A 56,733-nucleotide genomic window follows, 5' to 3' on the forward strand; every position below is an offset into this window, starting at 1 on the left:
GCGGCCCGGCTGCGCCCCGCCCGGGGGCGGGGGCGGGCGGCGCCCCGACGGTCGTCGGTCCGCACCCCGCCCGTCCTCAGCGGTCGTTCTGCGCGAGCCGCAGCAGGTGGTCGGCGAGGGCCTGGCCGCCCGCCGGGTCACGGGAGATCAGCAGCAGCGTGTCGTCTCCCGCGATCGTGCCGAGGATCGCGTGGAGTTCGGCCTGGTCGATGGCCGACGCGAGGAACTGGGCGGCCCCCGGCGGGGTCCGCAGGACCACCAGGTTGGCGGATGCCTCCGCCGAGATCAGCAGTTCGCCGGAGAGCCGGCGCATCCGCTCCTCCTTGGCGGACTCGCCGAGCGGCGCCTGCGGGGTGCGGAAGCCGCCCTCGCTGGGTACCGCGTAGATCAACTCGCCGCCGGTGTTGCGGATCTTCACCGCGCCGAGCTCGTCGAGGTCGCGGGAGAGCGTCGCCTGGGTGACGCTCAGCCCGTCGTCCGCGAGGAGCTTGGCCAGCTGGCTCTGCGAGCGCACCGGTTGCCGGTTGAGGATGTCGACGATCCTGCGATGGCGTGCGGTGCGGGTCTGCGGAACGGACGGCCCTCCGTGCTCGGATTCCTGCGCGTCGGTCATCGTCGTCTCATTCTCCGGTTCGTCCTTCCCCGTTCACCGCTTCGTCGAGGACACCGGGCAGCGCTGCCAGGAACGCGTCCACCTCCGCGTCGGTGATGATCAGTGCCGGCATGAGCCGTACGACATCGGGGGCGGGCGCGTTCACCAGGAGACCGGCGTCCTGAGCCGCCTGCTGCACCTGGGGCGCGAGGGACTCGGTGAGCACGATACCCAGCAGAAGGCCCTCACCACGGACATGGGAGACCAGCGGGTGGTTCAGACCCTCGATTCCGCCGCGCAGCTTCTCGCCGAGCCGCTTCACCTCGTCGAGCGTTCCACCGGTGGCGAGGGTGTCCAGCACGGCGAGGCCGGCGGCGCAGGCGACCGGGTTCCCGCCGAAGGTCGTGCCGTGGTGACCGGGCGTGAAGAGCTCGGCCGCCTCGCCGAAGGCGACGGTGGCGCCGAGCGGCAGCCCGCCGCCGAGGCCCTTGGCGAGGGTGACGATGTCGGGGTCGACCCCGTCGTGGCCCTGGTACTCGAACCAGCGGCCGGTCCTGCCGACACCCGTCTGGACCTCGTCGAGGACGAGGAGGGTGCCGGTGGCGCGGGTGATCTCGCGGGCGGCCCGGAGGTAGCCGACGGGCGGGACGACGACGCCGATCTCGCCCTGCACCGGCTCGATGATCACCAGCGCGGTGTCCTCGGTGACGGCGGCGCGCAGGGCGTCGACGTCTCCGTACGGGACGTGCGTGACGTCGCCGGGCAGCGGCTGGAACGGGGCCTGCTTGCCGGGCTGACCGGTGAGCGCGAGCGCGCCCATGGTCCGGCCGTGGAAGCCGCCCTGGGTGGCGACCATGTGCTTCCGGCCGGTCAGCCGGCCGATCTTGAAGGCGCCTTCGTTGGCCTCCGCCCCCGAGTTGCAGAAGAAGACCCGTCCGGGCCGGCCGAAGAGCTGGAGCAGCCGTTCGGCGAGGGCGACGGGCGGTTCGGCGACGAAGAGGTTGGAGACATGGCCGAGCGTGCCGATCTGCCGCGAGACGGCCTCGACGACCGCCGGGTGGGCGTGGCCGAGGGCGTTGACCGCGATGCCGCCGACGAAGTCGAGGTACTCGGTGCCGTCGGCGTCCCAGACCTTGGCGCCCTCGCCGCGGACGAGCGACAGCTTCGGCGTGCCGTAGTTGTCCATCAGCGAGCCCTGCCACCGCCGGCTCAGTTCCGCGTTGCTCATTCCCCGTCCCCCGTCGTCTCGTCGGGCACGACCATCGTGCCGATGCCCGAGTCGGTGAAGATCTCCAGCAGGATCGAGTGCTGGACGCGACCGTCGATCACCCGGGCCGTGGTGACCCCGTTCCGTACCGCGTGCAGACAGCCCTCCATCTTGGGCACCATGCCGCTGGAGAGATCGGGCAGCAGCTTCTCCAGCTGGCTCGCGGTGAGCCTGCTGATGACCTCGTCGCTGTGCGGCCAGTCCTCGTAGAGGCCCTCGACGTCGGTCAGGACCATCAGGGTCTCGGCGCCCAGCGCCGCAGCGAGAGCCGCAGCCGCCGTATCAGCATTGACGTTGTAGACATGTCCGTCGTCCTCGGAGCGGGCGATGGAGGAGATGACCGGGATCCGGCCGTCCTCCAGGAGCGCCTGGATGGCGCCGGTGTCGATGGCGGTGATCTCGCCGACGCGGCCGATGTCGACCTGTTCGCCCGCGATGACCGGCTGGTGCTTGGTGGCCGAGATGGTGTGCGCGTCCTCGCCCGTCATGCCGATGGCGAGCGGACCGTGCTGGTTGAGCAGCCCGACGAGCTCGCGCTGGACCTGGCCGGCGAGGACCATCCGTACGACGTCCATGGCGTCCTCGGTGGTGACCCGCAGACCGGCCTTGAACTCGCTGACGATGCCGTGCCGGTCGAGCGCGGCGCTGATCTGGGGTCCGCCGCCGTGCACGACGACCGGCTTGAGCCCGGCGTGGCGCAGGAAGACGACGTCCTGGGCGAAGGCCGCCTTGAGCTCGTCGTCGATCATGGCGTTGCCGCCGAACTTGATGACGACCGTCTTGCCGTGGTGGCGGGTCAGCCAGGGCAGCGCCTCGATGAGGATCTGGGCCTTGGGGAGCGCGGTGTGCTTGCGGGTGGGGTTCGTGGAGTCGCTCATGAGGAGTACGCGCTGTTCTCGTGGACGTAGTCGGCGGTGAGGTCGTTGGCCCAGATGACGGCGGACTCGGCGCCGGCGGCGAGGTCGGCGGTGATGGTGACCTCACGGAAGCGCATGTCGACGAGGTCGCGGTCCTCGCCGACGGAGCCGTTCTTGCAGACCCACACGCCGTTGATGGCGACGTTGAGCCGGTCGGGGTCGAAGGCCGCCCGTGTGGTGCCGATGGCGGAGAGCACCCGGCCCCAGTTGGGGTCCTCACCGTGGATGGCGCACTTGAGGAGGTTGTTGCGGGCGATGGAGCGGCCCACCTCGACGGCGTCGTCCTCGGTCGCGGCGTTGATCACCTCGATGCGGATGTCCTTGCTGGCGCCCTCGGCGTCGCCGATGAGCTGACGCGCGAGGTCCTGGCAGACGGCGGTGACGGCCTCGGCGAACTCCTCGTACGCCGGGGTGATGCCGGAGGCGCCGGAGGCCAGCAGGAGGACGGTGTCGTTGGTGGACATGCAGCCGTCGGAGTCGACCCGGTCGAAGGTGACCTTGGTGGACTGCCGCAGGGCCGTGTCCAGGTCCTTGGCGGCCACGTCGGCGTCGGTGGTGAGCACGACGAGCATGGTGGCGAGGCCGGGGGCGAGCATTCCGGCGCCCTTGGCCATGCCGCCGACGGTCCAGCCCTCCTTGGTGACGACGGAGGTCTTGTGGACGGTGTCGGTGGTCTTGATGGCGATGGCGGCCTTCTCGCCACCGTGCTCGGAGAGCTCGCCGACCGCCTTCTCGACGCCGGTGAGGACCTTGTCCATGGGGAGCAGCAGGCCGATGAGGCCGGTGGAGGCGACGGCGACCTCGCCGGCCCCGACCTCCAGGAGTTCGGCCACCTTCTCGGCGGTGGCGTGGGTGTCCTGGAAGCCCTGCGGGCCCGTACAGGCGTTGGCTCCGCCGGAGTTGAGGACGACGGCCGCCAGCTCGCCTGTGGTCAGCACCTGCTGGGACCACAGGACCGGCGCGGCCTTGACGCGGTTGGAGGTGAAGACGCCGGCGGCGGCGCGGCGGGGCCCGGTGTTGACCACGAGGGCCAGGTCCGGGTTGCCGTTCTCCTTGATTCCGGCGGCGATGCCCGCTGCCGTGAATCCCTTCGCTGCGGTGACGCTCACGGAGCGACTCCAATCGTGGAAAGTCCGGTGTCCTCAGGGAGCCCGAGGGCGATGTTCATGCTCTGCACCGCGCCGCCGGCGGTGCCCTTGGTGAGGTTGTCGATGGCGCTGATCGCGATGATGCGGTTCGCGGTCCCGTCGTACGTGACCTGGACCTGAACGGCGTTGGAACCCTGCACGGACGCCGTCGAGGGCCACCGGCCCTCGGGCAGCAGGTGGACGAACGGCTCGTCCGCGAACGCCTTCTCGTACGCGGCCCGTACCGCCTCGGCCGATGTCCCGGGCTTCGCCGGCGCGGAGCAGGTGGCGAGGATGCCGCGCGGCATGGGGACGAGGGTCGGCGTGAACGAGACGGTGACCCGCTCGCCGGCCAGGGGGCTGAGGTTCTGGCTCATCTCGGGCGTGTGCCGGTGGCCGCCGCCGACGCCGTACGGGGTGACGGAGCCCATGACCTCGCTGCCGAGCAGGTGCGGCTTGAGGGCCTTGCCCGCACCGGAGGTGCCGCTGGCGGCCACGATCACGGCGTCGGGCCCGGCGAGGCCGTTCGCGTACGCGGGGAAGAGCGCGAGCGAGACGGCGGTGGGGAAGCAGCCGGGCACCGCGACGCGCTTGGACCCCTCCAGCGCGGCACGGGCACCCGGCAGTTCGGGAAGGCCGTAGGGCCAGGTCCCGGCGTGCGGGGACCCGTAGAACGTCTCCCAGTCGGCGGCGTCGCGCAGCCGGAAGTCGGCGCCCATGTCGACGACGAGGACGTCGGGGCCGAGCTGCTCGGCGACGGCGGCGGACTGCCCGTGCGGCAGCGCGAGGAAGACGACGTCGTGCCCGGCCAGCTCCTCGGCGGTGGTCGGCGCGAGGACGCGGTCGGCGAGCGGGAGGAGGTGGGGCTGGAGGGCCCCGAGCTTCTGCCCGGCGTTGGAGTGGCCGGTCAGGGTGCCGATCTCCACGTCGGGGTGGGTGAGGAGCAGACGCAGGAGCTCTCCCCCCGCGTATCCGCTCGCGCCCGCCACTGCTGCTCGTACCGTCATCGAAACCCTCCTCCTGGATGGCATGACTATACGCAGATGCGCAGTTTTATGCAAAGCCGTGCGCGCGGATCCACGGAGGTGAAGAGTCCGGTTCGTGACCGCATCCGCGGGCCCATGGAGACCTCCCGGACCGCCGGTATCGCCGCACGCCGCGCGAGACCGCTTCGGGAGGAGCCCGTCCGTCCACAGCGGACGGCGCGTGGCGGACAAATGACAAAGGCAAGGAGGTTGGTCACCCACTCCTTGCCACTCTCAACGTATAGCACGAGGGGGGTCTTGCGGCAAGGCCCCCCTCGTGGCGCAGAATCGCCGGGTCAACTCCGGGATCTGCGGTTACGCGGTGTTCACGGTGTACGTCAGTTTTGTCGAACGGGGCGGTTCTCATGTGGGACGTGATCGTGGTCGGTGCCGGACCGACCGGCCTGATGCTCGCTTCCGAGCTGCGGCTGCACGGTGTGCGGGTGCTCGTGGTGGACAAGGAGGAGGAGCCGACCCGGCAGTCCCGCGCGCAGGGTCTGCATGTGCGCAGCATCGAGGTCATGGACCAGCGCGGTCTGCTGGAGCGCTTCCTCTCGCTCGGGCAGCAGGTCACGGCGGGCGGCTTCTTCGCGGGGCTCAGCAAGGCGTGGCCGGCCCAGCTGGACACCGCCCATTCGTACGTCCTCGCCATCCCCCAGCAGGTCACCGAGCGCCTGCTGGCCGAGCACGCCACCGAGGCCGGCGCCGAGATCCGGCGCGGCATCGGACTGGTCGGGCTCAGCCAGGACGACCAGGGGGTGACCGTCGAGCTGGCCGACGGGGGGACGCCCGGCCACGGGGCGGGGACGACGCTGCGCGCGCGCTTCGTCGTCGGCTGCGACGGCGGCCGCAGCACGGTGCGCAAGCTGCTCGGCGTCCCCTTCCCCGGAGAGCCCTCCAGGGTGGAGACGCTGCTCGGCGAGATGGAGCTGACCACGCCCGCGGAGGAGATGGCCGCCGTGGTGGCCGAGGTCCGCCGGACGCAGAAGCGGTTCGGCACCATGCCGCTCGGGGACGGGGTGTACCGGGTCGTGGTGCCCGCCGAGGGGGTGGCCGAGGACCGGGCGACCCCGCCGACCCTGGACGAGTTCAAGGAGCGGCTGATCGCCTTCGCCGGTACCGACTTCGGCGCGCACTCCCCGCGCTGGCTCTCCCGCTTCGGCGACGCCACGCGGCAGGCCGAGCGCTACCGCGTCGGGCGGGTCCTCCTCGCCGGCGACGCGGCCCACATCCATCCGCCGACCGGCGGGCAGGGACTCAACCTGGGCATCCAGGACGCGTTCAATCTCGGCTGGAAGCTGGCCGCCGAGGTCGACGGCTGGGCTCCGAAGGGGCTCCTCGACAGCTACCACGCCGAGCGCCACCCGGTGGCCGCCGACGTCCTGGACAACACCCGTGCGCAGATCCAGCTGATGTCGACCGAGCCGGGCGCCCAGGCGGTACGCCGCCTCCTGGCGGAGCTGGTGGAGATCGAGGAGGTGGACCGCTACCTGATCGAGAAGATCACCGCGATCACGGTCCGCTACGACTTCGGTGAGGGCCACGAGCTGCTCGGTCGGCGGATGCGGGATCTGGGGCTGAAGCACGGCCGCCTCTACGAGCGGATGCGCAGCGGCCGCGGTCTGCTGCTCGACCGGACCGGCGACCTCTCGGTGGCGGGCTGGGAGGACCGGGTGGACCACGTCGTCGACGCCACCGAGGAGCTCGACGTTCCCGCGGTGCTGCTGCGGCCTGACGGCCATGTGGCATGGGTCGGTGCGGACCAGCGGGAACTGCTCGGGAAGCTGCCCGAGTGGTTCGGCTCCGCGGCCGGCTGAGCCGCGGATGTGGCCCTTCGGCGTCCCGCTCGGGGCTCCCCCGCCGCGTCGGCCCGCGCGGCGGGAGGACCTCCCTCCGTGTCGTCCTCGCGCGCGGCCGGAGGACCTCCCTCCGTGTCGGCCCGCGCGGCGGGAGGACGGCGCGGAAGGCGCCCCCGGCACGGCGGACCACGAAGCCGTCGGTGACCCGCCGGGCGAGGGCGCCGGGCGCGACACGAACCTCACGGAACACGGGGACCCGGCGGTCGGGCGCAGGGCCTGAGGGTCCGGCGGGGTGCGAGGGCCCGGGTCCCGCCGGCCGTATGCCGGGCCGCCGTCACACCCCGCCCCTCGCGCACGTCATCGCACCGACGGAAGCGACGAGGAGTGATGACCGCCATGGACGACCACGAGTTCCTCGCCGGCCGGTTCGACGCCCACCGGGACCGGCTGCGGGCCGTCGCGCTCCGCCTGCTCGGATCGCACGGCGAGGCGGAGGAGGCGTTGTACGAGGCGCGGGCCCGGCTCGGCGAGGTCGATCGCTGGCTGGCGGTCGCCGTCGGGCGGGTGTGCGTCGGCAGGCTCACGCAGCGGGGGACGCGGGCGTACGGGCGGGGTGGGGCGGTCCCTCGGCCGGAGCGGCCGGAGACGCAGGCGCCCGCGCAGGACGGTGTCGACTCCGTGTGGCTCGCGCTGCTGGTCGTCCTGGACTCCCTGGCGGCGGACGAGCGGCTGGCGTTCGCCCTGCACGACCTGTTCGGCCTGCCGCTCGCGGAGGTCGCGCGGATCACCGGCCGTACGGCCGAGGAGGCGGGGCTCCTCGCCCGCCGCGCCCGGCTCCGGGTGCGGGGTTCCGACGGGCAGGAGCCGGACCCCGTTCCGCCGCCTCGGCGCACGGTCGTCGAGGTGTTCCTCGCGGCCGCCCGCGCGCGGGACGCGCGCGCGCTCGCCGCCGTCCTGGACCCCGATGTCGTGGCGTACTCCGGGAAGGGCGCGGTCCACGGCGCGCCCGCGGTCGCCGAGGGGGCCGCCGCGTTCGCCGCGCTCGCCCCGGTGGCGAGACCGGCGCTGGTGGACGGGGCTCCGGGAGTCGCGGCGTTCAGGGAGGGACGCGTGGTCGCCGCGGTGGCGTTCACGATCCGCGGCGAGCGGATCACGGTCCTCGACCTCACGACGGACGAGGAGCGGTTGCGGGGGCTCGACCTGGTCTTCCCGGAGTGCTGAGCGTCCGGCTCCGTCGGCCCGGACGAAATTCCGATGCGGGTCCCCCGCACCCTCCGTTAGCCTCGACGGCATGTCTACGCCCCGAATCTCCTAGCTCAAGGACCCGCTTCCACGCCACCCGTGTGTCCTTCTGCTGTTTCGGAGCGTTACCCCATGATCACCGTTCGCGGTGCCGACGTGCGCGTCGGCGCCCGTCTGCTGCTGTCCGACCTCTCCTTCCACATCGCCCCCGGCGACCGGATCGGCCTCGTCGGCCGTAACGGCGCCGGGAAGACCACCCTTCTCGACACCCTGGCAGGGCTGCGCCACCCCGCCGCCGGAAGCGTCACCCACACCGGCGGGATCGCTCATCTCCCGCAGGACTCCCGCGCCGCCGATCCGTCCGTCACCGTCTCGGACCGGATCCTGTCCGCGCGCGGACTCGACCGGTCGGCGCACGCCCTGCAGTCGGCGGCGGTCGCGCTCGGCGAAGCCGGCGCGGGCGCCGACGCCGCGCGCGCCATGGCCGTGTACGCCCGTGCGGAGGCGGAGTTCGAGGCCCGCGGCGGATACGCGGCCGAGGCCGAGGCGGCCCGGGTCGCCGCCGGCCTCGGACTGCCCACCGAGGTGATGGGGCGGGCCGTCGGCACGCTCTCCGGTGGGCAGAAGCGGCGGGTCGAGCTGGCGAGGATCCTGTTCGCGGGCCACGGGCGCGAGGGCACCCTGCTGCTCGACGAGCCGACCAACCACCTCGACGCCGACTCGATCGGCTGGCTGCGCGGCTTCCTCGCCGCGCACCAGGGCGGTCTGGTGCTGATCAGCCATGACGTCGCCCTGCTGGCCGACACGGTCAACCGGGTCTTCCACCTCGATCCGCAGCGCGCCGCGATCGACATCCACAACACCGGCTGGGCCGCGTACCTCGCCCAGCGGGACGCCGACGAGCGCCGCAGGACCCGCGAGCGGGCCAACGCCGAACGGAAGGCGGCCGCCCTGCACGCGCAGGCGGAGCGGATGAAGTCCCGGGTCGCGACCGCCACGACGGCCAGGAGCATGGCCCGCCGCGCGGACCGGCTGCTGTCGGGCCTCGAACCGGCGCGGCGGGCCGACCACGTGGCCCGCATCCGACTCCCGGAACCCGCGCCGTGCGGCCGGATGCCGCTGGGCGCGGTCTCCCTCACCAAGGGGTACGGAAGCGGCCGCCCGGTGCTGGAGGGCGTCGACCTCGCCGTGGACCGGGGCAGCCGGCTCGTGGTGCTGGGCCTGAACGGCGCGGGCAAGACGACGCTGCTGCGGCTGCTGGCCGGGCGGGAGCGGCCCGACGCGGGGCGGGTGGTGCGCGGTGCCGGGCTGCGGGTCGGGTACTTCGCCCAGGAGCACGAGACCCTCGACCGGGACCGCACGGTCCGGGAGAACCTCGCCGCCGCGGCTCCGCGGCTGACGGACGCCGAGGTACGGGGGGTGCTGGGGGCGTTCCTGTTCCGGGGCGACGACGTCGAGAAGCCGGCCGGGGTCCTGTCGGGCGGCGAGAAGACCCGTCTCGCGCTGGCCGGTCTCGTCCACTCCGGAGCGAACGTCCTGCTCCTGGACGAGCCCACGAACAACCTGGACCCGGCCTCGCGCGACGAGGTCCTGGCCGCCGTGGGCACGTACCCGGGCGCGATCGTGATGGTCACGCACGACGAGGGGGCGATCGACGCGCTGCGTCCGGAACGGGTACTGCTGCTGCCCGGCGCGGACGAGGACCTCTGGAACGAGGAGTACCGGGAGCTGGTGTCCCTGGCGTAGTCGCGGTTCCGGTGCCGGGTTCCGCACCCCGGGCCCGGCACCGGACTCCGCCCCGGCGATGTGCCGTTGTTAGCTATTTAGCTCATGTGCTAAACATTGCCGGTGACCGAAGACAGCAGGACGGACGACGCGAGCGTCTTCCGCGCGCTCGCCGATCCGACGCGGCGCCAGATCCTCGAGGACCTGCGGGGCGGCGAGCTCGCCGCCGGGGAGATCGCGGGCCGGTTCTCGATCAGCGCACCCTCCATCTCCCGGCATCTGGGCGTGCTCAAGGGCGCCGGGCTCGTCACGGAGCGCCGGGACGGCAACCGGATCCTGTACTCGCTCGTGGAGGAACGGCTCGCCGCGAGTGTCGGGCGGTTCCTGAGCGCCGTCTGCCCCGAGCAGATCGTGCTGCGCCGCACCAAGTGGCGTGAGAAGGGAACCACGTCATGAGACCGCCCCGGCTCGCGAGCGTCGTCGAGCGACGGCTGCTCGTCAACTACCGCGTCGCGCCCGAGGTGGCGGCCCGGCACCTCCCCGACGGGCTGCGCCCGCAGCTGGTCCGGGGACACGCCGTCGCCGGCATCTGCCTCCTGCGGCTCGGCTCCGTGCGCCCCTCCTGGGCCCCGGCGGCGGTGGGCCTGCGCAGCGAGAACGCGGCGCACCGGTTCGCCGTCGAGTGGGACGGCCCGGACGGCACCGAGACCGGGGTGTACATCCCGCGCCGTGACACCGCCTCCCGCATCAACCGATGGGCCGGCGGCCGGGTCTTCCCCGGGGAGCACGGCCACGCGGACTTCGAGGTGCGCGAGAGCGAGGACACCCTGCGGGTGGCGTTCGCGACCCGCGACGGGGACACCCGCGTGGACGTCACCGCCGAGATCACCGCACGACTGGAGGGCAGCGGGCTGTTCGCCGACCTGGAGGAGGCGTCGGCGTTCTTCCGCGGCGGCAGCAAGGGCTACTCGGCCACCAGCGCCGGACCGCACCTCGACGGGATGCGGCTGGACACGGACGCCTGGCGCATCGAGCCCGGGCGGATCACCTCCGCCCGGTCCAGCTACTTCGAGGACCCGGCCCGCTTCCCGCGAGGCAGCACCGAGCTGGACTCGGTGCTCGTCATGCGTGACGTTCCGGTGCGCTGGCAGCCGCTCCCCCCGCTGCGGTCCGGGACGGCCGCCCTCCTGCCCGCTTGACGGCCCGGAGCACCACGAACTTCGGGTCGCTCGCGATCAGTTCGCACGAGCCGAAGAGACGGCGCAGCGTCACGTGGTAGCCGAGGTGGCGGTTGCCGACCACCCACAGCTCCCCGCCCGGACGCAGGGCGCGCCGCGCGTCGGCGAACATCCGGCGTGCGGTGCGGTCGGTGGTGGCCTGGTGGCTGTGGAACGGCGGATTGTTCAGCACGACGTCGACCGAGCCGGGCGCGAGGTCCGCCAGCCCGTCCCCGACCACGAACTGGGCCGTGCGGCCGGGCTCGGCGTGGGTGCGGAAGTTCTCCTCGGCGGAGGCGACGGCCTGGTACGACTCGTCGGCGAAGACCAGCTCCGCCTCGGGGTCGGTGAGCGCGACGGCCAGCCCGACGACCCCGTTTCCGCACCCCAGGTCGGCGACCCTGGCGCGGCCGAGACCCTTCGGCAGGTGCTGGAGGAAGAACCGGGTGCCGATGTCGAGCCGGTCGGCGCAGAAGACCCCCGCCTGGTTGGTGACGGCCCGGCCGGCGACGATCGCGGCGTCGGCGGGGAGTTCGTACCGGTACGGCCAGGGGTTGGCCGCCCGCTTCAGCCCCGGGTCCGGGGTGCAGAAGATCAGCCGGGCCTTCTTCGCGGCGAGCGAGGTACGGGTGGGACCGAGGATCTTCTCGAAGAGCCGGAGCGTGGAGGTGTGGATGTCCTTGACCATGCCGGTCCCGACGATCACGGTCCCCTCGTGCAGGGCGGGCGCGAGCCGGTGCAGCTGGTCCTCCAGGAGCGCGAGGCTCTTGGGGACGCGTACCAGCAGGACGTCGACGCGCTCGGGCGGCGGGTCCTGGGTGGTGAGCAGCGCCACCGCTCCCGGTGGATTCCCCGAGCGGGCCAGGTTCTCCTCGGTGGCCCTGCGGCCGAGGTAGGAGTCGGAGATCTGGGTGAGTGCGCCGGGGCGGCGTGCGGCGAGGGCGGTGGTCAGCGCGCCCCAGCGGTCGCCGACGACGGCGACCTCGCCGGACAGATCGGTGTCCGTCTCGGCCAGGTGCCGCAGCAGGTACTCGTCGGACGCGTCCCACGCTCGCAGGGAGTCGCGCGGGTCCTCGGGGAAGCGGGTGAGCGGAAACTCGCCCCATGACGTGGTCAAACGGTTCATCGTGGTCTCAGGCTAGCCGCTCGGCCGCCTCGGTGACGCTGCCCCACAGGGCGCCGAGGAGGAGCTCCGGCGTCGCGGCGTCGGGGAAGCGGTCGTCGGTGGCGATCGCGGTCGTCACGGGGTCGATCCCGGCCATCCCGCGCACGGTGTCCGCACCCGTCCCGGCCGCCTCGACGACGCTGCGCAGGAACAGGACGGTGGCCGCCGTCCGCCACACCGGCTCGGCGGTGAGCCGGGCGCGGGCCGAGGCGGAGGGCCGTCCGGTGGCGGTGGCCCAGGGGTCCGCGGCAAGGAAGCGCACGGTGCCGACCCCGGTGAACTCGGCGGCCGCCGCGCACATGGAGCAGGGCTCCTGGGTGGACCACAGCGTGTGGGCGGAGAGGTCCCATTCCGTACGGGCCCGGGCGAGGGCGTTCATCTCCGCGTGCGCGAGCGGCGTGCCCCGCAGGAGCTCCGCGCCCTCCGCCTCGGGGTCGTACGCGCGGTTGCGGCCCTCGGCGACGATCGTGCCGTCGGCGTCGGTGAGGACCGAGCCCACGGCGAGACCCCCGGCGCGCAGCGCGCGGTGCGCGAGTTCGAGGGAGCGCCGGGGCGCGGGAGCCAGGGCTCTCCATGCGGCGGTGAAGGCGTCCTGAGCGGCGGTGCGGGCGTCCTGGCCGGCGGTGCCAGCGTCCTGAGCGGCGGTGCGGGCATCCTGGCCGGCGGTGCGGACGGGCGGGGCGGCGGTGCCAGCGTCCTGACCGGTGGTGCGGGCGTCCTGGTCGGTGGTGCGGGCGGGCGGGGCGGTCTCGGTCATGCCCGGATCGTAGGCACCGGCCGCTACTGTCCGACGGCCGCCTGCAGGTGGAGGTGCCACAGTCCCGGGCGGCCGGTGAGGGTGACCGTGGACAACGGGCGGACGTCGACGTTCCAGAACGTGGCGGGCGGCGCCTTGAGCGCGTACACCAGCGCCGCCCGTACGACGGCGGGTTCGGCGACGGCGACGATGGAGCCGTCGTCTGCGGGCCGGGTGTCGAGCCATCCCCCTATGCGCGAGATGAAGGCGAGGAGGGTCTCGCCGCCGTGCGGGGCGGTCCGCGGGTCGGCCAGCCAGGCGTCCACGGCGGCCGGTTCGAGGGCGGCCACCTCGGCGAGGGTGAGTCCGCGCCAACGGCCCATGTCGCAGTCGCGCAGCGCGGGCTGGGCCAGCGGGGCGTAGCCGAGAGCGGTGCCGGTGGCGCGGCTGCGGGGCGTCGGGGAGCAGTAGCGCAGCTCGGCCGCGCCGAGCGGGACCAGTGTGTGCGCGGCGAGCTGCACCTCGTACCAGCCCGCCTCGTCGAGCGGGCGGTCGTCGTCGAAGCGCTCGGCGAGCAGCGAGGAGCTGCGTGCCGCGGCGACGAGCGTGACCCGAAGACCCATGGCCGCGATCGTGAGGCCGGAAGCCCGGCAGGTCAAGAGGGCATATGCCGGGACTCCCGCCGACGCCGCGGGCGGGCCGGTCGGACAGGGTGCCCGTCCGCCGCCCGGAGGTCCGGGTCGTATACGGTGCGCGCCGTCCACGGCGGGGGACGGTACGGCGGGCCGACCGGGGCCGCGCACGGCCGCTCACCGCCGTCCACGGCCAGGACGGTACGGGCGCGGACCGTACGGGCGCGGACCGTACGGCGCGGACCGTACGGCGGATGCCCCGGGGCGGCCGCCGTGGAGGGCGGCGGCCCGGTCGTACGCCTCAGGGCCTGAGCTCGTCGACTGCCGTCCGCAGTCGGCGCACGCCCTCGGCGATCTCGGTGGGACCGGCCACGCCGGCGAAGCTCAGGCGGATGTGTCCCCCGGGGGGTTCGGCGCAGAAGTAGGGGCGGCCGGGGGCGACGGCGACGCCCGCGCGGAGGGCGCCGGCCACGAGGGCCGTCTCGGGGAGGGTGTCGGGGAGCCGGAGCCAGAGCTGATAGCCCCCGCAGGGGATGTGAGGCAGTGCCAGTTCGGGGAGGTGGAGGGCGAGGGCCGCGGCCATGGTGTCGCGACGGTTCCTCAACTCCTGGGACACGGACCGCAGATGACGGCTCCAGGCGGGCGAGCCGACGAGTTCGAGGGCGGCCTCCTGCAGCGGGCGGGCGACGAAGAAGCTGTCGACGACCTGGATCGCCCGCAGCCGTTCCAGCACGGGGCCCCGCGCGGCGAGGGCGCCGACGCGCAGGCTGGGCGAGGTCGGTTTGGTGAGGGAACAGACGTGGACCACGACGCCGTCGGGGTCCTCGGCGGCGAGCGGTGCGGGCAGCGGGCCGGCGTCCTCGTGGACCAGTCGGCGGGCGAAGTCGTCCTCGATGACGAAGGCGCCGGCCGCGCGGGCGATGCGGACGACCTCGCTCCGCCGCTCGGTGGCGAGGACGGCGCCGGTCGGGTTCTGGAAGAGCGGCTGGCTGACGAAGACCCGGGCACCGGTGGCCCGGAAGGCGGCTTCCAGCAGCTCGGGGCGGACGCCGTCGGCGTCGGCCGGGACCGGGACCGGACGCAGGCCCGCGGCGCGGGCCACGGCGAGCATGCCGGGGTAGGTCGGCGACTCGACCAGGACGTGCGTGCCGGGCGGGGCGAGGGCCCTGAGGGCGGTGGTGATGGCCGACTGGCCGCCCGCCGTGATGAGCACGTCGGCGGCGGTCACGGAGCCGCCGATCTCGCGCGCGAACCACTCGCGCAGCTCGGGCAGGCCGTCGGTGGGCGGCCTGCCCCAGGCGCCGGGGCGGCGCCCCGCGCGGGCCAGCGCCGCGGCCATGGCGCGTTCGGGCTGGAGCGAGGGGTGGAGATAGCCGCCGTTGAACTCGACGACGCCCGGGGGCGGCGCCGACAGCGTCACCAGCACGCCGGACGCGTCGACGGCCCGGGGCACCAGCTCGGTGGCGGTGTCGGCGCTGAGCGCCACCTCCTGCCAGGAGGTGTCCCCCACGGCGGGGGTCCGCGTGCGGGGCTCGGCCCGAAAGGCCCCGGCTCCCGGCCGGGTGACGACCAGGCCCTCGGCGGCCAACTGGGCGAGGGCCCGGGTGACCGTCACCGGCGAGACGCGGTAGCGCTCGACGAGGGCACGACTCGACGGGAGCTTTCCTCCGGGTGAGTAGCGGTTGAGCTCCGCCCTCAGAGAGTTGGCCAGTTCACCGACACTGCTACGCTCGTGCATGACAGCACAGAATAGCGCTACTCCCACCACGGCGATAGCGGTCGGCAGCACCACCGCCTCCCCGCGGACCCGTGGCACGGTCCTCGCCGCGCTGGGCGTGGTCTCGTTCTCGCTCACCTTCCCCTCCACCGCCTGGGGCCTGGAGAGCTTCGGCCCGTGGTCCCTGGTGGCCCTGCGCTCGACGCTCGCCGCGCTCATCGCGGGCGTGTTCCTGCTCGCGACGGGGGTCCGGCCGCCCGAGCGCCGTCACTGGGCGGGGCTCGCCGTCGTCGCCGGCGGTGTCGTGGTGGGGTTCCCGCTGCTGACCACCCTCGCCCTGCAGACCTCCACGACCTCGCATGCCGCCGTGGTCGTCGGCCTGCTGCCCCTGACCACGGCGGCCTTCGCCGCGTTCCGCACGGGCCGCCGGCCGTCGCGCACGTTCTGGATCGCGGCCCTCGCCGGCGCGGCGGTGGTCATCGCCTTCACCGTCCAGCAGAGCGGCGGCGCCCTGTCCACCGGCGATCTCTACCTGTTCGGCGCGCTCCTGGTCTGCGCGGCCGGCTACACCGAGGGCGGCAGGCTCGCCCGGATCATGCCGGGCTGGCAGGTCATCGGTTGGGCTCTGATCCTCTGCCTGCCGCTCATGGTCGTGGGCTCGGCGGTCGCGCTCTCCGTGGAGCCCGTCCGGATGAGCGCCCACGGCCTCATCGGGCTGGTGTGGGTCGCGGCGGGCTCCACGCTCTTCGGCATGTACGTCTGGTACGGGGGGATGGCGGCGATCGGCATCCCCAAGGCGAGTCAGCTCCAGCTCGCCCAGCCCCTGCTGACGCTGGTCTGGTCGGTCTCGCTGCTGGGCGAGACCCTTCCCCTGGCCGCCCCGCTCGCCGCCGTCGCGGTCCTGGTCTGCATCGCGGTGACCCAGCGCGCGAAGGACTGACGCGCGCCCGGGGGTGATGCGGGTCACAATGGCGGACGTAGACTCCGAAGTAGGGCAGGCACGGCCGCGAGGAGGTCACCCGATGCAAGCGACAGTGGGCGACAAACTGCTGGTGCACGGCCGGACCGTCGGTCAGCACGACCGTACGGCCGAGGTCCTTCAGGTGCTGGGAGAGAACGGCACCCCTCCGTACCGGGTGCGTTTCGAGGACGACGGCCACGAGGCCCTGATGGCGCCGGGCCCCGACACCGTCGTGCGTCACCACGAGAAGATGTGAGGCGAATCGGCTAACGCGGCGGGAGGACCGTGGTCGGGTAGTGATCGGCCACCACGGCGGCCATCGCCCCGATCCGGTCCGACATGACCTGGGACGCCGAGAAGAAGCAGTGCCCGCCCACGCCCGCGTAGCCCTCGGCGAGGGTCAGATGGCGGGAGAGTTCCCGCGGGTCCTGCCAGGCGGTCGTCTGGTCGAGGTCGCCGCACTTGTACAGCGCCTCGCCGATGTAGAGGTCGACGCCGGTGCCCCGCACCACCCCGTCCCACCAGGGCACGAGTTCGGCGTAGTCCGCCTCGGCGTAGCCGATGTTCCAGTACAGCTGCGGGATGACGTAGTCGATCCAGCCCTCCCTGACCCACTTCCGCGAGTCGGCGTAGAGGTGGTCGTAGCTCGCCAGCCCCATCGGGGTGTCCGAGCCCGCCGGATCGCTGGAGGCGCTGCGCCAGATCCCGAAGGGACTGATGCCGAAGGTCTTCCCCGAGCCGATCTCCTTGATCCTCGCGGACATCTCCGAGACGAGGAGGTCGACGTTGTTCCGCCGCCAGGCCGCCCGGCTCGCGAAGTCCCCGCCGTACCGCTCGTAGGCGTCGTCGTCGTCGAAGACCTCACCGGCGGCCGGGTACGGGTAGAAGTAGTCGTCCCAGTGCACGGCGTCGATGTCGTACCGGCGGACGGCGTCGAGCATCGCGTCCTGGACGAAGCGACGCACCTCCGGCAGCCCGGGGTTGTAGTAGAGCCTCCCGCCGTACGTCACGGTCCACCGCGGGTTGCGCCGGGCCGGGTGGGTGGCGGTCAGCCGGCTCGGATCCGTGTGATTCGCCACTCGGTACGGATTGAACCAGGCATGCAGGTCGAGACCCCGCTCGTGGGCCTCCTCGACGGCCGTCCCCAGCGGGTCCCAGCCCGGATCGCGGCCCTGCACTCCGGTGAGGCACTCCGCCCACGGCTCGTGCGGCGAGGGCCACAGGGCGTCGGCGCTCGGCCGCACCTGGAGGATCACCGAGTTCAGCCTGCGTTCGACGGCCATGTCCAGATGGGCCCGCAGTTCGGCCCGCTGCCGATCGGGGGTGAGCCCCGGGCCGGAGGGCCAGTCGATGTTGGCGATCGTCGCCATCCACATCCCTCGGAACTCGCTCCCCGCTCTCCGCCTCCTTCGCCCCGGCGCCGCCGCGCCGACACGGTCCACGCCCGCGGCGTCCGCCACACCCCCGCTTCCGGCGACGGAGAGCGCCGCGAATGTCGCGCCCGCCACGAACCGCCTTCTACCCATAGGTCCCATTCGTCACCCCTCAGATGTTGGATACGTCACACGCACCAGCAGATCATGCCCGCCCCGGGCGATCGATCATCGGTTAATGAGCGGTAACGTCGTGGGGGTCGAGGCGGACGCACCGGAATCACACGGGGCCCGCTGCCAGTGAAGAGCGAAAGGCACGAGGTGACGGACTCCATGGCCGACATTGAGCGCGTCGGAGTGGTGGGCTGCGGCCAGATGGGCGCTGGCATCGCGGAGGTGTGTGCCCGCAGCGGCCTTGAGGTGAAGGTCGCCGAGACCACCGGCGAGGCGCTGGAGATCGGTCGCACGCGGCTCTACAACTCGCTCTCGAAGGCCGCCGAGCGCGGCAAGATCAGCGAGGAGGAGCGCGACGCGACGCTGGCGCGGCTCAGCTTCACCACCGACCTGGGCGAGTTCGCCGACCGCGACCTCGTCATCGAGGCCGTCGTCGAGAACGAGCAGGTCAAGACCGAGATCTTCCAGGTGCTCGACCAGGTGGTGACCCGGCAGGACGCGATCCTCGCCTCCAACACCTCCTCGATCCCGCTGGTGAAGCTCGCGGTGGCGACCTCGCGCCCCGACCAGGTCATCGGCATCCACTTCTTCAACCCGGCCCCGGTGCAGAAGCTCGTCGAGCTGATCCCGGCCCTCACCACCTCCGAGGGCACGATCAGCCGTGCGCAGGTCTTCGCCGAGAAGGTGCTCGGCAAGCACGCGATCCGCGCGCAGGACCGGTCCGGCTTCGTGGTCAACGCGCTGCTGGTCCCGTACCTGCTCTCCGCGATCCGGATGTTCGAGTCGGGCATCGCGAGCCGCGAGGACATCGACAACGGCATGGAGTTCGGCTGCGCCCACCCGATGGGCCCGCTGAAGCTCGCCGACCTGATCGGCCTGGACACCATCGTGTCGATCGCCGACTCGATGTACACCGAGTACAAGGAGCCGCTGTACGCCGCCCCGCCGCTGCTCCAGCGGATGGTGGACGCGGGCCGGCTCGGCCGCAAGACCGGCTCGGGTTTCTACCCCTACGCCTGAGCCCCGAGATCACCGTTCGGCCCGTACACACGCACAGGTACGGGCCGTTCGGCGTTCCTGGCGCACTGTCCGCCGGGCCGGTGCGTCAGCCGAGCCGCAGATGGTGCAGCATCAGCAGACCGGCGGCCATGTTGGCCGCCGGGATCTCCCCCCGGGCGATCATGTCGGGGACCAGTTTGAGCGGTATCCACTCACGCCGCGAGGACTCGAAGTCGTCCTCGGGCGGGCCGATGTACGTGGCCTCCTCGGTCCAGTACAGGTGGTGCCGGGCGTCGGTGAGGCCGTTGGACGGCTCGACGGTGAGGAGATGACGCAGAGGGCCCGGGCGCCAGCCCGTCTCCTCCTCCATCTCGCGGGCCGCGGCCGTCTCCAGGTCCTCGCCGTCCTCCACGACCCCCGCCGCCAGCTCCCAGCCCCAGCTGTCGGTGATGAAGCGGTGCCGCCAGAGCATGAGGACTTCGTTGGCCTCGTTGACGGCGGTCGCGACGGCGACCGGGCGGAGCCGGATCAGATAGTGGTCGAGGTGGCGGCCGTCCGGGAGTTCGACGTCCGCGAGGTTCACCCGGAACCAGCGGTTCTCATAGACAGGTTGTTCGCTCAGTTTCGTCCACTGCACGTTTTTGCCACCTTCCGATTGGTCGGTGGCAATATGGCAGCAGCCCAGGGCTCACAGGGGAACGCGCAGCGCTCCGTCGATGAGTTCGGCCGCCTCACGCGCGTCCCCGCAGTCGCTCGCCAGCAGGTGCTCCCGTACGGCCCGCAGCCGGTCACGCAGCCGCTGGGACTCCATGCCGCCCGCCCGTTCGGTCATCTCCACCGCCGTCCGCGCCGCCTCGTCCGCCTCGCCCTGCCGCAACTCGATCTGGCACAGCATCGCCAACCGGTGCACCCTGCCCCGGTCGTGCGCCGGCGATTCCACGGCCGCCCGCGCGTGCTCCCGCGCCCCCGGAAGATCACCCAGACTGAGCAGCGCCTCGGCGACCTGCACATTGACGAGCCCCGGCTGCACATAGCCGGTCTCGGCCGGCTCGTGTCCCGGGCTGATCCGCTCCGCCTCCGCCTCCGCCCGCCTGATGCAGGTCAACGCGGCCGCCTTGTCGTCGAGATGGGCGTACGCCTTGGCCTGCATCGCGGAGAGATCGGCGGCGAGCGCCGGGGTGATCTGCCCACCCGCCGCGCGCAGCGCCGCCTCGGCGAACGCCACCGCCTGCCGGTACTCCCCCATGAACAACGACTGGTTGACGAGCAGCGCGATCACATACGCGCCGAGCCCCCGGTCACCGCTCGCCTTCGCGAGCCGCAGCGCCTGATGGAAGTAGCGCTGCGCCAGTCCGTGGGCGTCGGAGTCGTACGCGCAGATGCCGGCCACCGCCACCAGTCCACCCGTGGCGCGGTGCAGCTGACGGCCCAGTCCATCGCTGTACGCGCCCCGGAGCAGCGGCGCGGTCTCGGCGTTGAGGAAGCCCACGATCCGCACCCGGGTCGCGATCCCGCCGGCCTTCCGGTACATCTGCTCGTAGTGCGCCCGGGCCGCTCGGAGCATCGTGATGTCGGCCATCGACACCCGCGTCCGGCCGTCGCGGGACACGTCGGAGTCCTCCGGCGGGTTCTCCCACTCCCAGACCGGCATCACCGCCGGGGTGCCCGTGACGGCCTGCGCACCGAGTATGTGCGGCCGCTGCTGCTCGTCGGAGCGCCAGAGCGCGGTGGCCCGCTCGACGAAGCCCGAGAGCGGGGAACCGTGCGCGAGGGCTCCGCCGCCCGGCACGCCCAGTCCGATGTCGTCGAGGGTGACCGCCCGGTGCAGCCGCGCGGCCAGCACCTCGCAGATCAGGTCGGGGACCTGTCCGCGCGGCCGCTGGCCCTTCAACCAGCGGGCGACGGCCGTGTGTTCGTACCGCAGGGCGAGGCCCCGGGAGCGGCCCGCCTGGTTCACATGGGCGGCCAGTCCGGCATGGGAGACGCCCGCCTCGTCGAGCAGGGCGTCGAGCAGGGTATTGGGCTGCATGGCCCCTCCGAGTGGCTCGGTCCGCGGGCACGCCCAGCGTAGCCGCGGGTGGTTTCGCACGGGGTGTGAATGAAGTGCCCGTTCTTCCGGTCCGTGCACTCTGCCGCGGCACCGCCGGGACCGGTTGACTGAGCGCCTCGCCGCAAGGCGAAAGGGCCGCCGGCTCCCCCTCGTACAGTACGGCGGCCACCGCGCCACCCGCCCTGCCGATCTGCCCGACACTCCGTGGCAGCGCGGGTGGCGCCGGCCTCATGTCCCATCGCTCACTAGTGAGGGGAGGGCGCAGGTCGGGTACGGCGCAGCCCGGGTTCGGCGGGCTGCGCCGGAACCCGCATCCGGTCGTTGCGGACCACCAACAGGGCCACGTCGTCGGCGAGTCGGCCACGGGTATGCCGCAGGAGCGCGGTGTGCACCCGGTGGACGAGCGCGGCGGGCGAGAGGGAGGCGTCGGCGGCCTCGGCCAGCACCGCTTCGAGGGCGAAGAAGCGACCGGCCCCGTCACGGGCGTCCTCGGCGCCGTCGGTGTGCAGGAACAGCGCCTCGCCCGGCAGGAGCCGGGTGCAGCGGTACGCGCAGAGGTCGGCCGGCAGCGGGAAGGCGCCGAGCGGCGGAAGCGGCTCGCCGACGGCGACGGGCTCCACCCGGTGGCCGAGGCGGTAGGGGCCGGGGTGGCCGCAGTTGAGCGCGTACACCTCCCCGTCCGGGCGGATCTCCAGGAGCAGTACGGTGACGAACTCCTCGGCCGCGGGATGCTCCGGCTCGCGCCCTGCGCAGGCCGCCGGGTGTTCGTCGCGGGCCCGCTCGCGCAGATGCCGCGCGAGCGCCCGGTCGAGCCGGCGCAGGACACCGCCGAGTTCGGGCTCGTCGTGGGCGGCCTCGCGGAAACTGCCGAGCACGGCGACGACGGCGCCGAGGGCGGCCAGACCGTGCCCCCGGACGTCCCCGATGACGACCCGTACCCCGTGGGGCGTGGCCACCGCCTCGTACAGGTCACCGCCGACGGACGCGCCCCGAGACGCCGAGAGCTGCCCGGCGGCGACGGACAGGCCGTCGAGCCGGGGCGCGGGTGGGCGCAGCAGCACGCGCTGGGTGGCGTCGGCGATGGCCCTCATCCGCTCCAGCTCGCGGGAGAGTCCGCGGCGGATGCCGAGGATCAGCCCGGTGCCGACGGTGAAGAAGACCACGCTGGTCGCGATGCGCATCGGCAGGCCCGGCTGCTGGGCGAGGGGACAGACGAGTTTCCAGGTCACGGCCACGGCACCCCAGAGGGTGGGAAGGACGAGTGGTCCCAGCCGACGCAGCCGGGAGTCGTAGGAGAGCAACGTCCTGGTACGGCTCATGCACGGCCCTTCCTGAGGCCCTGCAGCGCCCGAAGGCCCTGCGGCACACAGGCCCGCCCCTGTGGCCGCGTCGATTCTGCCGACCCCACGGGGCACCGGGGAACAGCGACCGGACATCTCACCCGAAGGAGTGAGCGCCCCCGGCGCGCCGCGCCACGCCACCCGTCCGCCACCCGCACGGGTGAGGGACCTCCGGACGCCCGTACGGCCCCGACGCCGGGGCACGCCGAAGAGGCCCGGGACGCGGACGCCCCGGGAACGCCGGAAGGGGCCGGCCCGGTGGTCACCGGGCCGGCCCCTTCCGGGGGCAGCGCTATCAGGCTCCGAAGCCGTTGGTGATGGCCTGCACCACGGCGATCGCGGCTGCCGCGCCGCCCACCGTCTCCAGAATCCCGCGTGCGAGCCCGGCGAGTCGACGGACGCGGCCGGGGTTCGGCTCGTCGCTGGCAGCCTCCTCTGCGAGGCCGTCGACGCTCGCGTCCACATCACGCGCGTCGCCCGGGGCCAACTCCTGCCGTACGTTGGCCAGTTCTGCCCGCAACCGGGCCACGAGGGTGGCGAAGTCCTCGCCCCCCTCCGTCGCGGCGGTGTTGGACGCGTAGGAGGACGAGTTGTTGCTGTTGTCGATGTTCTCTCCGACCGCCGAGCCCGTGACCGGAGCCGAGATCTCGATGTTGCCGCTGCCCACCTGTACCTCCGAAGGGTTGTTCACCTGGTTCGATGTGGTGTTGCTGGATGCGTTGCTCGCGTTGACATTGACGATGGCGGCGAGTCCAGGGGCTCGCTCCGGCGCCGCCACGGTCTCGTCGGGCGGAGCCCATCGGAGGGCTTCCACCAGCTCACCCGCTGATCTGTAGCGTTGTCCGGCGTAGCCGAGCGCGACGGTCAGAATCGGTCGAACTCGCTGTGGGACATGGTCGAGTTCCAGACGATACTCCCCGTCCGCCTCGTTCGTCCCGTCCCAAGGGAGCCGCTGCTTGGGGTGGAGCAATTGGTACAGAACCAGGGCCAGTGCGAAGGCGTCGTCAGCCGGCCCCGGCACCCGTCCCTCACGGGTGGCGTCCGTGTAGTAGACGGACCGAGCCGCCGGCAACAACGGTCGGGTTTCGTGAGCCACGTGGACTCCGCCGTGCCCCCACCCGACCACGTACAGCTTGGACTCCTGACGGCCGTCGGCCACGATCAGATTCCCGGGACGGATGTCCCCGTGCGACATCTGGCAGCTGTCCCACACCTGCGCCACTGTGTAACAGGCGTCGATGACCAACCGCACGGCTTCCCAGGCTTCCAAAGGGCTGTCACCACGCAGCTGGAGGGCGAGCGACTTCCCCGCGATCTTCCGGTGGATCAGCCAACTACCGTTCCGCTTCCACTGAACCGGCATTCCCTGCGCCGTCGGGGCATGCACGTCGAGGAGTTGATGGACGAACTGCAACGTGCCGTCCGCCGCGTCCCTGTACTGCTTGGCGATGTACGTGACATCCCGGGACTTCGCCAACTGCACCTCGCATGCGTTCGTCGGCGAACCCTCGTAGCGGCGGGTGACGAGATACTGAGGCCTGAGCTCCTTCTCGTGCGCGTGCACGACCGTGGAACCGTCGTCCCATGGGGCGTTGCGACGTTCCAGCCAGGACTCCACAACGCTGTTGGTCCAGGCGAGGTTCGTTCCGGCTCGGACGAGGAGCCCGTAGTCGAGGTAGTCGTCCAGGCGGCTGCGGTGCGCGTCCTCGATGAGCGCGTCGCGGACCGTGTCCTCGTCAGCGTCCGTGTCGAGCTCCTGACCGATCCGGAACAGCAGTTCCAGCGAATCCTCCGCCTGCGTCTCAAGGTCGAGGAGTCCCATCACCGCCTCCTCCTGCTGGGTCACCCACGCGAACGCCTCGTCCACCAGAGCGTCGTCGACGACCGTGCGGTCCCGCGTTTCCAGGAGCTCGCAGAGGCCTCGGCCGACCATGTGCACGTGATGGGGGTGGCCCGCGGTGTACTGGAAGACCAGCTCGGCAGCGGATGTCAGCACATCGACGCCGGTGCCTGCGAAACCCTGGTGGACGGCCTGGAGGGTCGCCTGCCGGTCGAGAGGGCCGAGTCGCAGAGGGCTCTGGAAGTCCTGCCGGGACAGTGTCCCGGCGAGCCACTCCCGGAGTTGGGCCGTCGTGCACGACCCGCTCAGCAGCAGCGCCAGCGTGCCGTCCTGTCGCAGGCGGCGGATGTCCCCGAGCGCCCGCGACAGCTCTTCGCGGTCCCCGTACCTGCGCAGCAGCTCCTGCAGCTCGTCCACGACGAGCAGCAGTCCCACCTTCTCCTCGGGCCAGACCGCACGGCGCACCGCTCGCCACCAGCGCCGGAACTCGACCGCGTGCGGTCCCTCGGGGAATCCGAGGTCGGGGATCTCGGGCTCGTAGTGTTCCTCCACCCGATCGCGTACCTCCTTGGCGATCCAGGTGAGCAGGGAATCGGAGTCCGGGTGGACCGACTGGCCGTCGAGCAGCACGGGAAAGACCCTCGGGATTCGCCAGCGGTCCGGGGGGAGCAGGGCCTCCGGCGTCCCTCCCCACAGCCGGGTGATCTGGCGGATGAGTGAGGTCTTGCCCGCTCTGCGGGAGCCCGTCATGGACAAGGGCGGGACGGACTCGCGCCACGCGGCACCGAATGTCGACCGCAGGCGGTCCATCTCCCCGGCCCGTCCCACGAACATCTCGGCGTTGACGGGTTCGCCGGGCCGGAAGCGGGACACCAGTGCTTCCTGGCGCGTGATCGCGCTCACCTTCACCGGACAGTCCTTGGCGCGACCGGTGCTCTGGTCCGGAAGGATCCCCTGGGCCTCCACACAGAGGCGGTTGTCGTCGATCGGAACGAGCAGGAACAGCGAGGCGACCGCGCCCGGCTCCATGCGGCCGACGACCTCGACGATGTCCGTCCCCTGGACCCTTACGGTGACCCCGCTGAGTGCGTCGGAGCCCGCCCTGAGCTGGAGACGCAGCTCCACCGGACCACCTTCGAGCCGGGTCGCCAGGTGTTGCCGCCAGCTGAGCGGGCCGTGGGCGGCCGCGTCTCCGCGCAACCGTTCGCGCCCCGTCGCGGCCCACAGCCTCTGGAGGAACTCCTGGACCTGCAGGGACGCTTCTCTCAGCGCCGACGAGGCGAAGGCCCAGGCACGTGCGTCTCCCTCCCTGATGGCCGCGTCCACGTCCTGATCCGGAGTACCCGGCTGCGCCGTCGGAGCGTCGCCCCGCCCGTTCGCCGACAGGATCAGTGTCGCCTGCCGCTGCCACGACTGACCCATGCGTCGGCACAGAGGCACGTCCGGCCCGTTCGCTCCGGCGCCGAGTGCCTCCCCGACCCGCGCGAGCTCCCGCGTCAGGTCCTGGCCACGCCGCTCGGCCCGATACCCCCGAAGACTCTCCAGCAGCTCGGCGGCCTCCGGCGTGACCTCCCCTTCGGTCCAGGGAGCACCGGCCTCGCCACCGGCCAGCAGATGTGCCGCCACTTCAGCCGGCTCGTCCGCGCCCCACTCGGCGCACAGGCCCGTCAGCTCCAGCAGGATCTCACCGTGGTCGGCACCCGCTTCCCGAGCCTCCTGATACGCCTTCATGGCCAAGGCGAGCATGCCGTCCTCGGCGTAGAACCGTCCGAGAAGCCGTGTTCGGGCCCGCTTCTCCACCTGATGTGCCGCGGTCGTGCCCGTCCTGCCCGCCGACGCACGGAGGAAGCCGACAAGCCGCACGCGGTCGGCTGCCAGGTGGTCGACGATGCGCTGGAGTTGGCCGGCGTCGATCGGTGGCGCGATCCTGTTGATCGCCTCCGGTACCTGGGCGGCCAGCGCACTGTCCACGAGAACGTCCAGCGGCGGAGCTTCCCCTCGCCGCAGCAGTTCGATCGCCTCGTCGACCAGCTCGTTGCGGTCGGCGCGGTGGGCCAGCAGAGCGGCGAGTGCCGCCAACACCTCGCTGCGCGGCTGCAGTCGCGCGTGGATCAGCAGCAGCTGCGCGGCTTCCGCCGGACTGTCGCCCATGTCTTCCTCGGCCAGCACGCCCGCGTGGGCGAGCAGCGCCGTCCGGTCGGGGTGCCACACGCGGACACCTGACATGAGCCGTCCCAATTCGGCGTGGTCGCGCCTGGCGCACGCGAGACGTACGAGAATCTCCCGGTAGTCCGCGTCGGATCCCACGAGTGAGGCGACCGTGCGAACCTCGTCGTCCCGCCTGGCCTCGATCAGACAGTCCGCGGTGACCTTGGCGAGCAGCGCTGAACGCGGCTGCGCGTCGAGCAGATTGCGAGCGTGGTCCGAGGCGAGTTCCCAGTCCTCTTCCTCCGCCGCGGCGAGGAGCGCGGTCGCCTCCTCCCGGTGACGACTGCCGAGCCGGCGCTCCAGCGTCCTACGGCTGACGCTCGGCCGGAAGCGAGCGAGCGCCTGGACCCGGAGTGCGGCGAGAGTGGGGCCGTACTCGGTCTCCAGCAGCTCGACCGCCTGCTGACGCGTGGTGTGCGCCGCGGCGATCCTCTGGCGCAGGCTGACCGTCTGTTTGGGATCGCGCCGCGGCAGGCCGCTCACGGAGTTGCGGAGCAGTCCGGCAGCCTCCGCACAGTTCGGGTTGAGCTGCAGCGCCAGGTCGGCATGGCGCACCAGCTCGTCGTCACGCTTCAGCAGCTGCGCCAGCTTGGCCATGTTGAGGTGCAGTTCGAAACCCGCACCCGGCTCGTCGTACGGCTGGAGCAGACCCCGAAGTTGCTCGGCCCGGCCCAGCACCCGGGCGACACGGACCGCGGGCGCGATCAGCTCGGCATTCGCTCGGGTCCGGTCGATCCATTCCGTCAGGAGTTCCCAGGCGTTCTCGTACCGCTCCGCCGTCTCCAGGACCATGGCCATGGCGGCGGCCGTGTCGGGCTGCGGGTCCGGCTGATACGTGAAGAGTTCCCGCATCGTCGCCACGTAGCGGCCCGCGTCAGCGCTACCTCCGGCACGCATGGCGCGCCGGGCGGCGTCGGCCGCGAGCCGGAAGTTGTGACCGCTCGGCTCGCTGCGGCACTGGGCGATCAGCCGGGCCGCGCTGGACTCCGCCGCTTCCAGCGCCTGGGAGAGACGGGACGAGGCATTCGTCTGCGCGAGCGGGATCTGCGGCGGCACCGCGCTCTCCCCCGCGCCGGATGGATACGCCGGCACCGTCACGACGGTCCCCGACGGGGGGACAGCGTGACGGACGGGTGGCTCGTAGCTGCGCCCCGCGGAAGTCGGCACGGGTCGGCCCACCGCGGCGAAGAGAATCTGGAGGTCGGCGGCCTGACCGGAGTCCAGACGGCGTGAGGAGACCCTGGCGTGATACTCGAAGGCGGAGGCCGCCGCCTCGAGCCGACCCGTGGCCGCGTAGGCACAGCCCAGGTTCCATGCGGCACCGGCCCCGAGCCACCGGGTGTCTGCGAGTTCGTCGTGCAGCCTCAAGGCTTCCTCGGCCCGACCTGCGTCGACGAGCTTGGCGAGTGCGTTACTCAAGGCGACGGGGTGCAGACGAGCCGCACGCGCCCACGCGTCGGCGATGTCGTCGGGGGAGGCTCCGGGAAGAGGCTGTTGGGCCGCCCGGATGGCGGGCTGCGTCGCGGGCGGGCCCGTGATCTGGCCCCTGCGCACTTCCAGGTGGAGCCGTCGGCCGGGCATCGAAAGACCTGAATCGGCGAGGCGGGGCGCGCTGGGCGGTCGGAGCCCCGCGGGGGGAATGCCGGCGGCGAGGGCCGCACGATCCCTGATGAGCAGGACGCGCGGGATCTTCTCGGGTGCCGCCCAGGTCAGGCAGCGTTCCAGGAGATGGACCGCCTCCGTCGGGTTCCCACCGTCCATCAGCCAGAAAGCGACGTCACGGACCAGGTAGTCGTCGTGGCTCGCGACCGCCTTGTCGAGCAGATCGCCGAGGGCGGCACCGCGCGGAGCAGGAAGCGTTCCGGAACGCAGTCCGGCCACGACATCGTTGAGACTCATGCCGTCGTACGGGCTGGTACGCCCCTCGTGCGCGAGCTCCGACTCCCCCGCCCCGGGCGCCGTGGCGGGCCGGGCGTCCGTGGCAGAGGCGTCGTCGGCGGGCGTCACGCCGGTGTGCGGGACCGTCGTCGCCAGGTCCCTGAGTCGCTGCTCCAGAGGGCCGATCCAGGTGTGGGTGGCATTCAGCTCGCGGGCCCTGTGAAGCTCCCGGCGGGCCACGACGTAGTCGGCGCAGCGCCTGTCGAGCGCCGTACGTGCGAGCTCGATGTGGTGACGCCACGTCAATGCACCTCGAGCCTCGGCGATGTGCCGCACGACCGCCTCGGCACGCGGCAGGTCCCCGAGGTCGCGGCAGATGCGGAGCATCAGGAAGGCACCGGGTGACGAGGGGTTGTCACGCAGCAGAGCCTGCAGCTCTCGGGCGGCACCGTCGACGTCCCCGCCCTCGTACATCTGCTTGGCGACTGACTCGCGTGTCTGCTCCCCTGCCACCGTCGTGGCCTGCTCCCTTCGGACCACGGCGTCCACGAAGGGGGAGAGCAGTCCCACGCGCGCGCAGTAGCGGTCGGCGGCCTCCTTCTGTGCCTGAGCGGGGCGCCCGGGGAGTACGCGGGTCATCACCTGGAGGGAGTCGACGGCAAGCCGGTCCGCGCCGATGAAGGCGTAGGCGCAAGCGATGTTCCACACGGCTGCGGCATTCAGGTACTGACGTGAGGCGAGTTCGCGATAGACGCCGAGTGCCGCGGCGGGATCACCGGCGAGGACATGCCAGCCCACGGCAAGCCCGAGGGCGGTCTTCACCCCCGCGCGGCCCGCAGCGGTGAACGCGGCCGCCGCAGCCGACGCATCGTTCTCGGCGACAGCCCGCGCGGCCTCGGCGAGGGACGCGTTGCCCACCACCGAGCCGGTGAGGGACGAGAGGCGAGGTACGAGGGGAGGGGAGGTCTCCAGAGGGCGAGCTGAGAGCAGATCCGGTGGGGGAAGCGGCGGGTGTCCGCGGTGGAACACCTCCTCGGCGCGAGAGCTTCGACCGTCCAGGCGCAGGGCTTGCTCCTGCAGTTGCCACATGGCGGGGCGGGCGACAGGTGGGAAGCGGTCGACCGCGGCTTCCAGGAGGTCCGCCGCGGCACCCGGCGCGACGTAGGTCAGCTGGCGAGCGACACGGCTCACTTCCGCGTAGGAACCCTCCACACCCAGTCTCTGCAACGCCGACAGCCCCAGGGCGAGGGACTCGGGCGTGGCCCCCGGGCGACAGCCCTCGAGGATGGCCGTGACCGGCCCGTCGCCCTGTGGCGCCGTGCCCGTGGTACCGATCACGACGGATCCCGCCGACGCGTGCGCGTCGGACTCCTGCGGGTGCGGGCCGAGCGGCAGCCCGGGGGGCGTCTCCGCGACCTTCACCTGTGTCTCCGTCCGGGCAGCCGGCGATGGCTCGCCGCCGTCGCCCGCGACGGCTCCGCCGGCCAGGCGGGCCTCCGCACGACGCACATACTCCGCCGCGGCCTCGGTGTCGCCGTTCGCGAAGTGCAGGTCCGCGGTCCGAAGGTCGAGGGCGGCCGCGTCGTCGGGGGCTGACAGCTGCCCCAGATCCGCCCGCAACCGCTCGAGCTTCCGGGCGACATCGAGCTCCGTACGCGCCTCGGCGAGCAGTTCGACGCCTTGCCCGGCCTCCTCCACATCACCGCGAGCCAGCGCATCGGTGACCAGCGCGCCCAGCGGGCCGAGGGTCTCCGCACCGGTGTCCCCCGCGTCGCGCAGGAGCTCCTCGGTACGTGCGCGCAACCGCTCGAGAGGAGCGAGCGCGGGTTCGAGGATCCGAGGGTCGAGACCGGCGAGCCGGGCCACGACGGCGATCTGGTGGCGGTCCTGGGGCTCCGCCAGGGCGAGCGCCTCGGCGGCGAGCGCAGCGAGCAGGGACTCCCCCTGCGAATCGCGCGGCGCGTCCGGGGCAGGGTCCGGGTGCAGAGCCGCTTCCAGTACCGGCAGGAGCTCCGGAGCGAGTTCTGAGCAGTCCAATCGCTGGAGATCCGGCACCTGAATGGAGCGCCATCGGAACTCGCCTGCCAGCTCCAGGATACGAGCGGCACGATCGGCGATGTCGGTGGCCGCCCCCACGAGACGCCGCCACTTCGCGCCGGTCTGGCCATCGTTGGATGCCGCCGTGCCTCCGAGGGCCGCGAGGGCCTGCGCGACCCGCTCCTCGGGGGTCAGGTCCAACAGTCCCTGGCCCGCCGCCGCACCGGCTTCCAGGCTCTCGAGGAACGTGGAGACGGGTCTCATGAAGAGTTCGGGCCCGACGTGCCGGTCGAGCTTGACGTGCTCCTCCGCGCAGCGGCGCAGCTCTTCGGCCAGTGCGCGCAGCAGCACCGTACCGGCGGCCTGGAGCATGACGGGTGACGGAGTGGTGCGCAGCAGCTCCGAGAGCTGGTGCATCAGCGAGGGCGGCAGTGCCCGCCCCGTATCGAAGATGTCATACCTGCGAGCCGACCAAGCCTGTCGCGACCAGTTCACCAGTTGGGCGAGTGCGATGTCCTGGGCTTCGATCGCCGCGGCCGCCAGCTGGGACATCAGCTCGGCTACGAGTGCGCTCTCTCCGACGTACTGGTCGGGCGGTGCCACGGTCGAGGAGAGCAGCACGGAGCGGCGCTGGAGAAGGATCACGAACGGAGCAGCGGGCCTCAGGATCTCGTGATCGATCTCGGCACCACTCGTCAGGCACTGCCTGATGAACCGTGCCGTCGCCTCCCCGGCCAAGGTCAACGGCACCGGTGTGTCCCCAGCCTCCGCGTTCGCCGCCACCGTTCCCCACCCCGTTCGCGCACACGCTCAGTCCTGGCAGCCGCGTTCGACACAACCTCCCGTGCGCGTTCGTCAGTTGACGGTGGCTCATGACCTCAGCGGCGGAGTGCGATTCTATCGAGCTGACGTGGCGTCATTGTCCGGGTTGCGGAAAGGGGCTGGCCCGGTCGACGATCGACCGGGCCAGCCCCTTTCCATGACGTCCTGCTCAGGCTCCGCGCAGCACCGCGCCCGTGCGGGCGGAGGCGAGGGCGACGGCCGCGTCGCGGGCGGCGCTGGCCTCGTCGACCGTGAGGGTGCGGTCCGTGGCACGGAACTTCAGCGCGTAGGCCAGGGACTTCTTGCCCTCGCCGAGCTGGTCGCCCGTGTACACGTCGAACAGCCTGATGGACTCCAGGAGTTCACCCGCGCCCTCGCGCAGCGCGGCCTCGACCGTGGTGGTCGGGACCGCCGCGTCGACGACCAGGGCGACGTCCTGCGTGGCCACCGGGAAGGAGGAGATGCTCGGGGCCTTCAGCGGTCCCTCGTTCGCCTGCTCCACCAGGTCCAGGTCGAGCTCCATCGCGCAGGTGCGGTCGGGCAGGCCGAGCGCCTTCACGACGCGCGGGTGCAGCTCGCCGCCGTGGCCGACGAGGACCTGCTCGCCGTCCACGACCACGTGGAAGGCGGCGCAGCGGCCGGGGTGCCACGGGGCGTGCTGGTCGGCGCTGATGATCAGCTCGACACCGGCCTCGGCGGCCACGGTGCGCGCCGCCTGGACGGCGTCGGCCCAGTCGGACGGGCGGCCCTTGCCCCACCAGCCGGCCTGCTCGCGCGCGCCGGCGAGGACGACGGCGGCGCGACGCGGCTGCGCGGGCAGCGCGGCGGTGACCGTGGCGATCTCCGCGTCGGTGGGACGACGGTCGACGGGCAGTCGCACGGCGACGCCCGGCTGGTCGCCCGGCCGGAAGACCAGGCCGGTCTCGAAGAGCGCCAGGTCGTGGCTGCCGCGTCCGTCGTTGCGGCGCAGCGCGCCGAGCAGGCCCGGCAGCAGCGTCGTACGGAGCGCGGGCTCCTCGTCGGAGAGCGGGTTGACGAGCGTGACCACGCGACGGCGGGCGTCGTCCGCGTCCAGGCCGAGCTGGTCGAAGACCTGCGCGCCGATGAACGGGTAGTTCAGCGCCTCCACGTAGCCGGCGCCGGCCAGGGCGCGTCCGACCCGGCGGTGGGTGCGCTGGCGCTCGGTGAGCCCCCGCCCGGCGGGCGGCTTGGGCAGCGTCGAGGGCAGGTTCTCGTAGCCCTCCAGCCGGATGACCTCTTCGGCCAGGTCGTTCGGCACGTAGAGGTCGGGACGCCACGACGGGACGGTGACGACCAGTTCGTCCTGACCGTAGACGTCGCAGCCGATCTCCTGGAGGCGGCGGACGACGGTCTCGCGGCCGTAGGAGACGCCCGCGACCTTGTCCGGGTGGTCCGCCGGCATGGTGACCGTGCGGGGCGCGGACGGGGCGACGATCTCGGTGACACCGGCCTCGGCCGTGCCGCCCGCGAGCAGCACGAGCAGGTCGACGCAGCGCTGCGCCGCGGCCGCCCCGGCCTGCGGGTCGACCCCGCGCTCGAAGCGCCTGGACGCCTCGGAGGCCAGCTTGTGACGGCGGGCCGTACGGGCGATCGAGATCGCGTCGAAGTGCGCGGCCTCGATGACGACCTCGGTGGTGCCCGTGACGACGCCGGTCTCGGGGTCGGTCACCGGGTCGGCGATCTCCGTGTGAGCACCGCCCATCACACCGGCGAGACCGATGGGGCCGGTGTTGTCGGTGATCAGGAGGTCCCCGGAGTCGAGGACGCGCTTGGCTCCGTCGAGCGTGGTGATCGTCTCGCCGGAGGCCGCGCGGCGGACGCCGATGGGGCCGTCGAGCCGGGTGCGGTCGTAGGCGTGCAGCGGCTGACCGAGCTCCAGCATCACGTAGTTGGTGATGTCGACGGCGAGCGAGACGGTGCGCATGCCGGCCTTCTGCAGGCGGCGCTGCATCCAGATCGGGGTGCGCGCCTCGGGCGCGACACCGACGACCGTACGCGCGGTGAAGCGGTCGCAGCCGATCGGGTCGGCGACCTGGATCGGGTAGCCGTACGAGTTCGGCGCGGGCACGTCGAGGAGGGCCGGGTCGCGCAGCGGCAGGCCGTACGCGATGGCGGTCTCCCGCGCGATGCCGCGCATCGAGAGGCAGTAGCCGCGGTCGGGGGTGACGGCGATGTCGAGGACCTCGTCGTACAGCTCCAGGAGCTTGGTGGCGTCGATGCCGATCTCGATCTCGGGCGGCAGCACGATGATGCCGTGCGAGCCGTCGTCGCCCATGCCCAGCTCGTCGCCGGAGCAGATCATGCCGCGGGAGACCCGGCCGTAGGTCTTGCGCTCGGCGATCCGGAAGTCACCGGGGAGCACGGCGCCGGGCAGTGCCACGACGACCTTGTCGCCCTCGGCGAAGTTCCGGGCGCCGCAGATGATCTCCTGGGGCTCGCCGGTGCCGTTGGCCTGGCCGACGTCGACGGTGCAGAAGCGGATGGGCTTCTTGAACTCCGTCAGCTCCTCGATGGTGAGGACCTTGCCGACCACCAGCGGACCGGTCAGGCCGGCGCCGAGCTGCTCGACGGTCTCGACCTCGAGTCCTGCCGGAATGAGCTTGGCCTGGACGTCACGTCCGGTCTCCGTCGCCGGCAGGTCGACGTACTCCCGCAGCCAAGAAAGCGGGACCCGCATCAGATCTCCATCCCGAACGGCCGGGTGAACCGAACGTCACCCTCGACCATGTCTCGCATGTCTTCGACGTTGTGGCGGAACATCAGCATCCGCTCGATGCCGAACCCGAAGGCGAATCCGCTGTACTTCTCCGGGTCGACACCACAGGCGACGAGCACCTTGGGGTTGACCATGCCGCAGCCGCCCAGCTCGATCCAGCCCTCGCTGCCGCAGGTGCGGCAGGGGCGGTCCGGGTTGCCGACGGACTCGCCGCGGCAGACGTAGCAGAGCATGTCCATCTCGGCGGACGGCTCCGTGAACGGGAAGAAGTTCGGGCGGAGCCGGGTCTTCATGTCGGACCCGAAGAGCGCCTGGACCATGTGGTCCAGCGTGCCCTTGAGGTCGGCCATGGTCAGGCCCTCGTCGACGGCGAGCAGCTCGATCTGGTGGAAGACCGGGGTGTGCGTGGCGTCGAGCTCGTCGGTGCGGTAGACGCGACCGGGGCACACGACGTAGACCGGGGGCTCCCGGTCGATGAGGGTGCGGGCCTGCACCGGGGAGGTGTGCGTACGGAGCACGACACCGGACTCGTCACCGGTGGTGCCTTCCGGCCCCTGGACGAAGAAGGTGTCCTGCATCTGGCGCGCCGGGTGGTCCGGGACGAAGTTGAGGGCGTCGAAGTTGAACCACTCCGCCTCGACCTCGGGGCCCTCGGCGACCTCGTACCCCATGGAGACGAAGACGTCGGCGACGCGCTCCATGAGCGTGGTCAGCGGGTGGCGGGCGCCGGCGGGGACCCGGTCGTACGGCAGGGTGACGTCCACCGCCTCCTCGACCAGGACGCGCGCGTCGCGCTCGGCCTCCAGCTCGACCTGGCGGGCGGCGAGGGCCTTGGAGACGGCGCCGCGGGCCTGGCCCACGAGCTTGCCGGCCGCGGCCTTGGCCTGCGGCGGCAGCGCGCCGATCTCCCGGTTGGCCAGCGCGAGCGGCGAGGTGCCACCGGTGTGCGCGACCTTCGCGTGCGCGAGCGCGTCGAGGTCACCCGCGGCGGCGAAGGCGGCGAGCGCCTCGTCCCGCATGCGCTCGATCTCTTCCGGTTTCAAGGCCTCGACCTCGACCGGGTCGTACGACTTATTGGGTGCGGACATCTCTTCCCGTGCTTCCGTTTGGCTGGCTTGGGCGCGGCCCCGCTCGACGACAAGGGCGCAAACGTGCCAAAGGTCGAGTCTAACGGGGTGCGAGGACGCGAATGAGCCCGTGGGCTGCCCGAGCGGCTCGTGATCTCGTCAGGCGAGATAGGCCGGGGCGCCGACGGGCAGGATAAATCGGAACTCGGCGCCGCCCCGGGGGCCGCGGCCGACGGTGATCGTGCCGCCGTGGGCCTCGACGATGCCCTTGACGATGTAGAGGCCGAGTCCGGTGCCACCGCGCTTGCTCCCCCGCCAGAAGCGGGTGAAGACGCGTCCCATCGACTCCTCGGGGATGCCGGGGCCTTCGTCGCTCACGGTGACCGCCGTTCCCTTCTCTCCGTCGGTGGTGGCGCAGGTGGGTGCCACCTCGATGGTGACGGTTCCCTCGCCGTGGCGCACCGCATTTTCCAGCAGGTTGCCGAGGACCTGGTCGACCTTGTCGGGGTCGGCCCACAGGTCGGGCAGCTGCGGCTGGACCCGGACGAAGAAGCGGTCGGGGGACTGACCGCCGGTGGTGTGGGCCTGGATGTGGCGGCCGACGGCGGCGGCGATGTCGACGGGCTGGCGGCGGACCTCGAGCCGGCCGGAGTCGATCCGGGAGATGTCGAGGAGCTCGGCGATGAGCCGGGTGACGCGGTTGGCGTCGGCGTCGACGGTCTCCAGCATCAGCCGCTTCTGGTCGTCGGTGAAACGCTCCCATTTGGCGAGCAGGGTCGCCGTGAACCCCTTGACGGAGGTCAGGGGGGAGCGCAGCTCGTGGGCGACGGTGGCGATGAGCTCGGCGTGGCTGCGTTCGGTACGGCGCCGGGCCTCGGTGCCGCGCAGCGAGACGACGACGCGGCGGACGGGTCCTGTGGGGTGTTCGCGGACGTAGCGGGCGGAGACCAGGACCTCGCGGCCGCCGGGCAGCAGCAGGTTGCGCTCGGGCTGGCCGCGCCGGGTGGCGAGCCCGCCGTACGGGTCGGTGAGGCTCCACCAGCGGCGGCCCTTGAGGTCCTCCAGGGGCAGGGCCTCGTCCAGCGGGAGGCCGATGGCCCGGCCGCCGGGTACGGAGGTGATGCGGCTCGCGGCGGCGTTGAAGCAGACGACGCGGCCGGTGGCGTCGGCGACGACGAGGCCGTCGGGCAGGTCGTCGGGGTCGATGCCGGGGTCGTCCGGTGTCGTCGTGGAGGCCCCGTCCGGGTCCTCCGGGGCAGGCGGCTCAACACTGTGTGCGTGTGCGGGACTGTCCGTGCCGACCGTCATCCCCGTTCCCCACCCCTCCGTGTAGCGCAGTGGGCCCCCGAGCCCGTCACCCTACTAGGTGGAGGTGGCGGAGTGGACCCCCTCAGGCGGAGGTTCGGGGGCGTTGGGCACGCGCGGAGGCGTACAGGCACACGGCGGCGGCCGTCGCGAGGTTGAGGCTCTCGGCCTTGCCGTGGATCGGCACGCGCACCACCGCGTCGGCGAGTGCGCGGGTCTCCTCGGGGAGGCCCCACGCCTCGTTGCCGAAGACCCAGGCGGTGGGCCCGCCCATGGTGCCGGCGTCGAGTTCGTCGTCGAGGTCGTTCCGTCCGGCGCCGTCGGCGGCGAGGATGCGTACCCCGGCGCCCTTCAGACCGGCGACGGCCTGCTCGACCGGGACGCCGACGACGACCGGGAGATGGAAGAGGGAACCGACGGACGCGCGGACGGACTTGGGGTTGTACAGGTCGACCGAGGCGTCGGTGAGGACGACGGCGTCCGCGCCCGCCGCGTCGGCGCAGCGCAGCACGGTGCCGGCGTTCCCGGGGTCGCGTACGTGGGCGAGGACGGCGACCAGCTTGGGCTTGGCGGCGAGGATCTCCTCGAAGGGCGAGTCGAGGAAGCGGCAGACCCCGACGAGGCCCTGCGGAGTGACGGTCTGGGAGACCTCGGCGAGGACGGCGTCGGGGGCGAAGTGCACCCGGGCCCCGGCCGCGCGGGCGGCGTCGACGATCGTGGCGTACCGCTCGGCGGCCTCGACGGTGGTGAAGAGCTCGACGAGGGTCGGCTCACCCGTACCGCTGCGGTGCTGGACGGCCTCCCGGACGGCCTGCGGGCCCTCGGCGATGAAGAGGCGGTCCTTGCCCCGGAAGTTGCGCTTGGCGAGCCGCCTGGCGGCGACGACGCGCGGGGAACGCGGGGAGATCAGCTCGGGGGTACCCATGGGGTCGGTGGCTCTTTTCGGGGGTCCGGGCGGGTAGGGGCTGGTGTGCTCGGAACACGACCGGACCCGCAGGCCCGAAGGCCTGCGGGTCCGGTGCGGAAGATCTGCGGCCTGGGGATCAGGCAGCGGCCTTCGGCGCGTTGACGTCGGCCGGGAGGGCCTTCTGCGCGACCTCGACCAGCGCGGCGAACGCGTTGATGTCGTTGACGGCCAGCTCGGCGAGGATCTTGCGGTCCACCTCGATGTTGGCGGCCTTCAGACCCTGGATGAGGCGGTTGTACGTCATGCCGTTCTGGCGGGCAGCGGCGTTGATGCGCTGGATCCACAGCTGACGGAAGTCGCCCTTGCGCTTCTTGCGGTCGTTGTAGTTGTAGACCAGGGAGTGGGTGACCTGCTCCTTGGCCTTGCGGTACAGGCGCGAACGCTGACCGCGGTAGCCGCTGGCCTGCTCGAGGATCGCCCGGCGCTTCTTGTGGGCGTTGACTGCCCGCTTGACGCGTGCCACTTCTTAACTCCTTGTAGCGGGGTCGCGGTGGTACTCACACGACCCGGAAAACGGATGGGTCCCGGTCTTGGCCGGATGCCCTCGTCGCCGAGGGCGGGAGATCAAGCTCAGATGCCCAGCATCTTCTTGATCTTGGCCGCGTCGCCCGGGGCCATCTCGGCGTTGCCGGTGAGGCGACGCGTCAGCTTGGACGACTTGTGCTCGAGCAGGTGGCGCTTGCCGGCGCGCTCGCGCAGCACCTTGCCGGAGCCGGTGATCTTGAAGCGCTTCTTGGCACCGGAGTGCGTCTTGTTCTTCGGCATCGCGCCGTTCTCTCCTCGTCAGTGGCGCTCCCCCCGGTGCGGACACCGGACATACGGGAGCGTCAGTTCTTCGTTGGTGGTTCCGGGCGAGGGCCCGGGGCTGCCTGGGTGGCAGCCCCTCGGGTCACGCCTCGGGGTTCTCGGCCTCGGCGGAAGCCTCGGCCGAAGCCTCCTCGGCCGGAGCCTCGGCGGTCTCGTCGGACGAAGCGCCCTGACGTCCCGCCTTGCGCGCGGCCTGGGCCTCACGCGCCTCGGCCATGGCCTCGGTCTTCTTCTTGTGCGGGCCAAGAACCATGATCATGTTCCGGCCGTCCTGCTTCGGGTTGGACTCGATGAAGCCAAGCTCCTCGACGTCCGAAGCCAGCCGCTGCAGCAGCCGGAAGCCAAGCTCGGGACGGGACTGCTCACGACCACGGAACATGATCGTGATCTTGACCTTGTCACCCTGCTTGAGGAACCGGACGACGTGACCCTTCTTGGTGTCGTAGTCGTGCGGGTCGATCTTCGGCCGGAGCTTCATCTCCTTGATGACCGTGTGCGCCTGGTTCTTGCGCGCCTCACGGGCCTTCATGGCCGACTCGTACTTGAACTTCCCGTAGTCCATGAGCTTGCAGACGGGCGGACGGGCGTTCGCCGCCACCTCGACGAGGTCGAGGTCGTACTCCTGAGCAAGCTCAAGGGCCTTGGCAAGCGGAACGATCCCGACCTGCTCGCCGCTGGGACCGACGAGTCGCACCTCGGGAACGCGAATCCGGTCGTTGATGCGGGGCTCGGCGCTGATGGATCCTCCTCGGTAGCACCACGCGACCGCCTGGCGGACGGACGCGTATGTCTGTAACAGTTGAGACCAACCGCGCCGGGATACGAAAAATGCCCCGGACGGGACACAGGCGGGGCTCCACGAAAATACCGGAGCACCGCCGCGGTGAACCGCGGGGCGCACATCGGGCGGCTCCATCGTCCGTACGGAACGATGGGCGCCACCTGACCGGTGACCCGCCGCCCGCGAGGGCGGCCAGGTGGGAGATCGGAGCCTCCACTTGTGGGCCGGGCACACAGGTGTCCGGCCGGTCGTTACACAAGGTTAGCACCGACTGCCCCGGTTCGCTAACCGAGGCCGACGGGAGGGAGGGGACGCCGTCCGGCTTATCGTGTGGGCATGAGCGAGACGCCCCACTCCCCCGAGTCCCCCGACTTCGACGACATGACCCGCGACATCGCGGAGGTCCCCGCGGTCGAGGTCATCGTGACCGTCGCGGTGAACCTGATGAGCGCCGCCGCGGTGAAGCTCGGCCTCACCGAGGACGGCGAGAAGCACAAGGACCTCGACGAGGCGCGGAAGCTGGTCCACGCGCTGGCGGGCCTCCTCGACGCCGGCGCGACGGAGATCAGCTCCTTCCACGCGGCGCCGCTGCGGGACGGCCTGAAGTCCCTGCAGCTGGCCTTCCGCGAGGCCTCCCTCATCCCTGACGAGCCGGGCCAGGGTCCGGGCGAGAAGTACACCGGGCCGGTGTACGGCTAGGGACCGCGTCGGGTCGGTCCGCGGTCGCCCCCGGCCGCACGCGGCCACCGGGCCGGTGCACGGCCGGGTCGCCCGGCCCACCGGGGTACGGGGCCGCTCCCGGACCGATCAGTGCTTGACGTAGAAGGGCTCGCCGGGAGGCGTGGCCGAGGCCGGCAGGAGTGCCAGGTCGAGGCCGCGCACCAGGCGGGCCCTCAGTGTCTCGTCGGCGGCCAGGGCGCGGGCCACCCGCTGCGCGGCCTCCGCGGGGACGGAGTCGTCGGCCAGGACCAGCGCGAGGGTGCCGTCGGCGCTGCCGGGGCCGAGGTGGGCGCGCAGGACGGCGGGCTCCCCGGCGACCGCGCTCCGCACCGCCTCCCGCACCGCCGGGTCCTGGAGCGGGTCCGCGCTGGAGCGGCCCTCCGCGAGGGCCAGCAGCACCGGGCCGCTCAGCTCGTACGGGACGGGGCCCGCCAGGTCGAGGACGACGGTGTCGGCCTTCTCGTGCGCGGCGGCCTGCAGCGCCTGGTGCAGGGGGACGGCGACGGGTCGGGCCGCCGGGTCCCACAGCGCGAGGGAGGCGATGGAGGTGAACGCGGGCAGCGCCCGCCGGTCGCCGGCGGTCAGCGTGGGCACGGCCATGTCGCTGGTCTTCTCGCGGCGCAGCCCCGTCTCGGGGTCCTCCTCGACCTCGCCGAGGACGGCGACGATGGGCACGAGCAGGCGCGCGTCCCGCAGGGCCTCAAGGACGGGGCCGTGGGCGGTTCTGTCCTCCGCCCAGGCCGCGAGGGCCGCGGCGAGCCGCGGGTCGGCGGTACCGTCGTCGTCGGAGAAACCGGGGTCAGGGATGTTCTTGAGCGCCACGTACCCGAGCCTAGCCGCCGCTCCCGGACCACTTTCGCGGCGGGTCGACGGCACGCCTCGCGGCCCGGCAGGGAGGAGACGTCCGGCGTGACCGTGGAACCGGACCTCGACGCCGTCCTCGCGGAGGCGGTCGGACCGGTCGCCGCCGCGGGCGACGGTTCCGTCTCGGTCGCCGTGCTCGATCTGGAGAGCGGGCGTTCGGCCTCGTACGGCGGTGCGGGACGGACCTACGACACCGCCAGCGTCGTGAAGCTGGACATCCTGGCCGCCCTGCTGCTGCGCGCGCAGGACGAGGGACGGGAGCCGACCGCGGCCGAGCGGACGGCCGCCGCCGCGATGATCGGGCGCAGTGACAACGCGTCGGCGACCGCCCTGTGGCAGGCCGTCGGCGGGGCGCGCGGGCTCGACGCGGCGAACGCGCGGCTCGGGCTCTCGGAGACGAGGGGGGCGTCGGCGTGGGGGCTGACGCAGACCACGGCATCGGACCGGCTGAGGCTGCTGGTGGCGGTGTTCGGGGCGGACTCACCGCTGGACGCGGACTCCCGCGCCTGTGCCGCGGCGCTGATGGAGGGCGTCGTCGCCGGGCAGGACTGGGGCGTGTCCGCGGCGGGTGACCGGCCGGCGCTGAAGAACGGGTGGCTGCCCCGGGACGCGACCGGCCTGTGGGACATCAACAGCGTGGGGCGGGTCACGGCCGGCGGACGGGTCTACCTGGTGGCGGTGGTGTCCGACGGGCATGTCACGAAGGAGGCGGGGGTCGCGCTCGTGGAGGACGTGGCGCGCACGGCGGTCAGCGCGTTGGGCGCGGTCCTGTAGGACACGGCGGTCAGCGCGTTGGGCGCGGTCCTGTAGGACACGGCGGTCAGCGCGTTGGGCGCGGTCCTGTAGGACGGCTTCCGCGCCACAGGACGGCCGCCGCGGCGAGCAGCAGCGCTCCGAGGCCGCCCACGACCGGGGCGAGCAGGCCGATCGGCCTGGCGTCGTCTGCCGGGGCCTGAGGTCCCGTGCCGAAGTACCGGCCGGCGTAGCCGGAGGCGGCGTTCTTGGGGTCGCCCCCCTTGAGCTTCGCCCCGGCCTCGATCGCCGCGGCCGGGTCCACGGTGCCGTACCCCTTGGAGTCGCTGCGGCCGTCCTTGGGCCGGTTGCGTGCGGTGTCGATGAGGAGCTGCTTGACCTGTGCGGGCGTCAGCTCGGGGTGGGCGGCGCGGACCAGCGCGACGGCGCCGGAGACGAAGGCGGCGGCGGCGCTGGTGCCCCAGCCCTCGTAGTAGCGGCGGTCGGGGTTGGCCATGACGATGTCGACGCCGGGGGCGCTGACGGTGGCGTACCAGCGGCGGGTGGAGAAGGAGGCGCGGGTGCCGAAGCGGTCGACGGCGGTGACGGCGATGACGCCGGGGTAGGCGGCGGGGTACGAGATGTGGTCGCCCTTCTCGCCCCCGTTGCCGGCGGAGGCGACCACGGAGACGCCCTTGGAGAGGGCGTACTGGACGGCCGCGTCCTCGCCGGCGTCGGCGTGGGCGGACTTGGAGTCGTCGCCGAGGGAGAGGTTGATGACGTCGGCGCCGTGGTCGGTGGCCCAGCGGATGCCCTCGGCGAGGGCGGTGCCCCGGGTCTTGCGGGCCTTGTCGCGGGCCTTGTCGTTGCCTTCGAGGATGACCCGGACGGGCAGGATCTCGACCTTCGGCGCGATGCCGAGGACGCCGTCCTGGCGGCCGGGACCGTGGCCGTGTCCGGCGATGATGCCGGCCATGGCGGTGCCGTGGACGGCCCAGGTGCTCTCCCCCTGCTCGGCGCCGAAGCCGACGAGGTCCTTGCCGTCGAGGACGGATCCGGCGAGGTCGGGGTGGTCGGCGTCGACGCCGGTGTCGAGGACGGCGACGGTGACGCCCTCGCCCTTGGTGGTCCGCCACGCCTCGGTGGTGTGCATGGCTTCCAGGCCCCATTGGCGCGCGCGGATGGTGTCGGCGTGCGCGGGGGTGGTGGTCGCGGGGAGGACGGCGAAGGCGGTGGCGAGGACGGCCGCGAGGGTACGGGGTCGGTTCACTGGTCGCCGTCCTCCTTCGCCGCGGCGGTGAGGGCGGCGCGCAGTCCGCGTTCGACGCGGTCGGCGACGCCCTTGGCCTCGTGGCCGAGGCCCGCCTGGGCGGGGGCGCTGGTCTGTCCGGCGGCCATGGCGCGTTCGGCGGGCTCGGCGGCGACGGGGCGGCCGTCGGCGAAGCCGGAGACGGCGGTGACGACGACGGGGAGGTCGGCGAGCGGCCGGGTGTACCAGCTGGCACGCTGCGCGGCGCCGAAGCGGGCGGCGACGGTGCCGGGGGCGGCGAGCGCCGGGGGGACGTCGGCGGCGATCCGGGCGGCTCCCTCGCCGGCGAGGGAGCGGGTGGCCTCGGGTTCGGCCCGGGTGAAGACCAGGCCGACGGTGACCACGCTGCTGGCGGTGGCGTCGGTGTAGGTGGCCCGCAGGACGCGGTCGCAGCCGACCGCCTGTACGGCCGTGAGCAGGCTCTTCTGCAGGACGGCGGCCGAGCAGGGGGCGTCGGCGGCGACGACGACGCGCGTCCAGGCGCGGTCGGCTCCGCCGGGTCCGGCACCGGGTCCGGCGAGGGTACGGGGGAAGAGGGTGTCGACGGGGACGTCGTGCCACAGGGTCCTGGCCCGCTCGTACCCGGCGGGGTCGGCGGCCGCGCCCGCGTCGGTGGCGGCGAGCACGGCTCCGGCGACGGCCCCGCCGACGAGTCCGATCCCGAGCACGAGGCAGACGGCGGCGGCGACGACCCGTCCGGTGCGGCGCTCCTTGACGGGGCGCAGCCGGGTGGTCGTCTCGACCGGGTTCTCGGGCGGCACGGTGAAGGGGCGGTAGGCGGCGTGGTGGTGGCGCGGGGGCGTTGCCGGAGCGGGGTGTGTCGGGGTGGGCCCGGGCGGCGTGGGCCGTCGCGGCTCGGTGCCGCGGATGGGCCGCAGCCGGGTGGTCGTCTCGACGGCGGGCAGGTCGGGGGCGACGGGGCGCGGGGAGGGGACGGGGGCGGGCGGCCGGTGACCGCGGTCGGGCGCGGTGGGCGAACCGGCCATGGGCCGCCGCGGGGGCGAGTCGGAGGCGGAACCGGGCGGGGTCGGCCGACCGGCGGGCGCTATGGAGGGGGCGGCCGCCGGTCGCGGCGGTACGGCGGCGGGGTGTCCGGAACCCGGGGCGGCGTGCGGACCGGGCGGGGCCGCGGCCGGTCGCGGCGGGGCGGAGGGGGTGGAGGCGGTGGGCCGGGCGCCCGGGCCTGCCGGGATGGACGTCGTACGGCGCGGCGCCCCGGTGCTGTCGGCCGGCGGGCTCGGGGCCGTGCCGGGGACGGGCGGGGCCGCCGGCGGACGCGGCGGGGCGGTGCGGCCGGCGTGGCCGGTGGTCGGCGTCGTGGGAGCCGTGGGAGACGGGGTCGGCGGAGCCGATGCGGCCGGTCCGGCCGACGGCTGCGCGGGGTGGGACGCGGCGGGCGCGTGCGCGGGGCGCGGGACACCCGGTGTGCGGGCGGCGCCCGGCATCGGCGGCGTGTGAGCGGCGCTCGGGACCGGCGGCGTGTGACCGGCACCGGAGACCGGCGCGGCGGGCGCGTGCGGGGCTCCCGGGGCACCTGGCGTATGAGCGGCGGCCGGGACCGGTGTGGTGGGTCGGCCCGGGGGGACGGGCGCCGCGGGGGCTCCGGCCTCGGGGCCCGGGGCCGTCGGCGTGGGCGGGAGCAGGGCGTCGGTGATCCGGGACGTGGGGTGGTGCGCGTCAGTGCTCATCCCCGTCCCCCTGGTCGTCCCGTTGTGATGCCTGCCCCGGCAATGCCCGCCACTCTACGGGCTGTTCCCGGCAGCACGGGAACTCAGGGGCTACCCACTCGTAAACCCGTCTGGCAAGCTCAGGCCATGACTCCCCGCGCCGCCGACCGGGCCCGGTACGACCGGGCCACCGCCCATCTCGACGCGCCTGTCGCCATCGTCGATCTGGAGGCGTTCGACGCCAACGCCGACGACCTCGTGCGGCGCGCCGGCGGCAAGCCGATCCGGGTGGCGAGCAAGTCCGTGCGGTGCCGGGCGCTCCTGGAGCGGGTGCTGGCGCGCGAGGGGTTCGCCGGGATCATGTCGTTCACGCTCGACGAGTCGCTGTGGCTGGCCCGGGCCGGGTTCGACGACGTCCTGCTGGCCTATCCCTCCGCCGACCGCGCCGCCTTCGGCGAACTGGCGGACGACCCCAAGCTGGCCGCCGCCGTGACCGTGATGGTCGACGACCCGGTGCAGCTGGACCTGATCGACGCGGCACGCGCGGGTGGCGGCGAGGAGATCCGGGTCTGCCTGGAGCTGGACACCTCGCTCCGGCTGCTCGGCGGCCGGGTGCGCGTCGGCGCGCTGCGCTCCCCGCTGCGCGAGCCCGCCCAACTCGCCGAGCTGGCCCGGTCCATCGCCCGCAGGCCGGGCTTCCGGCTCGTCGGGATCATGGCGTACGAGGGCCATGTCGCGGGCGTGGGGGACTCGGTCGCCGGGCGGCCGCTGCGCTCCCGGGCGATCCGGCTCATGCAGTCGGCCGCCCGCAAGGAGCTGGAGTCCCGGCGCGCGGCCGTGGTGCGTGCGGTGCGGGCGGTGGCGCCGGACCTGGAGTTCGTCAACGGTGGCGGTACGGGCAGCGTGCAGCACACGGCGGCCGAGGACGCGGTGACCGAGATCGCCGCCGGTTCGGGGCTCTTCGTGCCGCGTCTCTTCGACAACTACACCTCCTTCACCGGCCGGCCCGCGGCCCTGTTCGCGCAGCCCGTCGTACGCCGTCCGGGCGTGGGCGTGGTGACGGTGCTCGGCGGCGGCTACCCGGCGTCGGGCGCGGCGGGCGCGGACCGGCTGCCGGTCCCGTACCTCCCCGAGGGGCTGCGGTACGACCCCCAGGAGGGTCCCGGCGAGGTGCAGACGCCGCTGCTCGGCTCCCCCGCCGACGATCTCCTCATCGGGGACAAGGTGTGGTTCCGGCATGCGAAGGCCGGGGAGCTGTGCGAGCGGTTCGACGGCCTGCGGCTGATCGAGGGCGACCGGATCACGGCGACCGTTCCCACGTACCGGGGCGAGGGCCGCACGTTCCTCTGAGCGGCGGTCAGGAGCCGGGAGTGAGGGAGCTGCCCACTCCGCCGCCCGTCGTGCTGCCGATGGGCAGGATCCCCTTGGCGATCTCGTCCATCGTGGTGAGCGGCGGACCGTCGGCTCCCGCGTCGAAGGCGAAGCGCACGACGACCGGCGACTCGCTGCCCGTCGGTGAGGGGAAGACCAGCGACTGGACGTAGCCGCCGGGGCCCTTGCCGGTGGTGACCTGCCACCGGACCAGATAGCCGGTCCGTCCGGCGACGGCGGTGGGGCGGGCGGCGATCTGCTTGTGGGACCGGATGTCGCCGTACAGCCAGTTCCCGAAGACGTCCTCGCCGAAGTAGGCGGCCGCGGCCAGGGCGATGTCCTCCTTGGCCAGGGCCTCGGGGGTGGCGGCGTCGGTGCCCGACGCCGAGTGGGAGGACACCGTGCCGTGCCGGCACTGCCTGTTGGTGGCGCCGGGGCAGGGGTACTCGCCGACGGTCGTGACCGTCGGCGCGCCGCCCGAGTGGTACTCCGGCTTCTCCCAGCCCTTGACGACCGGGAGCGTGATCCCGTTGATCTGGTCGACGACCTTCGTGGGGTCCTCGGCGGGCGGGCCGCTGGAGGAGGTGGAGGGCGGCGCGGCGGTGGTCGTGGTCGGCGCGGGCGGGCCCGCCGTGACCGGGTCCGCTTCGTCACCGCCGACCAGGACGACGACTCCGGCGACGAGCGCGGCGACGACGGCCACCGCGCCGGCGCCGAGCGCGACGGCCCTGCCCCGCCCGCGGCCGGGCGCGGGCAGCGCGGCCATGGCCGTCGTGGGCGCCGACGCCTGCCGGGTGTGGGCGGTCCAGGTCGTGCCGTCCCACCAGCGTTCGACGGTGGGCGCGGACGGGTCCGGATACCAGCCGGGAGGGGTCGTCATGCTCATCCCGCAAGCCTAGGGGGCGGGTTCAGGAGCCGAACACGGAGTCCCGTTGGTCGGGCACGACGGTGCCGTCGGCGCGCCGCACGGGCTGTGCCTCGCCGTCGGGGGCGATGTAGCCGGTGGTGGCGCACGGGTAGGGGCTCGTCTTCTCCTTCTTCGGCTCGATGAACATGGGGTTCACGATCCAGCGGCCGTCGCTGTCGTCGTACGCGCGGCACATCAGCTCGTTCTTGTTGCGGTTGAGGACCAGGCGCAGTCCGGTCGCGTCGCGGAGGAAGGAGATGTCCGTGTCGGAGTCGCCGGCGGCGAACACCTGGCGGCGGGAGGCGGGCTGGATCCGCTCGGCGGCGGGTCCGCGTACCCCGAAGATCTCCTGGTTGATCCAGCAGCGCTTGCCGTCGATGTACGTGATCATGGTGTCCTCGCCGTCGCGGACGCCGCCGCAGCCCTTCAGTCGGGCGCCGAGCCGGCCGTGCTCGGTGGTGTTGCGGATGCCGATGGCGTGGGAGGGCGCGATGCCGACGCCCCGGGCCCAGACGTCGACGACCGGTTCGGGTGAGGCCGAGACGATCCATATGTCGAAGCCCGCCGCGCGGAGGGTACGGACGAGGTCGCGCTGCTGCTCGTAGTAGCGGACCCAGGCGGTGACCTCACCGCTGCCGACCCGCTGGGTGGTGCCGATCGGCGCGGCGAGGTTCTCGGCGCGGGCGGCCGCGGCGAAGGACTCGACCTGGCGGGTGGTCCAGCCGCGCAGGAGCTGGGCGAGCCAGGCGTACTGCGGTTCCATCCGGCGGTGGTCGAAGCCGGCGAACGCCTCGTCGCCGGTGGTGGTGGCGCCCTCCGTGTAGACGGAGAGGATCTCGTCGGCGCAGCGGGTGTCGGTGGCCGTGGGCAGGGTGCGGACGCCGGTGGGGCAGGCGGCGCGCAGGGCGGCGGCCGCGGGCCGGGTCAGGTGGCGGCTGGTGGTGGTCCAGTCGTCGTTCGCGGGCGGGCGGATGCGGCTGTTGCGCAGGAGCCAGTACATCGTGGCGTCGCCGACGTCGTTCTTGATGACGGTGTTGTCCCAGTCGAAGACGGCGACGGGCCGGTCGGCGCCCCGGTCCCCGCAGTGCGCGTCGACGAGTTCCTGCAGTCTCGCGCGGTTGTCGCCGTACCAGCCCTCGGAGACCCGCAGTGTGGGGCATGGGCCGGGTCTCGCGTGGGCGGGTGCGGCGGTGAGGAGGCCGGCGAGGGCGAGAACCGTGGCGGCCGTGGCGGTGATCCGGCGGAATCGGGGGTGCATGGGCGCGCTCCTGTCGGGGGTGTCCGGATGCACGGCAGCCGGGCGCCTTGCGACGCCCGGCTGCCGGGGTGGGGGGTGGGGGATGGTCTAAAGCGGAGTCACGTACGCGCCGGCGATTCCGCCGTCGACGAGGAAGTCGGTGGCGTTGATGAAGGAGGAGTCGTCGCTGGCGAGGAAGGCGACGGCGGCGGCGATCTCCTCGGCCTCGGCGAAGCGGCCGACGGGGATGTGGACGAGCCGGCGGGCGGCCCGCTCCGGGTCCTTGGCGAACAGCTCCTGGAGGAGCGGGGTGTTGACGGGTCCGGGGCACAGGGCGTTGACCCGGATGCCCTCACGGGCGAACTGGACGCCCAGTTCGCGGGACATGGCGAGCACGCCGCCCTTGGAGGCGGTGTACGAGATCTGGCTGGTGGCCGCGCCCATGATCGCGACGAAGGAGGCGGTGTTGATGATCGAGCCGCGGCCCTGGCGCCGCATGTAGGGCAGGGCGGCCTTGCAGCACAGGTAGACCGAGGTGAGGTTGACGTCCTGGACGCGCTTCCACGCCTCCAGGCCGGTGGTGAGGATGGAGTCGTCGTCCGGCGGGGAGATGCCGGCGTTGTTGAAGGCGATGTCGACGGAGCCGTAGGTATCGAAGGCGACCTTGAAGAGGTTCTCGACCTCCTCGGGGTCGGTGACGTTCACCTTCACGAACGTCCCGCCGACCTCCTCCGCGGCGGCCTTGCCCGCGGTCTCGTCGATGTCGCCGCAGACGACGTTCGCGCCCTCGGAGGCGAGGCGGCGGGCGGCGGCGAGGCCGATGCCGCTGCCGGCCCCGGTGATGACGGCGGTACGGCCGACCAGACGGCGGCAGACGATCTCTTCGGTGCTCATGCGGTTCAGGCCTCCGTGCTTTCCGTGCTGATGAAGACGTTCTTGGTCTCGGTGAAGGCGGTGAGGGCGTCGGGGCCGAGCTCCCGGCCGAGGCCGGACTGCTGGTAGCCGCCGAAGGGGGTCCAGTAGCGGACGCTGGAGTGGGAGTTGACGGAGAGGTTGCCGGCCCGGACGGCGCGCGAGACGCGCAGGGCGCGGCCCACGTCACGGGTCCAGATCGAGCCGGACAGGCCGTACTCGGTGGCGTTGGCGAGGCGTACGGCGTCGGCCTCGTCCTCGAAGGGGAGGACGACGGCGACCGGTCCGAAGACCTCCTCGACGGCGCAGGGGGCGTCCTCGGCGAGGCCGGTGAGGACGGTCGGGGGGAACCAGAAGCCGGGGCCCTCCGGGGCCTTGCCCCGGATGCCGGGGAGCGAGTCGGGGACGTACGCGCGGACGCGCTCCAGCTGGGCCCTGGAGATCAGGGGGCCCATCTGGGTCTTCTCGTCGGACGGGTCGCCGACGACGATCTCCTCGACGGCGGGCGTGAGCAGCTCCAGGAAGCGGTCGTACACGGAGCGCTGGACGAGGATGCGGGTGCGGGCGCAGCAGTCCTGGCCGCTGTTGTCGAGGAAGGACATCGGAGCCGCCGCCGCCGCTGCCGCCACGTCGGCGTCGGCGAAGACGATGTTGGGGCTCTTGCCGCCGAGTTCGAGCGTCACGCGCTTCACCTGGTCGGCGCACTTCGCCATGATGCTCTTCCCCACCCGCGTCGAGCCGGTGAAGACGATCTTGGCGATGCCGGGGTGTTCGACCAGTGCGTTCCCCGCGACGGCGCCCTCGCCCGGCAGGACCTGGAAGAGGCCCTCGGGGAGGCCGGCCTCCAGGGCGAGCTCGGCGAGTCGGAGCGCGGTGAGCGGGGTGGTCTCGGCGGGCTTCAGGATCACCGCGTTGCCGGCGGCGAGTGCCGGGGCGGTGGCCCAGGCGGCGATCGGCATGGGGAAGTTCCAGGGCGCGATCACCCCGACGACGCCGAGGGGTTCGAGGATCGTGATGTCGAGGCCGCCGGCGACGGGGATCTGGCGGCCGTTGAGCCGCTCCACTCCCCCGGCCGCGTAGTCGAGCAGGTCGCGGACGTTGCCCGCCTCCCAGCGCGCGTTGCCGAGGGTGTGGCCGGCCTCGCGCACTTCGAGGAGGGCGAGCTCCTCGACGTGGCTGTCGACGACGACGGCGAAGCGGCGCAGCAGCCGTGCCCGGTCGGCGGGGGCCGCCGCGGCCCAGCCGCGCTGGGCTTCGGCCGCTCGCGCGACGGCGGCGTCGACGTCGGCCGGTGTGGCGGCGGGGACGGTCGCGACGACCTCTTCGGTCGCCGGGTTGAGTACCTGGAGTTCCTGGAGCAACTCTTTCCTCACATGCGTTCGAAGGAGCGGCGCAGCTCCCAGTCGGTCACCGCGGCGTCGTAGGCGTCGAGTTCGACGCGGGCCATGTTGCGGTAGTGCGCGACGACCTCGTCCCCGAAGGCCGCCTTGGCGATCGGGCTGGTCTCCCAGAGCTCGGCGGCCTCGCGCAGGGTGGTGGGGACGTGGGCGTATTCGGCGGTGTAGGCGTTCCCGTCGCAGGCCGGGGGGAGTTCGAGACGCTGCTCGATGCCGTACAGGCCGGCGGCGACCAGGCCGGCGACGGCGAGGTGGGGGTTGACGTCGCCGCCCGGCAGGCGGTTCTCGAAGCGCATCGAGCGGCCGTGGCCGACGACGCGCAGGGAACAGGTGCGGTTGTCGACGCCCCAGGCGACGGCGGTGGGGGCGAAGGAGCCGGGCTGGAAGCGCTTGTAGGAGTTGATGTTGGGGGCGTAGAGGAGGGAGAAGTCGCGCAGGGCGGCGAGCTGTCCGGCGAGGAAGTGGCGCATGACGTCCGACATCCCGCCGGGTCCGTCGCCGGCCATGACGTTCGTGCCGTCGGCGTCCTGGAGCGAGAGGTGGATGTGGCAGGAGTTGCCCTCGCGCTCGTTGTACTTCGCCATGAAGGTCAGCGAGACGCCTTCCTGGGCGGCGATCTCCTTGGCGCCCGTCTTGTAGACGGCGTGCTGGTCACAGGTGACGAGGGCCTCGTCGTACTTGAAGGCGATCTCGTGCTGGCCGGGGTTGCACTCGCCCTTGGCCGACTCGACGGTCAGACCGGCGCCGGCCATCTCGTTGCGGATCCGGCGCAGGAGGGGTTCGATGCGGCCGGTGCCGAGGACGGAGTAGTCGATGTTGTACTGGTTGACGGGGGTCAGGTTCCGGTAGTTCGCGTCCCAGGCCTGTTCGTAGGTGTCCTTGAAGACGATGAACTCCAGCTCCGTGCCGACATGGGCGGTGTAGCCGTGCTCGGCGAGCCGTTCCAGCTGGCGGCGGAGGATCTGGCGGGGTGCGGCGACGACGGGCGAACCGTCGTTCCAGGCGAGGTCGGCGATCAGCATCGCCGTACCCTCGTTCCAGGGGACGCGGCGCAGGGTGGAGAGGTCGGGGTGCATGGCGAAGTCGCCGTAGCCGCGGTCCCAGGAGGACATCTCGTATCCGTCGACCGTGTTCATCTCGGTGTCGACGGCCAGGAGATAGTTACAGCCCTCGGTGCCGTGGTCGAGGACGTCGTCGAGGAAGAACGGTGCGGCGAACCGCTTGCCCTGGAGCCGCCCCTGCATGTCGGGGAAGGCCAGGACGACTGTGTCGATCTCACCGCTCTCGACGAGGGCACGGAGCTCCTCGACGGAGAGCGGGGCTTTGCGGTCTGCCACGGGATTACTCCTCCTTCGGCCAGCCGGAAGCCATAAGGTATTGCCGAAGACCATTGCTTGGGAAGGGGAAACCGCAACGTGGCGAAGATCGGCGAGGAGACGGACGCGGCGACGGCCGACGCGGCGCACACGCCGGACCGGCTGACGCCCGTGCTGCGGCCGGTGCGGGCGGGCAACGGCTTCGAGGAGGCGCTGGAGCAGATCCTCCAGGTCGTGCGGCTCGGCCTGGTGCCCGGCGGGGAGCGCCTGCCCGCCGAACGGGAGCTGGCCGACCGGATGGGGATCAGCCGGGTCACCCTGCGGGAGGTCCTGAAGGTGCTCCAGGAGCAGGGGCTCGTGGAGAGCCGGCGCGGACGGTACGGCGGAACGTTCGTGCTGCACCGGCCGCAGACGGCAGACGAGGACGAACTGCGCCGCCGGATCGCCACGATCGACGTCGAGGACACCCTGCGCTTCCGTGAGGTCCTGGAGGTGGGCGCGGCGGGGCTCTGCGCCGCGCACGGGCTGACGGACGAGGGCGCGGAGCGGCTCCGCGCGGCGCTGGCCGCCACGCACGACGCGCCGCTGGCGGAGTACCGGCGCCAGGACACCCTGTTCCACCTGACGCTGGCCGAGCTCTCGGGCTCCCCGACGCTGACCGCCCAGTACGCCGCCGTCCGCGCGACGGTCAACGACCTGCTGGACTGCATCCCCCTGCTCGTACGCAACCTGGAGCACTCCCAGCACCAGCACACCGCGGTCGTGGAGGCCGTCCTCGACGGCGACGCGGACGCGGCCCGCGAGGTCATGCGCGAACACTGCGGCGGTACGGCGGCGCTGCTGCGGGGCTTCCTGACGTGAGACCCCGGACCCCCGTAACCCGAAAGTAACGCACGGGGGTTGCGTTCCGGCCGACCCGGCGCAAAGGTATGGTCCCATTCCATTGGGCCCGACGCGGGAGCTGACGCTGCCATGACGCTCGAAGACACCACCGGGGACAAGACGGCACCTGACGACTACCTCGAACGCCGGGCCCTGCGCCGCGGCAGCGCCGGCTGGCTGCTGCTCACCGGACTCGGCGTGGCCTACGTCGTCTCCGGCGACTTCTCCGGCTGGAACATCGGCCTGTCCAAGGGCGGATTCGGCGGACTCGCCATCGCCACCGTGCTGATGGGCGCGATGTACGCCTGTCTCGTCTTCGCGCTCGCCGAGCTCTCCGCGATCCTGCCGACGGCGGGCGGCGGCTACGGTTTCGCGCGCCGGGCGCTCGGCACCTGGGGCGGCTTCCTCACCGGCACCGCGATCCTCATCGAGTACATCCTCGCTCCCGCCGCGATCTCCATCTTCATCGGCGACTACGTCGAGTCGCTCGGTCTGTTCGGCCTGGAGTCCGGCTGGCCCGTCTACCTCGCCTGCTTCGTGATCTTCATCGGGATCCATCTGTGGGGCGTGGGCGAGGCGCTGCGCTTCAGCCTGATCGTGACGGCGATCGCGGTCGCCGCCCTGGTCATCTTCGCGCTGGGCGCGCTCAGCGACTTCCACGTCGACGGGCTGAACGACATCCCGGTCGACACGGACGCGCTCGGCTCCAACTCCTGGCTGCCGTACGGTCTGCTCGGGATCTGGGCCGCGTTCCCCTTCGGCATGTGGTTCTTCCTCGGGGTCGAGGGGGTGCCCCTCGCCGCGGAGGAGGCCAAGGACCCGGTCCGCTCGATGCCCAAGGCGCTCGCGATCTCGATGGGCATCCTGGTGCTGCTCGCCGTGATGACCTTCTTCGCCTCGACCGGCGCCCGCGGCTCGGCCGCCATCCAGGAGGCGGGCAACCCGCTGGTCGTGGCGCTGCAGGGCGACGGGGACCCGACGATGCTCAGCCGCTTCGTGAACTACGCGGGCCTCGCCGGCCTGGTGGCCTCGTTCTTCTCGCTCATCTACGCCGGTTCCCGCCAGCTCTTCGCCCTGTCCAGGGCCGGCTACCTGCCCCGGTTCCTCTCCCTGACCAGCCGCCGCAAGTCGCCGTACCTGGGGCTGCTCATCCCGGGCGCGATCGGCTTCGCGCTCGCCGCGGGGACCGGCAACGGCGCCCGGATGCTGAACATCGCGGTGTTCGGCGCCACCATCTCGTACGCCCTGATGGCGCTCTCCCACATCGTCCTGCGCCGCCGCGAGCCGGAGCTGCACCGCCCGTACCGGACGCCGGGCGGGGTGGTGACCTCGTCCGTGGCCTTCGTCCTGGCCCTGTCGGCGCTGGTCGCGACCTTCCTGGTCGACAAGGACGCGGCGTTCATCGCGCTGGGGGTCTATGTGATCGCCCTCGCCTACTTCGCGTTCTACAGTCGGAAGCATCTGGTGGCCAAGGCGCCGGAGGAGGAGTTCGCGGCGCTGGCGGCGGCCGAGGCCGAACTCGAACGCGACTGACCACCACGCACGACGGAGGAGTCACACCGTGTCCAAGCCGCTCATCGGCGTCACGACCTATCTGGACCAGGCCCGCTGGGGGGTGTGGGACATGCCCGCCGCCCTGCTGCCGGCGCAGTACCCCCGGCTGGTCCGGGCGAGCGGTGGCCTCGCCGCGATGGTCCCGCCGGACGAGCCGTCGGCCGCGGCGGCGATGGTGGCCCGGCTCGACGGCCTGGTGGTCGCCGGCGGCGCGGACGTCGAACCGGTGCGGTACGGGGCACGGCCCGATCCCCGCACCGGCCCGCCCGCCCGGGCCAGGGACACGTGGGAGCTGGCCCTCGTGGAGGCCGCGCTGGCCTCGGGCACCCCGGTGCTCGGGATCTGCCGAGGCATGCAGCTGCTGAACGTGGCGCTGGGCGGCACCCTGGTCCAGCACCTGGACGGCCATGTGGAGGCGGTCGGCGTGATCGGCCGCCACACGGTGAAGCCGGTCCCGGGCACGCTGTACGCCTCGCTGGTCCCGGAGCCCGCGTCGGTGCCGACCTACCACCACCAGGCCGTGGACCGCCTGGGCGAGGGCCTGGCGCCCTCGGCGTACGCGGAGGACGGCACGACCGAGGCGATCGAACTGGCCGCCCCGGCCTGGGCCCTGGGCGTCCAGTGGCACCCGGAGATGGGCGAGGACCTCCGGGTGATGCGCGGCCTGATCGCGGCAGCGGCCGGCGCCCCGCACCACGCGCCCCGCGACCTGACGACGTCGACGACCTGACGTCTCGCCCCGACGAGAAGGAAGCCCGCGCCGCCCGGCCCACCCCGCCGGGCGGCGCGGCTGACTTCCCGCCCGGCGCGCCCTACCCCGACGGCCGCGCCCTGGTCAGCGACAACAGGTCCCGCGCCGGGCCCGTCGGCCGGTGACCGGTCGGCCAGACGGCGCGGAGGTCGCGGCGGAGCAGCACGCCCTCCACCGGGATCGCGACCAGGCGGCGCGAGGTCAGCTCCTCCGCGACGGCGAGCTCGCTCAGCACGGCGGGGCCCGCGGAGCTGACCGCCGCCGCCTTCACCGCCGTGGTGGAGGCGAGTTCGAGCAGTGGCTGCGCGAGGCCGCCGTGTCCGGAGAGCGCGGAGTCGAGGACCTGCCGGGTCCCCGAGCCCCGCTCGCGCAGGATCAGCGGCGTCGCCGCCAACTCCCCCGGGTCCAGCGGCCGACGACGGCGCGCCCACGCGTGGGACGGCGCGGCGACCACGAGCAGCCGGTCCCGGGCGACGACCGCCCCCTCCAGGCCGTCCGGCACCGCGAGCCCCTCCACGAACCCCAGGTCCGCCTCGTCCGCGAGCAGCCACTCCGCGACCGCCGCAGAATTCCCCGCCATCAGCGACACGGCGGTGTCCGGCCGGTCCGCGCGCAGCGCGATCAGCCAGCCCGGCAGCAGGTACTCGGCGATCGTCATCGACGCGGCCACCCGCAGCCGTGAGTCCCGCCGTCCCCGCAGCGCCTGCGCCCCCGCGTCGAACGCCTCCGCCGCCTCCACGATCCGCCGTGCCCAGTCGGTGACGAGCGCCCCGGCGTCCGTGAGGCGCGAACCGCGCGGCGACCGGTCCACCAGGGCCACCCCGAGCTGCCGCTCCATCGAGCGGATCCGGCTGCTCGCCGCGGGCTGCGTGATCCCCACCTCGCGGGCGGCCCGGCCCAGGCTGCCGTGCCGGGCGACCGCCAGGAGCAGTTCGAGCGCGCCCAGGTCGGGGACCCGGTGGGACAGGGGTGCGGTCTCGGTCGGCTCGCTGCTCATAAAGTCAGCTTATGACGTCATAGCGTCAAGATCCCTGGCCGGGCGCGCGCCACCGCGCGAGGGTGAGGCCATGGCAACCCTCGCAGCTTCCCGTCCGGTCCCCCGCGCCAGCACCCCCGGCGCGCGGGCGGCCGCGGTCCGTCACCTCGGCCCCAACTGGTACGCCTCGGTGATGGGCACCGCCATCGTCGCCAACGCGGGAGCGGCCCTTCCCGTGGACGTGCCCGGTCTGCGCACCGCCTGCGCGGCCGTCTGGGCGCTGTCCCTCGCGATGCTCCTCGTGCTCCTCGTCGCCCGCGCCACGCACTGGATCCACCACCGCGACCAAGCCAGGGAGCACCTCCTGGACCCGGCGGTGGCGCCGTTCTACGGCTGTCTGTCGATGGCGCTTCTCGCGGTCGGCGGCGGCGCTCTGATCGTCGGCCGGGACTGGGTGGGCCTGCCCGCCGCCGTGGCGATCGACACCGTCCTGTTCACCGCCGGATCGGTCGTCGGCCTGGCCGCCGCGGTCGCGATCCCGTACCTGATGGTGGTGCACCACACGATCGAGAGCGCGTCCCCGGTGTGGCTCCTCCCGGTCGTCGCCCCGATGGTCTCCGCCGCGCTCGGCCCGCTGCTCCTGCCGCACGTGCCGGCGGGCCAGGCGCAGCAGACGCTGCTGATCGCCTGCTACGCGATGTTCGGCATCAGCCTGCTGGCCACCCTCGTGATGCTGCCGCTGGTCTTCGGCAGGCTCGTCACCGGCGGCCCGCTGCCCCTCGCGCTCACCCCCACGCTCTTCCTGGTCCTGGGCCCGCTGGGCCAGTCGACCACCGCCGCGAACAAGTTCGCCGACGTCGCGCCCGGCGTGCTGCCCGACCCGTACGCCCACGGCTTCGCCGCCTTCGCCGTCCTCTACGGCGTCCCGGTGATGGGCTTCGCCCTGCTGTGGCTGGCGCTCGCCGGGGCGATGGTGCTCCGGGCCCGCCGGCGGGGCATGGGTTTCGCGATGACCTGGTGGGCCTTCACCTTCCCGGTCGGCACCTGCGTGACCGGCGCCGAGGGGCTGGCGCACCACACGGGCCTGGCCGCCTTCCGCTGGCTCGCGATCGCGCTGTACGTCTTCCTCGTCGCGGCCTGGCTGGTGGCCGGATTCCACACCCTGCGCGGGCTGTTCAGCGGAGCGCTGCTCGCAGCTCCCGGCCGAGGACCCGTGGCGCCTCGGCCAGTGACGGCCCGTACCAGGTGAGGTGACGCCCGCTGACGAGCGCGGCGGCGGTCCCGGGGAACGCCTCGGGGCCGTCGTCGGCCGTGAAGCGGTACGGCTCGTCGGGCAGGACGACCAGGTCGGCGCCGGCGGCCCGGAGTTCGTCGAGGGGGACGCGCGGATAGCGCTCGGCGTGACCGGCGTACAGCTGCCGGACGCCGAGGCGGGCCAGCAGGTCGCCGGCGAAGGTGTCCCGGCCGAGGACCATCCAGGGCCGGCGCCAGATCGGTACGACGGCGGTCAGCGGCTCGCCCGGCGGGTCCACCGCGGCCCACGCCTCCTCCGCCTCGTCCAGCCAGCGGGGCCGCTGGGGGACGCCGCAGGCCCGGAGCGTCCGGTCCAGCTCGCGGAACGCCTGGTCGAG

The 56,733-nt window shown here is 72.8% G+C and carries 47 protein-coding genes (1 of these 47 only partly in view); 16 read left to right on the top strand and 31 right to left on the bottom strand.

Going from position 1 to position 56,733, the window contains the following annotated elements; all coding sequences use genetic code 11:
* Nucleotides 1-76: 76 nt before the first annotated feature.
* Genes AB0D99_RS21095 through argC form a run of 5 tightly spaced genes read right to left on the bottom strand, consistent with a single transcriptional unit; the run spans nt 77 to nt 4,910 of the window.
* Nucleotides 77-613 (bottom strand): arginine repressor, encoded by a 537-nt coding sequence (locus AB0D99_RS21095; RefSeq protein ID WP_361847393.1) that lies wholly within the window; start codon nt 611-613, stop codon nt 77-79.
* Between the two features lie 7 nt (nt 614-620).
* Complete coding sequence (locus AB0D99_RS21100; RefSeq protein WP_362364079.1) at nt 621-1,820, bottom strand: acetylornithine transaminase; 1,200 nt, start codon at nt 1,818-1,820, stop codon at nt 621-623.
* Nucleotides 1,817-2,737 carry an acetylglutamate kinase gene (gene argB, locus AB0D99_RS21105; protein ID WP_362364082.1) on the bottom strand — a complete coding sequence of 307 codons (921 nt, stop codon included), beginning with the start codon at nt 2,735-2,737 and terminating at the stop codon, nt 1,817-1,819. The genes AB0D99_RS21100 and argB overlap by 4 nt, the downstream gene beginning before the upstream one ends.
* Nucleotides 2,734-3,885 (bottom strand): bifunctional glutamate N-acetyltransferase/amino-acid acetyltransferase ArgJ, encoded by a 1,152-nt coding sequence (gene argJ, locus AB0D99_RS21110; protein WP_362364085.1) that lies wholly within the window; start codon nt 3,883-3,885, stop codon nt 2,734-2,736. Before argJ ends, argB begins: the two co-directional genes overlap by 4 nt.
* Nucleotides 3,882-4,910 (bottom strand): N-acetyl-gamma-glutamyl-phosphate reductase, encoded by a 1,029-nt coding sequence (gene argC, locus AB0D99_RS21115; protein WP_362364088.1) that lies wholly within the window; start codon nt 4,908-4,910, stop codon nt 3,882-3,884. The genes argJ and argC overlap by 4 nt, the downstream gene beginning before the upstream one ends.
* 383 nt (nt 4,911-5,293) lie before the next feature.
* Between argC and rox the strand changes: the two genes are divergently transcribed.
* From rox to AB0D99_RS21140, 5 genes are all read left to right on the top strand, one after another.
* Nucleotides 5,294-6,745: a rifampin monooxygenase gene (gene rox, locus AB0D99_RS21120; protein WP_362364091.1), complete on the top strand. Its 1,452-nt coding sequence runs from the start codon at nt 5,294-5,296 to the stop codon at nt 6,743-6,745.
* A 369-nt stretch (nt 6,746-7,114) separates the two neighbouring features.
* Nucleotides 7,115-7,948: a sigma factor-like helix-turn-helix DNA-binding protein gene (locus tag AB0D99_RS21125; RefSeq protein WP_362364094.1), complete on the top strand. Its 834-nt coding sequence runs from the start codon at nt 7,115-7,117 to the stop codon at nt 7,946-7,948.
* Between the two features lie 153 nt (nt 7,949-8,101).
* Nucleotides 8,102-9,715: an ABC-F family ATP-binding cassette domain-containing protein gene (locus AB0D99_RS21130; RefSeq protein WP_362364097.1), complete on the top strand. Its 1,614-nt coding sequence runs from the start codon at nt 8,102-8,104 to the stop codon at nt 9,713-9,715.
* A 102-nt stretch (nt 9,716-9,817) separates the two neighbouring features.
* Nucleotides 9,818-10,150, top strand: a complete 333-nt coding sequence (locus tag AB0D99_RS21135) for a metalloregulator ArsR/SmtB family transcription factor (protein WP_362364100.1) — start codon at nt 9,818-9,820, stop codon at nt 10,148-10,150.
* Nucleotides 10,147-10,893: a DUF2071 domain-containing protein gene (locus tag AB0D99_RS21140; RefSeq protein ID WP_362364103.1), complete on the top strand. Its 747-nt coding sequence runs from the start codon at nt 10,147-10,149 to the stop codon at nt 10,891-10,893. Before AB0D99_RS21135 ends, AB0D99_RS21140 begins: the two co-directional genes overlap by 4 nt.
* Here the strand turns inward: AB0D99_RS21140 and AB0D99_RS21145 are convergent.
* The 4 genes from AB0D99_RS21145 to AB0D99_RS21160 all read right to left on the bottom strand — a co-directional run bounded on the left by AB0D99_RS21145 (nt 10,817) and on the right by AB0D99_RS21160 (nt 15,182).
* Nucleotides 10,817-12,037, bottom strand: coding sequence for a methyltransferase (locus AB0D99_RS21145; RefSeq protein WP_362364106.1), 1,221 nt, complete (start codon nt 12,035-12,037; stop codon nt 10,817-10,819). The two genes, AB0D99_RS21140 and AB0D99_RS21145, sit on opposite strands and share 77 nt — an antisense overlap.
* A gap of 7 nt (nt 12,038-12,044) precedes the next feature.
* The gene (locus AB0D99_RS21150; protein ID WP_362364109.1) at nt 12,045-12,833 is read right to left on the bottom strand and encodes a nucleoside deaminase; all 789 of its coding nucleotides are present in this window, start codon (nt 12,831-12,833) and stop codon (nt 12,045-12,047) included.
* 23 nt (nt 12,834-12,856) lie between these two features.
* On the bottom strand, nt 12,857-13,435 hold the full coding sequence (locus AB0D99_RS21155) for a histidine phosphatase family protein (RefSeq protein ID WP_362364112.1): 579 nt from the start codon (nt 13,433-13,435) through the stop codon (nt 12,857-12,859).
* Between the two features lie 310 nt (nt 13,436-13,745).
* Entirely contained in the window at nt 13,746-15,182 is a 1,437-nt protein-coding gene (locus tag AB0D99_RS21160; protein ID WP_362364115.1) for a PLP-dependent aminotransferase family protein, read from the bottom strand.
* On the opposite strand from AB0D99_RS21160, the gene AB0D99_RS21165 reads away from it, so the two are divergent.
* Together AB0D99_RS21165 and AB0D99_RS21170 are read left to right on the top strand one after the other, a co-directional pair.
* Entirely contained in the window at nt 15,181-16,101 is a 921-nt protein-coding gene (locus tag AB0D99_RS21165; RefSeq protein ID WP_362364117.1) for a DMT family transporter, read from the top strand. The genes AB0D99_RS21160 and AB0D99_RS21165 overlap by 2 nt on opposite strands.
* 82 nt (nt 16,102-16,183) lie before the next feature.
* Nucleotides 16,184-16,378, top strand: coding sequence for a DUF1918 domain-containing protein (locus AB0D99_RS21170; protein ID WP_362364120.1), 195 nt, complete (start codon nt 16,184-16,186; stop codon nt 16,376-16,378).
* 10 nt (nt 16,379-16,388) lie between these two features.
* Here the strand turns inward: AB0D99_RS21170 and AB0D99_RS21175 are convergent, their stop codons facing one another.
* Nucleotides 16,389-17,648: a family 10 glycosylhydrolase gene (locus tag AB0D99_RS21175; protein ID WP_362364123.1), complete on the bottom strand. Its 1,260-nt coding sequence runs from the start codon at nt 17,646-17,648 to the stop codon at nt 16,389-16,391.
* Nucleotides 17,649-17,828: 180 nt separating this feature from the next.
* Here AB0D99_RS21175 and AB0D99_RS21180 point away from each other — a divergent pair, with 180 nt between their 5' ends.
* A complete protein-coding gene (locus AB0D99_RS21180; RefSeq protein ID WP_362364126.1) occupies nt 17,829-18,689 on the top strand; it encodes a 3-hydroxybutyryl-CoA dehydrogenase in 861 nt (286 codons plus the stop codon).
* A gap of 85 nt (nt 18,690-18,774) precedes the next feature.
* Here the strand turns inward: AB0D99_RS21180 and AB0D99_RS21185 are convergent, their stop codons facing one another.
* From AB0D99_RS21185 to infC, 11 genes are all read right to left on the bottom strand, one after another.
* Entirely contained in the window at nt 18,775-19,305 is a 531-nt protein-coding gene (locus tag AB0D99_RS21185; RefSeq protein WP_362364129.1) for an NUDIX hydrolase, read from the bottom strand.
* Between the two features lie 51 nt (nt 19,306-19,356).
* Nucleotides 19,357-20,697 carry a transcriptional regulator gene (locus AB0D99_RS21190; protein ID WP_362364132.1) on the bottom strand — a complete coding sequence of 447 codons (1,341 nt, stop codon included), beginning with the start codon at nt 20,695-20,697 and terminating at the stop codon, nt 19,357-19,359.
* Nucleotides 20,698-20,963: 266 nt separating this feature from the next.
* Complete coding sequence (locus AB0D99_RS21195) at nt 20,964-22,037, bottom strand: PP2C family protein-serine/threonine phosphatase (RefSeq protein WP_362364135.1); 1,074 nt, start codon at nt 22,035-22,037, stop codon at nt 20,964-20,966.
* 316 nt (nt 22,038-22,353) lie between these two features.
* Nucleotides 22,354-30,771 (bottom strand): hypothetical protein, encoded by an 8,418-nt coding sequence (locus tag AB0D99_RS21200; RefSeq protein ID WP_362364138.1) that lies wholly within the window; start codon nt 30,769-30,771, stop codon nt 22,354-22,356.
* Nucleotides 30,772-31,012: 241 nt separating this feature from the next.
* The gene (gene pheT / locus AB0D99_RS21205; RefSeq protein WP_362364141.1) at nt 31,013-33,541 is read right to left on the bottom strand and encodes a phenylalanine--tRNA ligase subunit beta; all 2,529 of its coding nucleotides are present in this window, start codon (nt 33,539-33,541) and stop codon (nt 31,013-31,015) included.
* Complete coding sequence (pheS, locus tag AB0D99_RS21210; protein WP_362364144.1) at nt 33,541-34,668, bottom strand: phenylalanine--tRNA ligase subunit alpha; 1,128 nt, start codon at nt 34,666-34,668, stop codon at nt 33,541-33,543. The genes pheT and pheS overlap by 1 nt, the downstream gene beginning before the upstream one ends.
* A gap of 138 nt (nt 34,669-34,806) precedes the next feature.
* Entirely contained in the window at nt 34,807-35,955 is a 1,149-nt protein-coding gene (locus AB0D99_RS21215; protein WP_362364147.1) for an ATP-binding protein, read from the bottom strand.
* An 82-nt stretch (nt 35,956-36,037) separates the two neighbouring features.
* Nucleotides 36,038-36,877 (bottom strand): RNA methyltransferase, encoded by an 840-nt coding sequence (locus tag AB0D99_RS21220; RefSeq protein ID WP_362364150.1) that lies wholly within the window; start codon nt 36,875-36,877, stop codon nt 36,038-36,040.
* Between the two features lie 118 nt (nt 36,878-36,995).
* Nucleotides 36,996-37,382, bottom strand: a complete 387-nt coding sequence (gene rplT / locus AB0D99_RS21225; protein WP_030493496.1) for a 50S ribosomal protein L20 — start codon at nt 37,380-37,382, stop codon at nt 36,996-36,998.
* A 107-nt stretch (nt 37,383-37,489) separates the two neighbouring features.
* The gene (gene rpmI, locus AB0D99_RS21230) at nt 37,490-37,684 is read right to left on the bottom strand and encodes a 50S ribosomal protein L35 (RefSeq protein ID WP_019884943.1); all 195 of its coding nucleotides are present in this window, start codon (nt 37,682-37,684) and stop codon (nt 37,490-37,492) included.
* Nucleotides 37,685-37,808: 124 nt separating this feature from the next.
* On the bottom strand, nt 37,809-38,525 hold the full coding sequence (infC, locus tag AB0D99_RS21235; protein ID WP_362364331.1) for a translation initiation factor IF-3: 717 nt from the start codon (nt 38,523-38,525) through the stop codon (nt 37,809-37,811).
* 318 nt (nt 38,526-38,843) lie between these two features.
* Between infC and AB0D99_RS21240 the strand changes: the two genes are divergently transcribed.
* A complete protein-coding gene (locus AB0D99_RS21240; RefSeq protein ID WP_329122634.1) occupies nt 38,844-39,206 on the top strand; it encodes a DUF1844 domain-containing protein in 363 nt (120 codons plus the stop codon).
* Nucleotides 39,207-39,314: 108 nt separating this feature from the next.
* On the opposite strand, the gene AB0D99_RS21245 is transcribed toward AB0D99_RS21240, so the two are convergent.
* Nucleotides 39,315-40,049, bottom strand: a complete 735-nt coding sequence (locus AB0D99_RS21245; RefSeq protein WP_362364154.1) for an SseB family protein — start codon at nt 40,047-40,049, stop codon at nt 39,315-39,317.
* Between the two features lie 87 nt (nt 40,050-40,136).
* On the opposite strand from AB0D99_RS21245, the gene AB0D99_RS21250 reads away from it, so the two are divergent.
* On the top strand, nt 40,137-40,865 hold the full coding sequence (locus AB0D99_RS21250; RefSeq protein ID WP_362364157.1) for a hypothetical protein: 729 nt from the start codon (nt 40,137-40,139) through the stop codon (nt 40,863-40,865).
* A 46-nt stretch (nt 40,866-40,911) separates the two neighbouring features.
* Here the strand turns inward: AB0D99_RS21250 and mycP are convergent, their stop codons facing one another.
* Both mycP and AB0D99_RS21260 read right to left on the bottom strand, forming a co-directional pair.
* Nucleotides 40,912-42,093: a type VII secretion-associated serine protease mycosin gene (mycP, locus tag AB0D99_RS21255; RefSeq protein ID WP_362364160.1), complete on the bottom strand. Its 1,182-nt coding sequence runs from the start codon at nt 42,091-42,093 to the stop codon at nt 40,912-40,914.
* Entirely contained in the window at nt 42,090-43,118 is a 1,029-nt protein-coding gene (locus AB0D99_RS21260; protein WP_362364162.1) for a hypothetical protein, read from the bottom strand. Before AB0D99_RS21260 ends, mycP begins: the two co-directional genes overlap by 4 nt.
* 205 nt (nt 43,119-43,323) lie before the next feature.
* On the opposite strand from AB0D99_RS21260, the gene AB0D99_RS21265 reads away from it, so the two are divergent.
* Both AB0D99_RS21265 and AB0D99_RS21270 read left to right on the top strand, forming a co-directional pair.
* Nucleotides 43,324-43,590 carry a hypothetical protein gene (locus AB0D99_RS21265; RefSeq protein WP_362364165.1) on the top strand — a complete coding sequence of 89 codons (267 nt, stop codon included), beginning with the start codon at nt 43,324-43,326 and terminating at the stop codon, nt 43,588-43,590.
* Nucleotides 43,591-43,946: 356 nt separating this feature from the next.
* Complete coding sequence (locus AB0D99_RS21270) at nt 43,947-45,149, top strand: amino acid deaminase/aldolase (protein WP_362364168.1); 1,203 nt, start codon at nt 43,947-43,949, stop codon at nt 45,147-45,149.
* A gap of 7 nt (nt 45,150-45,156) precedes the next feature.
* On the opposite strand, the gene AB0D99_RS21275 is transcribed toward AB0D99_RS21270, so the two are convergent.
* The 5 genes from AB0D99_RS21275 to AB0D99_RS21295 all read right to left on the bottom strand — a co-directional run bounded on the left by AB0D99_RS21275 (nt 45,157) and on the right by AB0D99_RS21295 (nt 50,960).
* Entirely contained in the window at nt 45,157-46,056 is a 900-nt protein-coding gene (locus AB0D99_RS21275) for a DUF2510 domain-containing protein (RefSeq protein WP_362364171.1), read from the bottom strand.
* 22 nt (nt 46,057-46,078) lie between these two features.
* Nucleotides 46,079-47,335, bottom strand: a complete 1,257-nt coding sequence (locus AB0D99_RS21280; protein ID WP_362364174.1) for a haloacid dehalogenase-like hydrolase — start codon at nt 47,333-47,335, stop codon at nt 46,079-46,081.
* A gap of 87 nt (nt 47,336-47,422) precedes the next feature.
* Nucleotides 47,423-48,208 carry a 3-oxoacyl-ACP reductase gene (locus AB0D99_RS21285; protein ID WP_362364177.1) on the bottom strand — a complete coding sequence of 262 codons (786 nt, stop codon included), beginning with the start codon at nt 48,206-48,208 and terminating at the stop codon, nt 47,423-47,425.
* 5 nt (nt 48,209-48,213) lie between these two features.
* The gene (locus tag AB0D99_RS21290; protein WP_362364180.1) at nt 48,214-49,587 is read right to left on the bottom strand and encodes an aldehyde dehydrogenase family protein; all 1,374 of its coding nucleotides are present in this window, start codon (nt 49,585-49,587) and stop codon (nt 48,214-48,216) included.
* Between the two features lie 8 nt (nt 49,588-49,595).
* On the bottom strand, nt 49,596-50,960 hold the full coding sequence (locus tag AB0D99_RS21295; RefSeq protein ID WP_362364183.1) for a glutamine synthetase family protein: 1,365 nt from the start codon (nt 50,958-50,960) through the stop codon (nt 49,596-49,598).
* 87 nt (nt 50,961-51,047) lie between these two features.
* On the opposite strand from AB0D99_RS21295, the gene AB0D99_RS21300 reads away from it, so the two are divergent.
* From AB0D99_RS21300 to AB0D99_RS21310, 3 genes are all read left to right on the top strand, one after another.
* The gene (locus AB0D99_RS21300) at nt 51,048-51,800 is read left to right on the top strand and encodes an FCD domain-containing protein (protein WP_362364334.1); all 753 of its coding nucleotides are present in this window, start codon (nt 51,048-51,050) and stop codon (nt 51,798-51,800) included.
* 111 nt (nt 51,801-51,911) lie between these two features.
* Nucleotides 51,912-53,354 (top strand): ethanolamine permease, encoded by a 1,443-nt coding sequence (eat, locus tag AB0D99_RS21305; RefSeq protein WP_362364186.1) that lies wholly within the window; start codon nt 51,912-51,914, stop codon nt 53,352-53,354.
* A gap of 28 nt (nt 53,355-53,382) precedes the next feature.
* Entirely contained in the window at nt 53,383-54,105 is a 723-nt protein-coding gene (locus AB0D99_RS21310; RefSeq protein WP_362364189.1) for a gamma-glutamyl-gamma-aminobutyrate hydrolase family protein, read from the top strand.
* Between the two features lie 82 nt (nt 54,106-54,187).
* On the opposite strand, the gene AB0D99_RS21315 is transcribed toward AB0D99_RS21310, so the two are convergent.
* Entirely contained in the window at nt 54,188-55,123 is a 936-nt protein-coding gene (locus tag AB0D99_RS21315) for a LysR family transcriptional regulator (RefSeq protein WP_362364192.1), read from the bottom strand.
* A gap of 70 nt (nt 55,124-55,193) precedes the next feature.
* On the opposite strand from AB0D99_RS21315, the gene AB0D99_RS21320 reads away from it, so the two are divergent.
* A complete protein-coding gene (locus tag AB0D99_RS21320; protein ID WP_362364195.1) occupies nt 55,194-56,351 on the top strand; it encodes a TDT family transporter in 1,158 nt (385 codons plus the stop codon).
* On the opposite strand, the gene AB0D99_RS21325 is transcribed toward AB0D99_RS21320, so the two are convergent.
* Nucleotides 56,278-56,733 carry the 3' portion of a helical backbone metal receptor gene (locus AB0D99_RS21325; RefSeq protein ID WP_362364198.1) on the bottom strand. Its footprint extends 276 nt past the window's final position, so the window shows 456 of its 732 coding nt (coding positions 277-732); its start codon lies off the right edge, out of view; the stop codon is at nt 56,278-56,280. The genes AB0D99_RS21320 and AB0D99_RS21325 overlap by 74 nt on opposite strands.

Origin of the sequence: Streptomyces sp. NPDC047971, from assembly GCF_040653355.1 — a bacterium.
GTDB lineage: Bacteria > Actinomycetota > Actinomycetes > Streptomycetales > Streptomycetaceae > Streptomyces.

Excerpts from the sequence above, each read along its gene's own strand:
- eat (WP_362364186.1), top strand. The coding sequence starts at position 51,912 with ATGACGCTCGAAGACACCACCGGGGACAAGACGGCACCTGACGACTAC.
- rox (WP_362364091.1), top strand. The coding sequence starts at position 5,294 with ATGTGGGACGTGATCGTGGTCGGTGCCGGACCGACCGGCCTGATGCTC.
- pheS (WP_362364144.1), bottom strand. The coding sequence starts at position 34,668 with ATGTCCGCACCCAATAAGTCGTACGACCCGGTCGAGGTCGAGGCCTTG.
- AB0D99_RS21190 (WP_362364132.1), bottom strand. The coding sequence starts at position 20,697 with ATGCAGCCCAATACCCTGCTCGACGCCCTGCTCGACGAGGCGGGCGTC.
- AB0D99_RS21265 (WP_362364165.1), top strand. The coding sequence starts at position 43,324 with ATGGACGTCGTACGGCGCGGCGCCCCGGTGCTGTCGGCCGGCGGGCTC.
- AB0D99_RS21150 (WP_362364109.1), bottom strand. The coding sequence starts at position 12,833 with ATGACCGAGACCGCCCCGCCCGCCCGCACCACCGACCAGGACGCCCGC.
- AB0D99_RS21215 (WP_362364147.1), bottom strand. The coding sequence starts at position 35,955 with ATGACGGTCGGCACGGACAGTCCCGCACACGCACACAGTGTTGAGCCG.
- AB0D99_RS21160 (WP_362364115.1), bottom strand. The coding sequence starts at position 15,182 with ATGCACGAGCGTAGCAGTGTCGGTGAACTGGCCAACTCTCTGAGGGCG.
- AB0D99_RS21175 (WP_362364123.1), bottom strand. The coding sequence starts at position 17,648 with ATGGGTAGAAGGCGGTTCGTGGCGGGCGCGACATTCGCGGCGCTCTCC.
- AB0D99_RS21155 (WP_362364112.1), bottom strand. The coding sequence starts at position 13,435 with ATGGGTCTTCGGGTCACGCTCGTCGCCGCGGCACGCAGCTCCTCGCTG.
- rpmI (WP_019884943.1), bottom strand. The coding sequence starts at position 37,684 with ATGCCGAAGAACAAGACGCACTCCGGTGCCAAGAAGCGCTTCAAGATC.
- argC (WP_362364088.1), bottom strand. The coding sequence starts at position 4,910 with ATGACGGTACGAGCAGCAGTGGCGGGCGCGAGCGGATACGCGGGGGGA.
- AB0D99_RS21285 (WP_362364177.1), bottom strand. The coding sequence starts at position 48,208 with ATGAGCACCGAAGAGATCGTCTGCCGCCGTCTGGTCGGCCGTACCGCC.
- AB0D99_RS21315 (WP_362364192.1), bottom strand. The coding sequence starts at position 55,123 with ATGAGCAGCGAGCCGACCGAGACCGCACCCCTGTCCCACCGGGTCCCC.
- AB0D99_RS21100 (WP_362364079.1), bottom strand. The coding sequence starts at position 1,820 with ATGAGCAACGCGGAACTGAGCCGGCGGTGGCAGGGCTCGCTGATGGAC.
- AB0D99_RS21260 (WP_362364162.1), bottom strand. The coding sequence starts at position 43,118 with ATGGCCGGTTCGCCCACCGCGCCCGACCGCGGTCACCGGCCGCCCGCC.
- AB0D99_RS21125 (WP_362364094.1), top strand. The coding sequence starts at position 7,115 with ATGACCGCCATGGACGACCACGAGTTCCTCGCCGGCCGGTTCGACGCC.
- argB (WP_362364082.1), bottom strand. The coding sequence starts at position 2,737 with ATGAGCGACTCCACGAACCCCACCCGCAAGCACACCGCGCTCCCCAAG.
- AB0D99_RS21095 (WP_361847393.1), bottom strand. The coding sequence starts at position 613 with ATGACCGACGCGCAGGAATCCGAGCACGGAGGGCCGTCCGTTCCGCAG.
- AB0D99_RS21130 (WP_362364097.1), top strand. The coding sequence starts at position 8,102 with ATGATCACCGTTCGCGGTGCCGACGTGCGCGTCGGCGCCCGTCTGCTG.
- AB0D99_RS21280 (WP_362364174.1), bottom strand. The coding sequence starts at position 47,335 with ATGCACCCCCGATTCCGCCGGATCACCGCCACGGCCGCCACGGTTCTC.
- AB0D99_RS21270 (WP_362364168.1), top strand. The coding sequence starts at position 43,947 with ATGACTCCCCGCGCCGCCGACCGGGCCCGGTACGACCGGGCCACCGCC.
- AB0D99_RS21320 (WP_362364195.1), top strand. The coding sequence starts at position 55,194 with ATGGCAACCCTCGCAGCTTCCCGTCCGGTCCCCCGCGCCAGCACCCCC.
- AB0D99_RS21170 (WP_362364120.1), top strand. The coding sequence starts at position 16,184 with ATGCAAGCGACAGTGGGCGACAAACTGCTGGTGCACGGCCGGACCGTC.
- pheT (WP_362364141.1), bottom strand. The coding sequence starts at position 33,541 with ATGCGGGTCCCGCTTTCTTGGCTGCGGGAGTACGTCGACCTGCCGGCG.
- AB0D99_RS21240 (WP_329122634.1), top strand. The coding sequence starts at position 38,844 with ATGAGCGAGACGCCCCACTCCCCCGAGTCCCCCGACTTCGACGACATG.
- AB0D99_RS21165 (WP_362364117.1), top strand. The coding sequence starts at position 15,181 with ATGACAGCACAGAATAGCGCTACTCCCACCACGGCGATAGCGGTCGGC.
- AB0D99_RS21180 (WP_362364126.1), top strand. The coding sequence starts at position 17,829 with ATGGCCGACATTGAGCGCGTCGGAGTGGTGGGCTGCGGCCAGATGGGC.
- AB0D99_RS21140 (WP_362364103.1), top strand. The coding sequence starts at position 10,147 with ATGAGACCGCCCCGGCTCGCGAGCGTCGTCGAGCGACGGCTGCTCGTC.
- AB0D99_RS21145 (WP_362364106.1), bottom strand. The coding sequence starts at position 12,037 with ATGAACCGTTTGACCACGTCATGGGGCGAGTTTCCGCTCACCCGCTTC.
- AB0D99_RS21275 (WP_362364171.1), bottom strand. The coding sequence starts at position 46,056 with ATGAGCATGACGACCCCTCCCGGCTGGTATCCGGACCCGTCCGCGCCC.
- AB0D99_RS21220 (WP_362364150.1), bottom strand. The coding sequence starts at position 36,877 with ATGGGTACCCCCGAGCTGATCTCCCCGCGTTCCCCGCGCGTCGTCGCC.
- AB0D99_RS21195 (WP_362364135.1), bottom strand. The coding sequence starts at position 22,037 with ATGAGCCGTACCAGGACGTTGCTCTCCTACGACTCCCGGCTGCGTCGG.